56 protein-coding genes (1 of these 56 cut by a window edge) are annotated in these 55,742 nt (G+C 63.4%); 34 read left to right on the top strand and 22 right to left on the bottom strand.

Annotation, left to right across the window (positions count from 1 at the left end):
* Window positions 1-69 precede the first annotated feature (69 nt).
* Window positions 70-1,011 (bottom strand): sugar ABC transporter substrate-binding protein, encoded by a 942-nt coding sequence (locus AC1D2G_RS04305; RefSeq protein WP_095083253.1) that lies wholly within the window; start codon window positions 1,009-1,011, stop codon window positions 70-72.
* Between the two features lie 299 nt (window positions 1,012-1,310).
* A complete protein-coding gene (locus AC1D2G_RS04310; protein WP_477412218.1) occupies window positions 1,311-2,342 on the bottom strand; it encodes a LacI family DNA-binding transcriptional regulator in 1,032 nt (343 codons plus the stop codon).
* Window positions 2,343-2,508: 166 nt separating this feature from the next.
* Here AC1D2G_RS04310 and AC1D2G_RS04315 point away from each other — a divergent pair, with 166 nt between their 5' ends.
* From AC1D2G_RS04315 to AC1D2G_RS04325, 3 genes are read left to right on the top strand one after another with little or no spacing between them, the layout of a single operon-like run.
* Window positions 2,509-3,597 (top strand): fatty acid desaturase family protein, encoded by a 1,089-nt coding sequence (locus AC1D2G_RS04315; RefSeq protein ID WP_477412220.1) that lies wholly within the window; start codon window positions 2,509-2,511, stop codon window positions 3,595-3,597.
* Window positions 3,598-3,631: 34 nt separating this feature from the next.
* Window positions 3,632-3,946 carry a MocE family 2Fe-2S type ferredoxin gene (locus AC1D2G_RS04320; RefSeq protein WP_095083246.1) on the top strand — a complete coding sequence of 105 codons (315 nt, stop codon included), beginning with the start codon at window positions 3,632-3,634 and terminating at the stop codon, window positions 3,944-3,946.
* A 17-nt stretch (window positions 3,947-3,963) separates the two neighbouring features.
* On the top strand, window positions 3,964-5,181 hold the full coding sequence (locus AC1D2G_RS04325) for an NAD(P)/FAD-dependent oxidoreductase (protein ID WP_477412222.1): 1,218 nt from the start codon (window positions 3,964-3,966) through the stop codon (window positions 5,179-5,181).
* A gap of 56 nt (window positions 5,182-5,237) precedes the next feature.
* Here the strand turns inward: AC1D2G_RS04325 and AC1D2G_RS04330 are convergent, their stop codons facing one another.
* The 6 genes from AC1D2G_RS04330 to hslV form a co-directional block, all read right to left on the bottom strand.
* A complete protein-coding gene (locus AC1D2G_RS04330; RefSeq protein WP_477412224.1) occupies window positions 5,238-6,197 on the bottom strand; it encodes a DUF1402 family protein in 960 nt (319 codons plus the stop codon).
* A gap of 232 nt (window positions 6,198-6,429) precedes the next feature.
* The gene (gene hslU, locus AC1D2G_RS04335) at window positions 6,430-7,743 is read right to left on the bottom strand and encodes an ATP-dependent protease ATPase subunit HslU (RefSeq protein ID WP_095083240.1); all 1,314 of its coding nucleotides are present in this window, start codon (window positions 7,741-7,743) and stop codon (window positions 6,430-6,432) included.
* 4 nt (window positions 7,744-7,747) lie between these two features.
* Window positions 7,748-8,347 (bottom strand): DUF2585 domain-containing protein, encoded by a 600-nt coding sequence (locus AC1D2G_RS04340; RefSeq protein WP_477412226.1) that lies wholly within the window; start codon window positions 8,345-8,347, stop codon window positions 7,748-7,750.
* Window positions 8,348-8,396: 49 nt separating this feature from the next.
* A complete protein-coding gene (locus tag AC1D2G_RS04345) occupies window positions 8,397-9,557 on the bottom strand; it encodes a hypothetical protein (protein ID WP_477412228.1) in 1,161 nt (386 codons plus the stop codon).
* The gene (locus tag AC1D2G_RS04350; protein WP_477412230.1) at window positions 9,554-10,069 is read right to left on the bottom strand and encodes a GNAT family N-acetyltransferase; all 516 of its coding nucleotides are present in this window, start codon (window positions 10,067-10,069) and stop codon (window positions 9,554-9,556) included. The genes AC1D2G_RS04345 and AC1D2G_RS04350 overlap by 4 nt, the downstream gene beginning before the upstream one ends.
* Window positions 10,059-10,610 (bottom strand): ATP-dependent protease subunit HslV, encoded by a 552-nt coding sequence (hslV, locus tag AC1D2G_RS04355; protein ID WP_095084319.1) that lies wholly within the window; start codon window positions 10,608-10,610, stop codon window positions 10,059-10,061. The genes AC1D2G_RS04350 and hslV overlap by 11 nt, the downstream gene beginning before the upstream one ends.
* Window positions 10,611-10,823: 213 nt before the next feature.
* Between hslV and hisB the strand changes: the two genes are divergently transcribed.
* The 9 genes from hisB to coaA are packed head-to-tail and all read left to right on the top strand — an operon-like array spanning window position 10,824 to window position 16,571.
* Window positions 10,824-11,423, top strand: a complete 600-nt coding sequence (hisB, locus tag AC1D2G_RS04360; RefSeq protein ID WP_352879363.1) for an imidazoleglycerol-phosphate dehydratase HisB — start codon at window positions 10,824-10,826, stop codon at window positions 11,421-11,423.
* A 4-nt stretch (window positions 11,424-11,427) separates the two neighbouring features.
* Window positions 11,428-11,904: a DUF2628 domain-containing protein gene (locus AC1D2G_RS04365; protein WP_477412232.1), complete on the top strand. Its 477-nt coding sequence runs from the start codon at window positions 11,428-11,430 to the stop codon at window positions 11,902-11,904.
* A 1-nt stretch (window position 11,905) separates the two neighbouring features.
* Window positions 11,906-12,556, top strand: coding sequence for an imidazole glycerol phosphate synthase subunit HisH (gene hisH, locus AC1D2G_RS04370; RefSeq protein WP_477412234.1), 651 nt, complete (start codon window positions 11,906-11,908; stop codon window positions 12,554-12,556).
* 6 nt (window positions 12,557-12,562) lie between these two features.
* Window positions 12,563-12,853, top strand: coding sequence for a DUF1330 domain-containing protein (locus AC1D2G_RS04375; protein ID WP_095083230.1), 291 nt, complete (start codon window positions 12,563-12,565; stop codon window positions 12,851-12,853).
* Between the two features lie 3 nt (window positions 12,854-12,856).
* Window positions 12,857-13,606, top strand: a complete 750-nt coding sequence (hisA, locus tag AC1D2G_RS04380; protein ID WP_095083228.1) for a 1-(5-phosphoribosyl)-5-[(5-phosphoribosylamino)methylideneamino]imidazole-4-carboxamide isomerase — start codon at window positions 12,857-12,859, stop codon at window positions 13,604-13,606.
* Complete coding sequence (locus AC1D2G_RS04385; RefSeq protein ID WP_477412236.1) at window positions 13,603-14,439, top strand: arginase family protein; 837 nt, start codon at window positions 13,603-13,605, stop codon at window positions 14,437-14,439. The genes hisA and AC1D2G_RS04385 overlap by 4 nt, the downstream gene beginning before the upstream one ends.
* On the top strand, window positions 14,436-15,230 hold the full coding sequence (hisF, locus tag AC1D2G_RS04390; protein ID WP_477412238.1) for an imidazole glycerol phosphate synthase subunit HisF: 795 nt from the start codon (window positions 14,436-14,438) through the stop codon (window positions 15,228-15,230). The genes AC1D2G_RS04385 and hisF overlap by 4 nt, the downstream gene beginning before the upstream one ends.
* Before the next feature lie 33 nt (window positions 15,231-15,263).
* The gene (locus AC1D2G_RS04395; protein WP_457150067.1) at window positions 15,264-15,587 is read left to right on the top strand and encodes a phosphoribosyl-ATP diphosphatase; all 324 of its coding nucleotides are present in this window, start codon (window positions 15,264-15,266) and stop codon (window positions 15,585-15,587) included.
* 24 nt (window positions 15,588-15,611) lie between these two features.
* Window positions 15,612-16,571, top strand: coding sequence for a type I pantothenate kinase (gene coaA, locus AC1D2G_RS04400; protein WP_095083214.1), 960 nt, complete (start codon window positions 15,612-15,614; stop codon window positions 16,569-16,571).
* 18 nt (window positions 16,572-16,589) lie between these two features.
* Here the strand turns inward: coaA and AC1D2G_RS04405 are convergent, their stop codons facing one another.
* The 3 genes from AC1D2G_RS04405 to AC1D2G_RS04415 all read right to left on the bottom strand — a co-directional run bounded on the left by AC1D2G_RS04405 (window position 16,590) and on the right by AC1D2G_RS04415 (window position 19,470).
* Window positions 16,590-17,234 (bottom strand): alpha-ketoglutarate-dependent dioxygenase AlkB family protein, encoded by a 645-nt coding sequence (locus AC1D2G_RS04405; protein ID WP_477412449.1) that lies wholly within the window; start codon window positions 17,232-17,234, stop codon window positions 16,590-16,592.
* 96 nt (window positions 17,235-17,330) lie between these two features.
* The gene (gene arfB, locus AC1D2G_RS04410; protein WP_477412240.1) at window positions 17,331-17,768 is read right to left on the bottom strand and encodes an alternative ribosome rescue aminoacyl-tRNA hydrolase ArfB; all 438 of its coding nucleotides are present in this window, start codon (window positions 17,766-17,768) and stop codon (window positions 17,331-17,333) included.
* A gap of 91 nt (window positions 17,769-17,859) precedes the next feature.
* Entirely contained in the window at window positions 17,860-19,470 is a 1,611-nt protein-coding gene (locus tag AC1D2G_RS04415) for a phosphoenolpyruvate carboxykinase (RefSeq protein ID WP_477412242.1), read from the bottom strand.
* A 342-nt stretch (window positions 19,471-19,812) separates the two neighbouring features.
* Between AC1D2G_RS04415 and AC1D2G_RS04420 the strand changes: the two genes are divergently transcribed.
* The 13 genes from AC1D2G_RS04420 (at window position 19,813) to AC1D2G_RS04480 (ending at window position 37,928) form a co-directional block, all read left to right on the top strand.
* The gene (locus tag AC1D2G_RS04420) at window positions 19,813-20,514 is read left to right on the top strand and encodes a response regulator transcription factor (RefSeq protein ID WP_013528337.1); all 702 of its coding nucleotides are present in this window, start codon (window positions 19,813-19,815) and stop codon (window positions 20,512-20,514) included.
* 143 nt (window positions 20,515-20,657) lie between these two features.
* Window positions 20,658-22,442, top strand: coding sequence for a sensor histidine kinase (locus AC1D2G_RS04425; protein WP_095083205.1), 1,785 nt, complete (start codon window positions 20,658-20,660; stop codon window positions 22,440-22,442).
* A gap of 125 nt (window positions 22,443-22,567) precedes the next feature.
* On the top strand, window positions 22,568-23,029 hold the full coding sequence (locus tag AC1D2G_RS04430) for an HPr kinase/phosphorylase (RefSeq protein WP_477412244.1): 462 nt from the start codon (window positions 22,568-22,570) through the stop codon (window positions 23,027-23,029).
* 164 nt (window positions 23,030-23,193) lie between these two features.
* Window positions 23,194-23,595: a PTS sugar transporter subunit IIA gene (locus tag AC1D2G_RS04435; protein ID WP_056589309.1), complete on the top strand. Its 402-nt coding sequence runs from the start codon at window positions 23,194-23,196 to the stop codon at window positions 23,593-23,595.
* Window positions 23,592-23,888, top strand: coding sequence for an HPr family phosphocarrier protein (locus tag AC1D2G_RS04440; protein WP_095083198.1), 297 nt, complete (start codon window positions 23,592-23,594; stop codon window positions 23,886-23,888). The genes AC1D2G_RS04435 and AC1D2G_RS04440 overlap by 4 nt, the downstream gene beginning before the upstream one ends.
* Window positions 23,889-24,070: 182 nt before the next feature.
* A complete protein-coding gene (ahcY, locus tag AC1D2G_RS04445; RefSeq protein ID WP_477412246.1) occupies window positions 24,071-25,471 on the top strand; it encodes an adenosylhomocysteinase in 1,401 nt (466 codons plus the stop codon).
* Between the two features lie 200 nt (window positions 25,472-25,671).
* Entirely contained in the window at window positions 25,672-28,230 is a 2,559-nt protein-coding gene (locus AC1D2G_RS04450; RefSeq protein WP_477412248.1) for a sensor histidine kinase, read from the top strand.
* An 8-nt stretch (window positions 28,231-28,238) separates the two neighbouring features.
* The gene (tsaE, locus tag AC1D2G_RS04455) at window positions 28,239-29,750 is read left to right on the top strand and encodes a tRNA (adenosine(37)-N6)-threonylcarbamoyltransferase complex ATPase subunit type 1 TsaE (protein ID WP_477412250.1); all 1,512 of its coding nucleotides are present in this window, start codon (window positions 28,239-28,241) and stop codon (window positions 29,748-29,750) included.
* Entirely contained in the window at window positions 29,747-30,475 is a 729-nt protein-coding gene (locus AC1D2G_RS04460) for a nucleotidyltransferase family protein (RefSeq protein WP_477412252.1), read from the top strand. The genes tsaE and AC1D2G_RS04460 overlap by 4 nt, the downstream gene beginning before the upstream one ends.
* Window positions 30,472-33,606, top strand: coding sequence for a double-strand break repair protein AddB (addB, locus tag AC1D2G_RS04465; RefSeq protein WP_477412254.1), 3,135 nt, complete (start codon window positions 30,472-30,474; stop codon window positions 33,604-33,606). Before AC1D2G_RS04460 ends, addB begins: the two co-directional genes overlap by 4 nt.
* Complete coding sequence (addA, locus tag AC1D2G_RS04470; protein WP_477412256.1) at window positions 33,603-37,115, top strand: double-strand break repair helicase AddA; 3,513 nt, start codon at window positions 33,603-33,605, stop codon at window positions 37,113-37,115. The genes addB and addA overlap by 4 nt, the downstream gene beginning before the upstream one ends.
* 75 nt (window positions 37,116-37,190) lie before the next feature.
* Window positions 37,191-37,514, top strand: a complete 324-nt coding sequence (trxA, locus tag AC1D2G_RS04475; protein WP_013891648.1) for a thioredoxin — start codon at window positions 37,191-37,193, stop codon at window positions 37,512-37,514.
* A gap of 132 nt (window positions 37,515-37,646) precedes the next feature.
* Window positions 37,647-37,928 carry a cupin domain-containing protein gene (locus tag AC1D2G_RS04480; RefSeq protein ID WP_095083181.1) on the top strand — a complete coding sequence of 94 codons (282 nt, stop codon included), beginning with the start codon at window positions 37,647-37,649 and terminating at the stop codon, window positions 37,926-37,928.
* Between the two features lie 29 nt (window positions 37,929-37,957).
* Here AC1D2G_RS04480 and AC1D2G_RS04485 read toward each other — a convergent pair whose 3' ends face one another.
* From AC1D2G_RS04485 to AC1D2G_RS04510, 6 genes are all read right to left on the bottom strand, one after another.
* Entirely contained in the window at window positions 37,958-38,377 is a 420-nt protein-coding gene (locus AC1D2G_RS04485; protein WP_477412258.1) for a VOC family protein, read from the bottom strand.
* A gap of 34 nt (window positions 38,378-38,411) precedes the next feature.
* Window positions 38,412-39,737: a bifunctional folylpolyglutamate synthase/dihydrofolate synthase gene (locus AC1D2G_RS04490; protein ID WP_477412260.1), complete on the bottom strand. Its 1,326-nt coding sequence runs from the start codon at window positions 39,735-39,737 to the stop codon at window positions 38,412-38,414.
* A 120-nt stretch (window positions 39,738-39,857) separates the two neighbouring features.
* Complete coding sequence (gene accD, locus AC1D2G_RS04495) at window positions 39,858-40,784, bottom strand: acetyl-CoA carboxylase, carboxyltransferase subunit beta (protein ID WP_477412262.1); 927 nt, start codon at window positions 40,782-40,784, stop codon at window positions 39,858-39,860.
* Between the two features lie 48 nt (window positions 40,785-40,832).
* A complete protein-coding gene (trpA, locus tag AC1D2G_RS04500) occupies window positions 40,833-41,672 on the bottom strand; it encodes a tryptophan synthase subunit alpha (protein WP_477412264.1) in 840 nt (279 codons plus the stop codon).
* A gap of 2 nt (window positions 41,673-41,674) precedes the next feature.
* Window positions 41,675-42,895, bottom strand: coding sequence for a tryptophan synthase subunit beta (trpB, locus tag AC1D2G_RS04505; RefSeq protein ID WP_477412266.1), 1,221 nt, complete (start codon window positions 42,893-42,895; stop codon window positions 41,675-41,677).
* Between the two features lie 87 nt (window positions 42,896-42,982).
* The gene (locus AC1D2G_RS04510) at window positions 42,983-43,642 is read right to left on the bottom strand and encodes a phosphoribosylanthranilate isomerase (protein ID WP_477412268.1); all 660 of its coding nucleotides are present in this window, start codon (window positions 43,640-43,642) and stop codon (window positions 42,983-42,985) included.
* A 113-nt stretch (window positions 43,643-43,755) separates the two neighbouring features.
* Here AC1D2G_RS04510 and AC1D2G_RS04515 point away from each other — a divergent pair, with 113 nt between their 5' ends.
* Entirely contained in the window at window positions 43,756-43,974 is a 219-nt protein-coding gene (locus tag AC1D2G_RS04515) for a hypothetical protein (RefSeq protein WP_477412270.1), read from the top strand.
* A 101-nt stretch (window positions 43,975-44,075) separates the two neighbouring features.
* Here the strand turns inward: AC1D2G_RS04515 and AC1D2G_RS04520 are convergent, their stop codons facing one another.
* From AC1D2G_RS04520 to AC1D2G_RS04530, 3 genes are all read right to left on the bottom strand, one after another.
* Window positions 44,076-44,834, bottom strand: coding sequence for a M48 family metallopeptidase (locus AC1D2G_RS04520; RefSeq protein WP_095083165.1), 759 nt, complete (start codon window positions 44,832-44,834; stop codon window positions 44,076-44,078).
* A gap of 98 nt (window positions 44,835-44,932) precedes the next feature.
* A complete protein-coding gene (locus AC1D2G_RS04525; protein ID WP_095083163.1) occupies window positions 44,933-45,415 on the bottom strand; it encodes a DUF2852 domain-containing protein in 483 nt (160 codons plus the stop codon).
* Between the two features lie 226 nt (window positions 45,416-45,641).
* Entirely contained in the window at window positions 45,642-46,106 is a 465-nt protein-coding gene (locus AC1D2G_RS04530) for an Lrp/AsnC family transcriptional regulator (RefSeq protein ID WP_095083161.1), read from the bottom strand.
* 162 nt (window positions 46,107-46,268) lie between these two features.
* Between AC1D2G_RS04530 and AC1D2G_RS04535 the strand changes: the two genes are divergently transcribed.
* Window positions 46,269-47,282, top strand: a complete 1,014-nt coding sequence (locus tag AC1D2G_RS04535) for a 1-aminocyclopropane-1-carboxylate deaminase (protein ID WP_379101124.1) — start codon at window positions 46,269-46,271, stop codon at window positions 47,280-47,282.
* Window positions 47,283-47,447: 165 nt separating this feature from the next.
* Here AC1D2G_RS04535 and AC1D2G_RS04540 read toward each other — a convergent pair whose 3' ends face one another.
* Both AC1D2G_RS04540 and AC1D2G_RS04545 read right to left on the bottom strand, forming a co-directional pair.
* Window positions 47,448-48,632: a benzoate/H(+) symporter BenE family transporter gene (locus tag AC1D2G_RS04540; protein WP_477392922.1), complete on the bottom strand. Its 1,185-nt coding sequence runs from the start codon at window positions 48,630-48,632 to the stop codon at window positions 47,448-47,450.
* Window positions 48,632-49,402 carry an alpha/beta hydrolase gene (locus AC1D2G_RS04545; RefSeq protein WP_457150086.1) on the bottom strand — a complete coding sequence of 257 codons (771 nt, stop codon included), beginning with the start codon at window positions 49,400-49,402 and terminating at the stop codon, window positions 48,632-48,634. The genes AC1D2G_RS04540 and AC1D2G_RS04545 overlap by 1 nt, the downstream gene beginning before the upstream one ends.
* 223 nt (window positions 49,403-49,625) lie before the next feature.
* Between AC1D2G_RS04545 and infC the strand changes: the two genes are divergently transcribed.
* The 7 genes from infC to pheT form a co-directional block, all read left to right on the top strand.
* Window positions 49,626-50,162, top strand: a complete 537-nt coding sequence (infC, locus tag AC1D2G_RS04550) for a translation initiation factor IF-3 (RefSeq protein WP_010912915.1) — start codon at window positions 49,626-49,628, stop codon at window positions 50,160-50,162.
* A gap of 266 nt (window positions 50,163-50,428) precedes the next feature.
* Window positions 50,429-51,055 (top strand): methyltransferase family protein, encoded by a 627-nt coding sequence (locus AC1D2G_RS04555; RefSeq protein ID WP_095083153.1) that lies wholly within the window; start codon window positions 50,429-50,431, stop codon window positions 51,053-51,055.
* A gap of 214 nt (window positions 51,056-51,269) precedes the next feature.
* Window positions 51,270-51,473: a 50S ribosomal protein L35 gene (gene rpmI / locus AC1D2G_RS04560; RefSeq protein ID WP_006201248.1), complete on the top strand. Its 204-nt coding sequence runs from the start codon at window positions 51,270-51,272 to the stop codon at window positions 51,471-51,473.
* A 93-nt stretch (window positions 51,474-51,566) separates the two neighbouring features.
* Window positions 51,567-51,968: a 50S ribosomal protein L20 gene (rplT, locus tag AC1D2G_RS04565; RefSeq protein WP_006201247.1), complete on the top strand. Its 402-nt coding sequence runs from the start codon at window positions 51,567-51,569 to the stop codon at window positions 51,966-51,968.
* Window positions 51,969-52,063: 95 nt separating this feature from the next.
* Window positions 52,064-53,149 carry a phenylalanine--tRNA ligase subunit alpha gene (gene pheS / locus AC1D2G_RS04570; RefSeq protein ID WP_095083151.1) on the top strand — a complete coding sequence of 362 codons (1,086 nt, stop codon included), beginning with the start codon at window positions 52,064-52,066 and terminating at the stop codon, window positions 53,147-53,149.
* Window positions 53,146-53,568, top strand: coding sequence for a GFA family protein (locus AC1D2G_RS04575; RefSeq protein ID WP_477412272.1), 423 nt, complete (start codon window positions 53,146-53,148; stop codon window positions 53,566-53,568). The genes pheS and AC1D2G_RS04575 overlap by 4 nt, the downstream gene beginning before the upstream one ends.
* Window positions 53,565-55,742: the 5' portion of a phenylalanine--tRNA ligase subunit beta gene (gene pheT, locus AC1D2G_RS04580; protein WP_477412274.1), read on the top strand. It continues 231 nt past the right edge of the window; the window shows 2,178 of its 2,409 coding nt (coding positions 1-2,178); it begins with the start codon at window positions 53,565-53,567; the stop codon falls past the right edge of the window. The genes AC1D2G_RS04575 and pheT overlap by 4 nt, the downstream gene beginning before the upstream one ends.

Below are 55,742 nucleotides of genomic sequence, written 5' to 3' on the forward strand. Positions count from 1 at the left end.
CCCCTCGCTGCCTTGCCGGCGCTGAGGGAAGGGGAGCGGCGCTGAAGCGCCGCTCCGTATGCCCGTTGCTCAGTTCTTCTTCAGGAACTTGTCGATGTTCGCAGGCGTCACCAGCTGGAAGGGGACGTAGACCTTGTGTTCGACCTTCTCGCCCTTGGACAGTTTCAATGCCGCGTCCAGCGCGCCCGCGCCCTGGCCGGCCGCGTCCTGGAACACGGTTGCGTCAAGGTCGCCCGCCTGCATCGCTGCAAGCGCGTCCTGGGTGGCGTCGACGCCGCCGACCACGACCGACTTCATGTCGATGTTGGCGGCCTTCATGGCCTGGATGGCGCCGATGGCGCTCTCGTCATTGTTGGCGATGACGCCATCGAACGGCTTGCCGGTCGACAGCCAGTTGGTCATCAGGTTCTGGGCCTCGTCGCGGTTCCAGTTCGACGTCTGCTTGTCGATGATCTTGATGAAGCTGCAATCCGGCGTGGCGATCACCTCTTCGATATCCTTGGTGCGCTGCACGGCGGCCTGGTTGGAAAGTTCGCCCATGATCACATAGACGTTGGCTTCCTTCTTGCCGGCTTCTTTGAACAGGCGGCAGACTTCCTTGGTCTCGAGCGTACCGGAATCGGCTTCGTTCGAAGCGACGAAGGCCTGGTTTTCCGGCAGCTTGTCGACATTGACGGGTTCGCGGTTGACGTAGACCAGCGGGATCTTGGCGGCAGCCGCGGCGTCCGACATTGCCTGCGTGGCCGAGGTGTCGACCGGGTTGACGATGATCGCGTCGACGCCGGAGGCGGCGAAGTTCTTGATCTGGTCAAGCTGCTTGGCGACGTCGTTCTGCGCGTCCTCGACCTGCAGCTCCACGCCGCTCATGCCTTTGGCCTGCTCGATCATGCCGTTGCGCAGCACGGTCAGGAAGTTGTCGTCGAACTTGGCCATCGATACGCCGACCTTGGCGGCCATGGCGGATGAACTCATCAGCGCCGCGAAAGCGACGCCCAAAATCAGTTTCTTCATTGTGTTTCTCCTCCACATATTGGTGTCCGGTTGCACCGATCTATCCGGAATCCCCGATCTCCCCGGGGAATCTCTCCCTGATATCGCTTCGCTCCGTGTGGCATTCCCTGCTTGGCTGGAACGCCAAACCCTCTGTTTGAAACAGACGTTCCGGAACGAAAGAACCAAAATGCGCAGTTGGTGAAATATTTATTCCATTCCAGCGGAACGTCAAGTGCGATTCCGCGGCCTGCCGCCGGATTTTCGGATCGTTCTGATGGATTCTATCATTCCCCGCCGCTGCACTCGCGCGGGAAAGGTCAGATATTTTCCGGCAGATAGATGTCGAAGGGCAGGAAGGTCTGGCCAGGGGCGTTGGCTGCGCCGGTTTCGATGGCATGCACCATCCGATCGACCAGTTCGCGGCAGAGCGCGGCCAGCGGCGTCGAGATCACCATGGTGAGGATGTTGTCGGCGAGTGCCGCGCGCGACTCGGCGTTGATCTCGTTGCAGACGACCACAGGCATATTTACGGGCCTTGCTGCCCGCAGCGCCGAGACCGCGCCTTCCATGCCGCCGCCGGCGACATAGCAGCCGGCAAGATCCGGAAAGCGCGCCAGAAGATCGATCATCGCATCATGGGTTACTTGGTTCGCTTCCAGGTTGACCAGCGTTTCCAGCACGCTGAAGTCGGGTGCATGCTCGCGAAAGAAAGAGCGGAAGCCGATCTCGCGCAACTCGTGGCCATGGAAACGGTGGCTGCCGACGAAGAGGGCGACTTTGCCGGGCTGCCGCGCCGCCCTGGCGATCATCCAGGCCGCGGTACGACCGACCTTGCGGTTGTCGAGGCCGACATAGCCCTCGCGGATACCGGCGGCAAAATCGGACAGCAGCGAGAAGACTGGCAGCCCCCTAGCCTTCAACGCCTCGACCGCCGCCGTCAGGGTCGGATGGTCCGGGCCGACAACGGCGATGGCCCTCGATTTTGCCGCCAGCTTGCGCATCTGGGTGGCGATCTCGTCGGGGACCAGGGAACTGGCGAAGTCGATGGTTGCGGCGCCGCGGAACCGCTGCGATTGCGAGACCGCCAGTTCGAGCTCCGACGCGAAATCACCGTAGAAGACATCATTGCCTCGCAAAAGCAGGAAGCCGAGCCGGTACTCCGGCAGTTCATGATGCATCCTCTGCTTGATCAAGCCGGCCGCGTGATAGCCGATCTCGGTCGCGGTTTCATAGACGCGCCGCGCGGTCTCCTCGCGCACCGGCAGGCGATTGTTGAGCACGCGGTCCACCGTGGCAACGCTGACGCCGGAGATGCGCGCCAGATCGGTGATGGTCGGTCGTTTTGCCATGCTTGCCTCATCGGATTGCTTGGCCCCGTCTTACACCATTCTGATAGGAAATGATAGAAACTATCTTTGTGACGTTGAGTCTATCATGCGTCGGCGCTATTTTCAGCCTCGAAGCGTAGGAATATCGGGCATTCGCCTGGCGAATGCCCTGCCGAGGGAGGCAACCATGTCCACAGCGCCGTCCCGGCGTGACTACAGCTTGATCGGCCGCGACGCCAAGCTCGCCGTCGAGACCGGCCTGTCGGCGGCCGAGTGGTATCACACCGAGATCCCGCGCAAGCAGATGAAGGAGCTGATGCAGCGCTCCGACGGACCGGCGATCCGCGATACCATCATCTGGCTCGCCGCCCTGATCCTCAGTGGCGCCGGCGCCGCCTGGTTCTGGGGCACATGGTGGTGCGTGCCGTTCTTCTTCGTCTACGGCGTGCTCTACGGCTCATCCACCGATTCACGCTGGCATGAATGCGGACACGGCACCGCCTTCCGGACGCAGTGGATGAATGATGTGGTCTACCAGATCGCATGCTTCATGATCATGCGCAATCCGGTGACCTGGCGCTGGAGCCACACGCGCCACCACACCGACACCATCATCGTCGGCCGTGACCCGGAAATCTCGGTCATGCGGCCACCGGACCTTGCTCGCGTCGTCCTTGCCTTTGTCGGTGTGCTCGATGCCTGGCATGCGATGAGCGACATGCTGCGCAACGCGGCCGGCAACATCAGCGCGGCCGAAAAGACCTTCATTCCCGAGCAGGAGCAGCCAAGGGCGATCCGCTTCGCCCGCATCTGGACGGCGATCTATGCAGCCACCATCGCACTGGCGCTCTATACCGGTTCGTTCCTGCCCCTGATGCTGGTCGGCCTGCCCAGGCTCTACGGCGCCTGGCATCACGTTATGGTCGGGCTGTTGCAACATGGCGGCCTGGCCGACAACGTCACCGACCATCGCCTCAACAGCCGCACCGTCTACATGAACCCGATCAGCCGCTTCATCTATTGGAACATGAACTACCATGTCGAGCATCACATGTTTCCGATGGTGCCGTACCACGCGCTGCCGAAGCTGCATGAGCTGATCAAGCACGATTTGCCGGCGCCGACGACGTCGATCCTGGCCGGCTATCGCGAGATGATCCCAACCTTCCTGCGCCAATTGCGCAACGAAGACTATTTCCTCAAGCGCGAGCTGCCGCCCACCGCCAGGCCATATCGCGAGGAATTCCACAACGATGCCGTCGCGGCGGCCGAGTGATCGTGCAGCTATCCGATTTCCACGGGAGGACTGAATGAGCGACTGGGTCGAGGCCTGTGCCGCAGGTGATATCGATGAAGAGGATGTGATGCGCTTCGATCATGGCGGCCGCACCTTCGCCATCTATCGCAGCCCGGACGATGACTATTTCGCCACCGACGGTCTATGCACCCACGAAAAGGTGCATCTCGCCGACGGCCTGGTGATGGACGACATCATCGAATGCCCCAAGCACAATGGCCGCTTCAACTACAAGACGGGGGACGCCCGCGGCGCGCCGGTCTGCGTCAACCTCAGGACCTATCCGGTCAAGGTCGACGCCGGCAAAGTCCTCATCCAGATCGGATAACTGGTATGGCGCGAGGGATGATCATCATCGGAGCCGGCGAATGCGGCGGCCGGGCGGCACTGGCGTTGCGCGATCTCGGCTATGACGGGCCGGTGACGCTGGTCGGCGACGAGCCGCATCTGCCCTACGAGCGCCCGCCGCTGTCCAAGGAGGCGATGGCCAGCGAAGCCCCTGAAATCAAGGCGATCGCCAGCGATGCAATTCTGGCTGAAAAGTCGATCCGCCATATCCATTCTGTCCAGGCCGTGGCGATCGATCGTGCGGCGCACATGGTGGGTCTGTCGGACGGTTCGGCCCTGCCTTATGACAAGCTGCTGCTGGCCACCGGATCGACCCCGCGCAAGCTGCCGATGCCGGGATTGGGTTCGCGCTGCGTCTATCTCCGCACCTTCGCCGATGCGCTGGCCATTCGCGCCCATCTCAGCCCCGGCAACCGCATCGCCATTGTCGGCGGCGGCTTCATCGGCCTCGAACTCGCCGCCGCGGCCCGCAAACTGGGGGCTTCGGTCACCGTCATCGAGGCGCAGCCACGCATCCTAATGCGCGGCGTGCCGGCCGAGATCGCCGAAATCATCCATGCTGCACATGTCGCCGAGGGCGTCGACATTCTGTGCGGCAACGGCATCGCATCCATCGTCGACGACGGCCAAGAGGTTCGCGTGACGCTTGCCGGCGGACGGGAGATATCAGCCGATCTCGCCGTTATCGGCATCGGCGCCGTGCCGGTGACCGGGCTGGCCGCCGAAGCAGGCCTGACGATCGACAACGGCATCGCCGTCGATGCCGAGCTACGCAGCAGCGATCCCGACATCTTTGCCGCCGGCGATTGCTGTTCGTTTCCGCTCGCCGTCTATGGTGGCCGCCGCGTGCGGCTGGAAGCCTGGCGCAATGCCCAGGAACAGGGCGCTCTGGCGGCAAGGAACATGCTGGGTGCCTGCGAGGCGCATGCGGCGGTGCCGTGGTTCTGGTCGGATCAATATGGTCTGTCCCTGCAGATCGCGGGGCTTTCCGACGAAGGCCGCAGCGTCGTGCGCCGCGATCTCGGCGACGGCGCCTTTATCCTCTTCCATCTGGGCGAAGACGGCAGGCTGGTGGCGGCCAGCGGCATCGGTCCCGGCAATGCGGTCGCCCGCGACATCAGGCTCGCCGAAATGCTGATCGGCAAACGGGCGAAACCGGCGCCGGAAGCCCTCAGCTCGCAGGCCATCAAGCTGAAGTCGTTGCTGGCGGCGTAGCGAAAGCTTCGGTGTGCAGGACGTCGGTTCCTGCTCAAAAGCCTGAAACCCCAACCTTAGAAAAGCGCCTTGAGCTCCAGCAGCTTGTCGTTGACCAGCCAGCCGTAATAATTCTCCTCGGGCAGCTTTTCAGGCTCGCCGGCGGCGCGGCGCCTGTCATTCTCCGCCTTCAGCGCTTCGGCGCGCTGCTCCGGATTGCCGACATTGTAGAGCGTGGCCGTGAGCCCCGGATTTCCCGAAATGTCGAAGCCGGCAATGTTCTTGTAGGCGTCGATCGATTTCCGGATCGTCGCCGCGACGTAAGGCAGCGTCAGGTCGGGATCCATGATGGTCTTGTAGACCGAATTGGGATCGGCGACGTCGAGCTTCGGCAAGCCCGAAACCTTGTGCACGAGGTCGCTCATCTGCAAGGCCGTCAGCGGGTTGAGCTGGCCGAGGCCGAAGGTCTGGCCGGCATAATAGGGCTGGAAGAAGGTGGCGCCGAAACGGTCGTCCGGGAAACTCTCGCCACCGACGCTTTTGCCGCGAAACGAATGGTTCCACACCTGCTCGCGGCATTCCCACAGATCATAGCTGTCCGAAACCCCAGCGCATTTCTTGAATTCCGGCCGCTGCACGAAATCGGTGATGTCCTCGCCGTCATAGGCGAAGGTCAGCTTGCTGGAGAGATAGGAAATCGCCTTGACGTAGTAGGTCTGCAGCCGGTCGTAGGCGTCGACATTGTAGGTGTGCTCGCCGACGATGGCGCCGACAATGTGCAGGGGATCAATGCCGTAGGCCGCGGCGGCCTTCTTGATCTTGCCGCGCAGATCGGCGTCGTTCTTCAGCAAGGCGTAGACCTTGCGATACTTCGCCTGGAAGGTGGTGTTGGTGGCCTGCGTGCGCCGGCTCGAAGCGCCGGGAATATCCGGCTGCTCGGCGTTGCGGTTTCCTGGCGGCACCAATGTCGCCGCATCGGCGGCGAACAGCGTCGCAGCCAGCGTCAAGCCGAGAATGCCCAGGATCAGTTTTTTCATGCGCCGCCGCCTGCAGATGTTGCCGCGCAAACTAGGTAGTGCTCTTTCTCGAGTCGAGAGCGCCCCAACCGCCGGCAAGACGAAAGGTGGCCAGATGGTGCCATCTGGCCACACATGATTCTGTTTGCCGGACTGTGTTGCAATGCATCGGCCCAAAAATCGGTATCGATTCTTGGAAACCATCATGCTTCACTTTGAAGACGCCGGCGCCGGAGTGACCCGGCGCCGTCCTTTAAAGGATGAATCGCGACAAATCTGTGTTTCTGGAGAGGTCGCCGACATGCTTTTCCACATAGGCGGCGTCGATGGTGACCGCAGTGCCGTTGCGGTCGGGCGCGTCATAGGAGATCTCGTCCAGCACCCGCTCCATCACTGTCTGCAGCCGCCTTGCACCGATATTCTCGACGCTGGCATTGAGGTCGACGGCGATGCCGGCCAGCGAATCGATGGCGTCGTCGGTGAAGGTCAGGTCGACGCCTTCGGTCTTCATCAGCGCGATATACTGCTTGATCAGGCTGGCTTCGGTCTCGGTCAGGATGCGGACGAAATCGTCCTTCTCCAGCGCCCGCAATTCGACGCGGATCGGCAAGCGGCCCTGCAATTCCGGCAACAGGTCCGACGGCTTCGAGACATGGAACGCCCCGGAAGCGATGAACAGAATGTGGTCGGTCTTCAACGGCCCATATTTGGTCGCCACCGTGGTGCCTTCGATCAGCGGCAGTAGGTCGCGCTGCACGCCTTCGCGGGAAACGCCGGCGCCCATGCCGCCTTCACGCGACGCGATCTTGTCGATCTCGTCGAGGAAGACGATGCCGTCATTCTCCGTCGCATCCAGTGCCCGGCGCACCACCTCCTCCTGATCGAGCAGCTTGTCGGACTCGTCGCCGACCAGCAGCGCGTAGGATTCCTTGACCGTCGTCTTGCGCGTCTTGGTCTTCTTGCCGCCCATCGCCTTCGACAGCATGTCGTTGATGTTCAGCACGCCGATATTGGCGCCCGGCATGCCGGGAATCTCGAAGCCGGGCATGCCGCCATTGCCGGTGTCGGCTACTTCGATCTCGATCTCCTTGTCGTCGAGTTCGCCGTCGCGCAGCTTCTTGCGGAAGCTGTCGCGCGTCGCCGGGCTCGCCGTCTTGCCGACCAGCGCCTCCAGCACGCGTTCCTCGGCGTTGATGTGGGCGCGTGCCTTGACGTCCTCGCGCATCTTCTCGCGCACCAGGCCGATGGCGATCTCGACCAGGTCGCGGATGATCTGCTCGACATCGCGGCCGACATAGCCGACCTCGGTGAATTTGGTCGCCTCGACCTTGACGAAAGGCGCCCCGGCGAGGCGCGCCAGGCGGCGCGAAATCTCGGTTTTGCCGACGCCCGTCGGGCCGATCATCAGGATGTTCTTCGGCATCACCTCTTCGCGCATCTGGCCTTCCAGCTGCTGGCGGCGCCAGCGGTTGCGCAAGGCGATGGCCACGGCGCGCTTGGCGTCCTTCTGGCCGATGATGAAGCGGTCGAGTTCCGAAACGATTTCGCGGGGGGAGAATGTGCTCATATCACTAAATTCCACTTTGCCACTGCTTGATGGCCTCGAACGGATGCAGCAGCATGATCACGTTGAGTGTCAGATTGTCCCGGATGAGAAAGCCGGTACCGAGTTCGAAGATGATGGCGAGGCTGACGATCACCCATATAGGTAGCCTTCGCGCCATCACAAATCCCAGCACCATGGCCAGTGTGTCGGACACCGAATTGATGATGCTGTCGCCGTAATAGTTGAGCGAGATCGTGCCGGCGCGGTAGCGCTCGATGATGAACGGGCTGTTTTCCAGCAACTCCCAGCCGCCTTCGATGAGGACCGCGAACGCCAGCCTCAAGCCGATCGGCGAACGCGGAAACAGGAACCGTGCCAGCGCATAGAACAGGAAGCCGTGGATGATGTGCGAGAACGTGTACCAGTCCGAAATGTGCTGGGAGTTCTCGGAACTGTTCACCACGCCGTGCCAGAGCTTGACGTAACCGCAAGTGCAGATCGGCGGATGACCCATGCCGTAAAGGGCTCCGGCCTGGAAGATGAGCAGGGCCAGCACAAGCAGCAGCCCCATTCGCCAGCTGTCTTCATAGGCCGAGTAGCTGTTGTCGTCGCCCGATGCATTCATGCCCTATTGCCTCTCTTCCGCGTCGCCGTCTCGACCATCACAAAGCCCGTCACGCCTTCAGCGGCGGTAGCCGGCGGATCACGGCCGCAGGCAAGGTGGGTTTGACGACAATCCGCCGGATACGCTGCCAGCCAGCCCCGAACAGAATAATCAGCGCGCCGACAACGACCAGGATCAAGGCAAAAGGCGGGACGCCCGTCGAATCGGAGGCGGAATTCACCAGATAATAGATGCCCAGCGAGCCGAAGTAAGCCAACGTAGGAACCAGAAGCGAACGGCGGTCGATGGCGAGCGCGACGTAGAGGAAGCCAAGGATCAGGATCGTCAGCATAATGGTTGCATTGGCGTCCGGTGCGATATGTCCGAATACCACGTTCTGGCCGGTTGCCATGATAAAGAGCGGATGTACCAGCATGGGCGCCGAGACGACATGCAGCCAGAAAGCGCAATCGGACCAGATCTTGCGTCGATCCCTATCGTAAATGTCAAAAGCTACACCCGTTGCGAACACGATCAGGCCGCAGCTCAGCGGCATGTAAAGTGCCGCTCGGAGCAATTCGGGAACATCCTCAAGGCGCGGCGGCGCAATCGCGCCCGTTGTCACACTGTCATACAGGATTATCGCCGTTTGCAGGAAGGCAAGCAGTGTGAAGGCGATGGCGATAGCCCCGGCAATGATGGGGACGCGAAAGCGCCAGAAATAGATCGCCGCCGCGATTATTCCTCCGCCCAGGAACAGATATCCGGCCCGGGACGCCGTCTGGCGCAACGCCAATAGCTGCCAGATAGTCTCCGGCTTGCGTATGCCGAAGCTGGCCTCCACTTGTAGYGCCAGAGCGACCAGAATGGCGGCCATGAAAATCAGGGCCAGCACGGACGACGATAATTTCATCCGGTGCTGACGCGTGACAATTTCGGCGAGCCCCCAGGCGAACACCGCGAGGATGCCTGCGATCCAGAATGTCTGGCCTGGAAGCAAGGTGGTGAGGACAAAGAAGAAGCCGGCGCTGAGCAGGACGGTTCCCACGGTGACGAACAGGTCGTTGCCGCCGCCGACCAGCCGCAGGTTTTCCTCGTCACCATCGTCTTCGGCGCGCCTGCCCTCGGGGGGGAGAGCGATCGCGCGTTCCATGACCTCCAGCTGATCCCGCGTGATTTGCGAGATCAGACCTGCTGCGACTGCCCTGTCGAGTGTTTCAGCGCTGATCAACCGGCCTCCTGTGGTGCGTCGCGCGCCATCATCAGGGCTGGCCCGTATTCCGTTGTCCGGGTGTCAAAGGCGGCAAAGCCGGCTTTCTCATAAGCGCGGATCGCTGGTGCATTGCTCGGATGCGGGTCGATGATGACGCGCGGAACGCCTTCCTCGAACAGCTGCTCGACGAATTGCCGCACGATCGCCGAGCCGTGGCCGAGGCCGATCAGCTCCGGCTGGCCGATCGACAGGTCGATGCCGAGGGTGCCGAACGGCTGGTCGGCATAGGGGTGGTCGTCTTCCAGATGCGGATCGTAGCTCTGCAGGTAGGCGATCGGCTTGCCGTCGAGCTCGACGATCAGCGGCTCGACGGAAATGCTGTCGATATGGTCGCGAATCTCGCCGATTTCGGCCTCGGGGTCGTCCCACCACTCCGCAACATGCGGTTCGGCGAGCCAGCCGGCGATCATCGGCAGGTCCTTCTCGGTCACCGGCCGAAAATCATAAAGGGCTGCCGGATCAACCGGCATCGAGCGTTTCGACGACGAAGTTGTTGTTGGTGTAGACGCAGATGTCGGACGCGATCTGCATCGCCTTGCGGGCGATCTCCTCGGCGTCCTTGTCGGTGTCCATCAGTGCGCGCGCAGCGGCCAGCGCGTAATTGCCGCCGGAGCCGATGGCCATGACGCCATATTCGGGTTCGAGCACGTCGCCGGTGCCGGTCAGCGCCAGTGAGGTCGACTTGTCGGCAACCAGCATCATCGCTTCCAGCCGGCGCAGGTAGCGGTCGGTACGCCAGTCCTTGGCGAGCTCGACACAGGCGCGCGTCAGCTGGTCGGGATATTGTTCGAGCTTGGCTTCCAGCCGCTCCAGCAGCGTGAAGGCATCGGCGGTGGCGCCGGCGAAACCGGCAATCACATTGCCGCCCTTGCCGATGCGGCGCACTTTCTTGGCGTTGCCCTTCATGATGGTCTGGCCAAGGCTGACCTGGCCGTCGCCGGCAATCACCACCTTGTTGCCCTTGCGCACCGTCACGATGGTCGTGGCGTGCATGGTCAGATTATCAGACATTTCCTGGCTCCGATTCGCGCCATCCCAAAAAGGCGATTGGCGCGGTACGAGTGAATTGATCGGCCATATGTATGCATAGGCCCGGTGATTGCAAACGGCTCGATAGCGACCCGGATGGCAACTGGCAATCGCCGGATCATGCTGCTAGAAGGCTTTCGTTTTCAAGCCGGCGAAGGCTTGGAACGCATCAAACCCTGGGACAAGGACAAGATCATGTCGCCCCGTTCCGCCGAAGCAAGCCGCAAGACCAAGGAAACCGATATCGCTGTATCGGTCCATGTCGACGGCTCGGGCAAGTCAGACATTTCGACGGGCGTCGGTTTCTTCGACCATATGCTGGATCAGCTGTCGCGCCATTCCTTGATCGACATGACGGTCAGGGCCAAGGGCGATCTGCATATCGACGACCACCACACCGTCGAGGACACCGGCATCGCGCTCGGCCAGGCGCTGGCCAAGGCACTCGGCGAACGGCGCGGCATCATGCGCTATGCCTCGATCGACCTTGCCATGGACGAGACGCTGACGCGCGCGGCGATCGACGTGTCCGGCCGGCCGTTCCTGGTCTGGAACGTTTCCTTCTCGTCGCCGAAGATCGGCACGTTCGACACCGAACTGGTGCGTGAATTCTTCCAGGCGCTGGCGCAGAATGCTGGCATCACGCTGCACGTCACCAATCACTATGGCGCCAACAACCACCACATCGCCGAGACCTGCTTCAAGGCGGTGGCACGTGCGCTGCGCACAGCGCTCGAGCGTGACCCGCGCCAGCCGGACGCGGTTCCTTCCACCAAGGGATCGTTGAAGGGATAAGGTCATGGCCATCTATGTCGTGATGGAACCGCCCGGCCGCAGCGAGAAGGTCGACGCAACGGCCTTTGTCCGCGACGGCTTCACCTGGCTCGGCTTCCTGGTGCCGCCGCTCTGGTTTGCCTGGCATCGGCTGTGGATCGAAGCCGCGCTCGCCTTCGTCGTCGCGGCCCTGCTTTCATTGCTTGGCGAAAAGCTCGGCCTCGGCCTGACCGGTTCGTTGCTGTCGCTGCTGGTTTCGCTCTATGTCGGGTTGGAGGGGCAAGGGCTGCGCATCGCGGCACTTCGCCGCCGCGGCTGGCATGAATGGGGCGTGGTCGAGGCCGGTCGGCTCGACGATGCCGACGGGCGCTACGCGTTGGAGGCGGAAGCATTTTCGGATCAAGCCGTGCCGGCGCCGCGCATGGTCCCGGATGCCGCCTTGGCGCGCCCGGCGCAGCCGGGCATGGCGCTGGGGCTGACTCACATTCCGGGAAGACCCTGACATGCGGGTTGCGATCATCGACTACGGCTCGGGCAATCTGCGCTCGGCCACCAAGGCCTTCGAGCGCGCCGCGCGTGAAGCCGGCATATCGGCTGAAATCGACCTGACCGCCGACGCCGAACGGGTCCGCACCGCCGACCGAATCGTCCTGCCCGGCGTCGGTGCCTATGCCGACTGCGCGGCCGGCTTGCGCGCCGTCGCCGGCATGTGGGAAGCGGTCGAGGAAGTCGCGATCCTCAAGGGCCGGCCTTTTCTGGGCATCTGCGTCGGCATGCAGCTGATGTCGCAGCGCGGCCTGGAAAAGACCGTAACCCACGGCTTTGGCTGGATCGCCGGCGACGTCAAGGAGATCATGCCGGCCGATTCGGCGCTGAAGATCCCGCAGATCGGCTGGAACACGATCGAACTCAAGCGTCAACACCCACTGTTTGCGGGCATTCCGACCGGAAACAGCGGACTGCATGCGTATTTCGTGCATTCCTACCATCTCGATGCGCGGAGGTCCGATGAGGTTCTGGCAGTCGCTGACTATGGCGGCCCGGTGACGGCCACCGTCGCTCGCGACAATCTCGTCGGCACGCAGTTCCATCCCGAAAAGAGCCAGGCGCTGGGCCTGGCGCTGATCACCAATTTCCTGCGCTGGAGGCCCTGAAGAATCATGAGCAAGAAGGGCTATTGGATGGCTATGATCGATGTCCGCGATCCCGATGTGTACAAGCAGTACATCGAGGCGAATGCGGTGGCCTTTGCGAAATACGGCGCGAAATTCCCGGTGCGGGCCGGTCGCTACGAGAATCCCGAAGGACCGACCGGCAACCGTCATGTGCTGGTCGAGTTCGAATCCTACGACAAGGCGGTCGAATGCTATCATTCGCCGGAATATCAGCACGCCTCGAAGTTCCGGCTCGCCGCCTCGACCGGCCATTTCGTCATCGTTGAAGGCGCCTGAAAATTGATCCTGTTTCCAGCCATCGATCTCAAGGACGGCCAGTGCGTGCGCCTGAAGCACGGCGACATGGCGACCGCGACCATCTACAACGACGACCCGGCGGCCCAGGCAAAAGCCTTCGAGCAACAGGGCTTCGAATGGCTGCATGTCGTCGACCTCAATGGCGCCTTCAAGGGCCAGAGCGTCAACAGCGCGGCGGTCGGAGCCATCCTCAAGGCGACCAAGAACCCGGTCCAGCTCGGCGGTGGCATCCGCACGCTGGAGCAGATCGAAGACTGGCTCGACCGCGGGCTCGCCCGTGTCATCCTCGGCACGGTGGCGGTGCGCGATCCCGATCTGGTCAAGCAGGCCTGCAAGGCTTTTCCTGGCAAGGTGGCCGTCGGCATTGACGCCAAGGGGGGCAAGGTCGCCGTCGAGGGCTGGGCCGAGGCATCGAGCCTCGGTGTTATCGAACTGGCGAAGAAATTCGAAGGTGCCGGCGTCGCCGCCATCATCTACACCGACATCGACCGCGACGGCGTGCTGACCGGCATCAACTGGGATGCCACCATCGACCTCGCCGACGCCGTGTCCATTCCCGTCATTGCGTCCGGCGGCCTCGCCTCGATCGCCGACATCGTGCGTATGACCATGCCCGATGCGCAAAAGCTCGAAGGCGCGATCTCCGGCCGGGCGCTCTATGACGGCCGCATCGATCCGGCCGAGGCGCTGGCGATCCTGCAAGGCAGGCCGGCGGTGGAGACGCAGCGGTGAAGATCTCCATCATCCTGGCGTCCTATGACAGCGGCCACTATCATGGCGGCATGGGCCAGGGTCCCGACGCGTTGATATCCGGCGGGCTGGTCGAAGCCCTGACCATAGCCGGTCATGACGTTGTCGTCGAAGACATAGGCAGGGTAGGCGACGTCCAGGAGCGCGAGATCGCCACCGGCTTTGCCGTCTGCAACGCGGTAGCCGCCATGGTTCGCCTTGCTCGCGACAGCGGCCGCTTTCCCATCGTTCTCTCAGGAAATTGCCTGACCAGCGCCGGCGCGGTCGCTGGCGAAGGTGCCGATGCGATCGTCTGGGCCGACCAGCATGGCGATCTCAACACGCCCGAGACATCCGTCTATGGCTTTCTCGACGGCATGGCGCTGGCGACCGTGCTCGGCCTGTGCTGGCGCCCGATGGCGGCGGCCATTCCCGGCTTCCAGCCGATCGATCCGTCACGTTGCGTGCTCGTCAACGCACGCGATCTCGATCCGGCGGAAAAACAGCTTCTCGAGACATTGCCGATCCTTCGAACGGAATGTCCCGGAGTGGTCCAGGCGACCGAAAAGCTGAAGGCCGCCGGCGCCAAACGCATTCACATGCATCTCGATCTGGACGTGCACGATCCAGAGGAACTGCAGGCCAACCGTTACGTCACTTCGGGCGGGCCGAACCCGGAACAGCTGCGCGGCGCGGCTTGCACCATGGCGCTAGCGTTGCCGGTGGTCGGCATCACCGTTTCCGCCTACGATCCGGCCTTCGACGCCCAGGGCGATGTTCCACCGCTGGTCGGCCAGTTGCTTAACGATCTCATCGCCACGATAGAGGGAAGGTGATGCTGAAAGCCCGTGTCATCCCTTGCCTCGACGTCAAGAACGGCCGTGTCGTCAAGGGCGTCAACTTCGTCGATCTCATCGACGCCGGCGATCCGGTCGAGGCGGCCAAGGCCTATGACGCGGCCGGCGCCGACGAGCTCTGCTTCCTCGACATCACGGCGTCATCGGACAATCGCGAGACCATCTTCGACGTCGTCGCCCGCACCGCCGAACAGTGCTTCATGCCGCTGACGGTCGGCGGTGGCGTGCGCCAGGTCGCCGACATCAGGAAGCTGCTTTTGGCCGGCGCCGACAAGGTGTCGATCAACACGGCGGCGGTGAAGAACCCGGATTTCGTCGCCGAGGCCGCCGACAAGTTCGGCAACCAGTGCATCGTCGTCGCCATCGACGCCAAGAAAGTATCCGGCGCCGGCGAAGCCGACCGCTGGGAGATCTTCACCCATGGCGGGCGCGAAAAAACCGGCATCGATGCGGTCGAATTCGCTCGGCTGATGGTCGATCGCGGCGCCGGCGAAATCCTGCTGACCTCGATGGACCGGGATGGCACCAAGGCTGGCTACGACATCGCACTGACCCGCGCGATTGCGGATGCGGTGCGCGCGCCGGTCATCGCTTCCGGCGGGGTCGGCACGCTCGATCACATGGTCGAAGGCATCCGCGACGGTCATGCCGGCGCGGTGCTGGCCGCTTCGATCTTCCATTTCGGCACCTACACGATAGGGCAGGCCAAGGCGCATATGGCCCAGGCCGGGCTGTCGATGCGGCTGGACTCGCCCGCGGATCGGCCCTAGAGGCTTTCCGGCTAAGAAAAGGCTCTAGGCGCCATGACCGAGTTTTCGCTCTCCGATCTGGAAAAAATCGTCAGGGAACGCGCCCATTCCGGTGACCCGGAGTCTTGGACGGCAAAGCTGTTCGCACGCGGCATCGACAAGGCGGCGCAGAAGCTCGGCGAAGAGGCGGTCGAGACGGTGATTGCCGCCGTCAAGGGCGACAAACAGGCTCTCGTTTCGGAAAGTGCCGATCTTATATATCATTGGCTCGTCGTTCTCGGCATCTCAGGGGTTCCGTTGAGCGGCGTGCTCAGGGAACTCGAAGACCGCACCGGTCGTTCGGGCATTGCCGAGAAGGCGTCACGGCCCAAGGGCTGACCGTGAGGGAGGGCAGGTATCTCGATGGATCAGCTCGCGCCGACCGAGAAATATTCTCCCTTTCGTTTCTTCTCCGCCGAGCAATGGTCGCAATTCCGCGCCGACACGCCGCTGACGCTGAGCGAGGATGAATTCCGCCGCCTGCGCTCGCTCAACGACCCGGTCGACCTCGAAGAGGTCAAGCGCATCTACCTCTCGCTGTCGCGGCTCTTATCGGCGCATGTCGAAGCGAGCCAGCTGCTGTTCAGGCAACGCCAGGCCTTCTTCAACGCGGTCGACGTGGAAAAGACGCCGTTCATCATCGGCATTGCCGGCTCCGTCGCGGTCGGCAAATCGACCACCGCACGCGTGTTGAAGGAGCTGCTGGCGCGCTGGCCGTCGAGCCCCAAGGTCGATCTCATCACCACCGACGGCTTCCTGCTGCCCAACGAGGTGCTGCGCCGCGAAAATTTGATGGAGCGCAAGGGTTTTCCCGATAGCTACGATGTCGGCGCGCTGCTGCGCTTCCTGTCCGGCATCAAGTCGGCGCAGCGCAATGTCCGCGCGCCGGTCTATTCGCACCTGACCTATGACGTCATTCCCGGCGAGTTCGTCACCATCGACCGCCCAGACATCCTGATCTTCGAAGGCATCAATGTCCTGCAGCCCGGCAAGCTGCCACAGGACGGCAAGATCGTGCCCTTCCTGTCGGACTTCTTCGACTTCGCCATCTATATCGATGCGGACGAGAAACTGATCCATCAATGGTACACCGCCCGTTTCATGCGGTTGCGCGAGACCGCCTTTCGCAACCCGGATTCCTTCTTTCACCGCTATTCGCAGCTCTCGGAGGATTCGGCCCGCGCCATCGCCGAAGGCCTTTGGACCAACATCAATCTGAAGAATTTGCGTGAGAACATCCTGCCGACGCGGGCTCGCGCCGACCTCATCCTGCGCAAGGGCGCCGATCACCTGATCGAGGAAGTGGCGCTCAGGAAGCTGTGACGACGGCCGCCCAGCGCGTCAGTCTCCCGAAACTTCGTTGGTCCCAGCGGAGGTTGGTTTCGTCACCCGCCGCAGCGTCAGATTGATGCGGCCGCCATTTTTCAGCAGTGCCGAGGTCGAGGGGTAGATGCGGTCGACGCCGTGAAAGCTGAGGCGTCCTTCGCCGCCGAGCACCACGACGTCGCCGCTTTTCAGCCTGAACGACTTCGTCCCGCCCTCACGCGTCTGGCCGACCCTGAACAGGCAATCGTCGCCCAGCGAAACGGAAACCACCGGTGCCGAAAAATCGGCCTCGTCGCGGTCCTGATGCAGGCCCATTTTGGCCTCCGGGGTATAGAAATTGACCAGGCACGCTTCCGGCGGATGTGGGTAGCCCGACACCTGCCGCCACAGCTCGAGCAGCCCGCCCGGAATTGGCGGCCACGGCAATCCAGTCACCGGATGCGTCGGCTGGTAGCGATAGCCATGCTCCTTGTCGGTGACCCAGCCGAGCGGGCCGCAATTGGTCATGCGCACGCTCATCTCCTTGCCGGTGCGCGGCATCGCCGGCACGAACAGCGGCGCCTGCTGCACGATGCCTCTCACCGCCTCGACCAGCGTTTCCTGCACGGTGCGAGACAGATAGGCCGGCATGTGGCGGACGCCTTTGGGCAGGACGAGCATGAGGCTGTTCAATCACATTGGTCGTGCGAAAACATGATGCCATGACGGGTCACCGGCAGCGACCCGAAAACCGTATCTCCAGACGCTTCCGAAGGCTTAGTCGTCGCCGACCCGGCCGCGCAGTTTTTTGATCGTGCCGCGTCCGGCCTTGCTCTTCAGCCGCCGCTCCACCGCGCCTTTCGACGGCCGCGTCTTCTTGCGTGGTGGCGGCGGCGGCTCGGCGGCCTTGGCGACCAGCGCCGTGAGTCTTGCCCGTGCGTCCGCCCGGTTCTGTTCCTGCGTGCGGAAGCGGCTTGCCTCGATGACGATGACGCCGTCCTTGGTGGCACGCTGGCCGGCAAGCTTGATCGTCCGCTCGCGCACGCGCTCCGAAAGGCCGGCTGCGTTGGCCGCGTCGAAGCGCAGTTGTACCGCCGTCGCCACCTTGTTGACGTTCTGGCCGCCCGGACCGGACGAGCGGATGAAGTCCTCGTGCAGGTCGCCCGGGTGGATCACCGTATCGTCGGCAATGATGATGTCGTCGTCGCTCGCCATGCCGCAGTCATGGCGCGGCGGATCGAAAAAGAAAAGGCCCGATCGAAACCTGGCCTTTCAACGACAGGCTGAGTTCAGCCCAATGACGTGATTACTCCGCCGCTTCCTGCATGCGTGGCGCGGCACCCAACACTACGGCGTCGACATGGCTTTCGAATTTCTCGAAGTTGACGGCGAACATGCCGACCAGCCTTGTCGCCTGCCGGTCGTAACCCGCCTTGTCGGCCCAGGTCGACCGCGGGTCGAGAATGGCGCTGTCGACGCCGCGAACCGCCACCGGCACCTCGAAACCGAAATGAGGGTCGGTGCGGAACTCGGCCGCCTTCAGCGAGCCGTCGAGTGCCGCCGCAAGCAATGCCCGCGTTGCCTTGATCGGCATCCGCTTGCCGGTACCGTAGGCGCCGCCGGTCCAGCCGGTGTTGACCAGCCAGCAGTCGGCGTCGTGGCGGGCAATCAGTTCGCGCAGCAAATTGCCGTACTCCGAGGGATGGCGCGGCATGAACGGCGCGCCAAAGCAGGTCGAAAACGTCGCTTCGGGTTCGGTCACTCCCTTTTCGGTTCCGGCCACCTTGGCGGTGTAGCCGGACAGAAAATGATACATCGCCTGCGCCGGGGTCAGGCGGGCGATCGGCGGCATCACGCCGAAGGCATCGGCGGTCAGCATGATGATGTTCTTCGGATGATTGGCGCGTCCCGTCTTGCTGGCATTGGGGATGAAATCCAGCGGATAGGCGCAGCGCGTGTTTTCGGTGAGCCTTCCATCGTTGAAATCCGGCACACCGTCGGCGCCAAGCACGACATTTTCCAGCACTGTGCCGAAGCGCTGCGTGGTGGCGAAGATTTCCGGCTCGGCTTCCGCCGACAGCTTGATCGTCTTGGCGTAGCAGCCGCCCTCGAAATTGAAGATGCCGTGCGGTCCCCAGCCATGCTCGTCGTCGCCGATCAGCGTGCGCGACGGATCGGCCGACAGCGTCGTCTTGCCGGTCCCCGACAGGCCGAAGAAGACGGCGGCGTCGCCGCTCGCACCCTCATTGGCCGAGCAATGCATCGGCATCACGCCTTTCGCCGGCAACAGATAGTTGAGCATGGTGAACACCGACTTCTTCATCTCGCCGGCATAGGAGGTGCCGCCGATCAGCACGATCTTGCGCGTCAGGTCGACAGCGATCACCGTTTCGGTACGGCTGCCGTGGCGGGCGGGATCGGCACGGAACGACGGCAGGTCGATGATGGTCATCTCGGGCACGAAATGATCAAGCTCGGCGGCACCCGGGCGGATGAGCAGATTGCGGATGAACAGCGAGTGCCAGGCAAGTTCGGTAACCACCCGGGTCGGCAGTTTCAGCCCTGCGTCGGCGCCGCCGACCAGATCCTGCACGTAGAGATCCTTGTCCGCGGCATGCGCGCGGAAATCGGCAAGCAGAAGGTCGAACTGGGCCGGCGAGATCGCCTTGTTGTTGTCCCACCAGATATGCGGCTCGGTGGCGCCGTCGCGCACGACGAATTTGTCCTTGGGCGACCGACCGGTGTGCTGGCCGGTCTCGGCGACCAGTGCGCCATGTGCGGTGAGCCGGGCCTCGCCGCGCCGGATCGATTCCTCGTAAAGGGCTGCCGCGCCGAAATTATAGCGCACCACGCCGGTGGTCTTCAGGCCGATATGATCGATCGCACAGGCAGAATTGCGTTTTCCGACTTCCGACATCAAGTGTCCCTCTTCGTTTTCCGCGTCTTTGCCGGCGTATATTCCGGCATGCCCACAAGCAGGCTGAGTTCGTCAGAACCAGAAAAGCCAAATGATATCAAATCATTAATCGATTTAAAAATTTTGAAAGTTGTTTAAATCGTTTATATGTGCAAAAACTTTGGTGGTTGCCCAAAGGATTGGCAGTGTTCGTTCGTCCAATCCATATCGGGGTAGGATTGTGGCCGCCGGCATGCCGCGCGTGACAGCGGTCAAGGCCTATGCCACATTTTGTACCTAATTTGTCCTGCAAAAGCCCCTTCTCTACGAAAGAAGGGACAGCTCATGAGGGAGCCGCTTGAAATGGCAACAATCGCGCTTGTCGATGACGACCGCAACATTCTGACATCGGTGTCGATCGCCCTCGAATCCGAGGGGTACCGCGTCGAGACCTACACGGATGGTGCGTCTGCGCTGGAAGGGCTGGCGGCACGCCCGCCGAACCTTGCCATCCTCGACATCAAGATGCCGCGCATGGATGGCATGGAACTGCTGCGCCGGATGCGCCAGAAGTCCGACCTTCCGGTGATATTCCTGACCTCAAAGGACGACGAGATCGACGAATTGTTCGGCCTCAAGATGGGCGCCGACGATTTCATCCGCAAACCGTTCTCGCAGCGTCTACTGGTCGAGCGGGTGCGCGCCGTGCTGCGCCGTGCCAGTGCCCGCGAGGCTGCGGCAAAGACGCCCAGTCAGCAGGCCCGGTCGCTCGAGCGCGGCCAGCTGGTCATGGACCAGGAGCGCCACACCTGCACCTGGAAGGGCGAGCCGGTGACGCTGACCGTCACCGAGTTCCTGATCCTGCACTCGCTGGCGCAGCGCCCCGGTGTCGTAAAAAGCCGTGATGCGCTGATGGATTCGGCCTATGATGAACAGGTCTATGTCGACGACCGGACCATCGACAGCCACATCAAGCGGCTGCGCAAGAAGTTCAAGGCCGTCGACGACGACTTCGAGATGATCGAAACGCTTTACGGAGTCGGATACCGGTTCCGCGAAGCGTAAGTCGATCCATGTCGCCCAAAGTGATCCCGGTTTTGGGATAACGACATGCGTCAAAGCAAGGTAATGCATGTCGCCCAAAAGTGGGCCCGGTTTTGGGACAACGACATGCATCAAGGCAAAGACTAGGCGGGAGCTGCTATTCGATGGCAGTGGAAGCACAGCGAGCAAGACCGGCGGGCGCTGCGAGGCGGCCGTCGCGTATCATGCCGTCATTCCTCTCGAAAATCACGGTGCCGATGCGCCGCTTCCTCGGCCATCATATCTTTTCCAGCCTGACTCGGCGTATCCTCTTCCTCAACCTCGCCGGCCTGGCCGTCCTTGTCACCGGCATCCTCTATCTCAACACCTTCCGTGACGGGCTGATCGACGCCCGGGTCGAGAGCCTGATGACCCAGGGCGAGATCATCGCCGGCGCCATCGCCGCGTCGGCGACGGTCGAGACGGATTCGATCAGCATCGACCCGGAAAAGCTGCTCGAGCTGCAGGCCGGGGAAAGTCTCGGGCCGGGCTCCGACCAGCTCGACAATCTCGACTTCCCGATCAATCCGGAACGTGTCGCGCCGGTGCTGCGAAGGCTGATCTCGCCGACCCGGACGCGCGCCCGCATCTATGACCGCGACGCCAATCTGCTGCTCGATTCGCGCCATCTCTATTCGCGCGGCCAGATCCTGCGCTACGACCTGCCGCCGGTCGAAGAGGAAGAGCCCGATCTGGTCGAGCGCATCCAGAAATTCGTCTTCGATTTCTTCCGCAACACCGAACTGCCGGTCTATCACGAGCAGCCGGGCGGCAATGGCGCCGCCTTCCCGGAAGTGGTCAAGGCGCTCACCGGCAGCCCGTCGACCATCGTGCGCATCTCGGAACAGGGCGAGCAGATCGTTTCGGTGGCGGTGCCGATCCAGCGCTTCCGCGCCGTTCTCGGCGTGCTGATGCTGTCGACCGAAGGCGGCGACATCGACAAGATCGTCGCCGCCGAGCGCAAAGCGATCCTGCGCGTCTTCGGCATCGCGGCGCTTGTCACCGCCATCCTGTCGATGCTGCTCGCCTCCACCATCGCCAATCCGCTGCGCCGGCTGTCGGCGGCGGCCGTGCGGGTGCGGCGCGGCGTCAAGAGCCGCGAGGAAATCCCGGACTTTTCCGACCGCCAGGATGAGATCGGCAATCTGTCGATCGCCATACGCGACATGACCAACGCGCTCTACGCCCGCATCGAGGCGATCGAAAGCTTTGCCGCTGACGTGTCGCACGAATTGAAGAACCCGCTGACCTCGCTACGCAGCGCAGTGGAAACCTTGCCGCTGGCCAAGAACGACAATTCGCGCAGCCGGCTGATGGACATTATCCAGCATGATGTCAGGCGGCTGGACCGGCTGATCACCGATATTTCCGACGCCTCCCGTCTTGATGCCGAACTGGCGCGCGAAGATGCAGGCACGGTCGACCTGAAGAAATTCATCACCGATCTCGTTGCCGTTTCGCGTGAAGCCACGCGCAACAAGAAGGCCGTCGAGATCGAGTTCAAGGTCGCCAAGCTGCCGCAGGGCGTCAAAGGCTATGTGGTCGTCGGTCATGATCTGCGCATCGGCCAGGTCATCACCAACCTGATCGAGAACGCCCGCTCCTTCGTTCCCGAGGACCATGGCCACATCAGCGTATCGCTGGCCCGTGCGGGCAAGTTCAACATCGTCACCGTCGACGACAATGGTCCCGGCATTCGCGCCGACAACATCGACCGCATCTTCGAACGTTTCTACACCGACCGGCCCGCAGGCGAGGCGTTCGGCCAGAATTCGGGCCTTGGCCTGTCGATATCCAGGCAGATCGTCGAGGCCCATGGCGGCACCCTGACCGCCGAGAACATCCCCGGCACCAAGCCCGGCGAAATCAAGGGTGCGCGTTTTGTCGTGACGCTACCGGCCGAAGCATGATCCCGAAAAGTGGAAACCGGTTTTCGGACAAGGTCATGCTTCATCTAAAATGCATGATCCCGGAAAGTGGGAAGCGGTTTTCGGGCAAGATCATGCTTCGTTCAAAAACATGATCGGGCAAGATCGTGCCTGATCCAGTTGCGCAGCCTGAAAACATTCACGGAACCGCGATCCTGATCGGCGAGCGCGGCGTCCTTATCACCGGGCCGTCCGGCGCCGGCAAGACGACGCTGGCGCTGACACTCCTGGACCATTGCCGCGCGCGCGGGCTGTTCTCGCGGCTGATTGGCGACGACAGGCTGCTTGCCGCAGCCCGCGCCGGGCGGCTGGTCTGTCGCGTGCCGGCGACCATCGCCGGTCTCGCCGAAGTACCTGGGTTCATGCCGTGCCCGCTGCCGTTCGAGCCGGGCGGAGTGATCGACCTGCATGTGAGGCTGGTGCAAAAGGCAGACATGGCCCGTTTCCAGGAGGAAATAAGCGAGCCGGTCGCAGGCTGCCCGGTGCCGCGTATCGACCTTGCCGAGCGCAACGCCGCCACTGCCCTGCCCGCCGTGATGGCGCGGCTGTCGATCGCGCCTTTTCTATGATCCGCTTAGGATTTTTTGCTGCAATGCGTCAAAATGGCATGGGCCGGCGCAATTTGGGGCTTGTCAACCGGCCGCGCGTCGACAAGATAGCGCTCCCGCCGCCTGGAATGGCTGGCGAGCATAATATGCGCCTGTGAAGCGGCGATGACGGGAGCCACCAAAGAATGATCGGACTCGTGCTTGTAACGCACGGTCAACTGGCCGCCGAGTTCCGACATGCCGTGGAACATGTCGTCGGGCCACAAGACAATTTCGAAACCGTAGCGATCGGCGCCGATGACGATATGGAGCAGCGTCGTCGAGACATCGTCGATGCCGTCGCCCGTGTCGACACCGGGACGGGCGTCATCGTGCTGACCGACATGTTCGGCGGCACCCCTTCCAACCTTGCCATTTCGGTGATGGAGTCCGGCCGCACCGAGGTGATCGCCGGCATGAACCTGCCGATGCTGATCAAGCTCTCCTCGATCCGCAAGGGCGACAACATGGCCGCCGCACTTGATGAGGCGCAGGCGGCCGGCCGCAAATACATCAACGTCGCCAGCCAGCTTTTGAGCAGCAAATGAACGCGCTGTCCCCGGAAGAAGATCAGATCGTCCGGGACTTTCCCATCATCAACCAGCGCGGCCTGCACGCGCGCGCCTCGGCGAAATTCGTCCAGCTGGCGAGCGGCTTCGACGCTTCGGTGCATGTCGAGAAGGATGGCGTCAAGGTCGGCGGCACCTCGATCATGGGCCTGATGATGCTGGCGGCAAGCCCGGGCTACTCGATCCGTGTCACCGCCAGCGGGCCGCAGGCGCTGCAGGTCATCGACGCGCTGGAGCAATTGGTGGCGTCCCGCTTCGGCGAGGAAAGCTGATCCTCAACATCGCCAAAGCATGTCCGATGGACATGCAGGGATAAAGATTTCTTTATATCCCATTGTCGTCTGAGCGCCGATCTGCTAGTCAGACCGGCAATTCGCGCCCTTCGACGCGCCGACTGGCGTGGGCGCATCCGCAACCAATTCGCAGCAAGAACAATTCGCATCGGAGCACTGCCATGACGGGTAGCAAGGACTATGTGGTCGCCGACATCTCGCTTGCCGGCTGGGGCCGCAAGGAAATCGAGATCGCCGAAACCGAAATGCCGGGCCTGATGGCCAGCCGCGAGGAATTCGGCGACAAGAAGCCGCTGAAGGGCGCGCGCATCACCGGCTCGCTGCACATGACCATCCAGACGGCGGTGCTGATCGAGACGCTGAAGGCGCTCGGCGCCGATATCCGCTGGGCTTCCTGCAACATCTTCTCGACTCAGGACCATGCGGCCGCGGCCATCGCCGAGGCCGGTATCCCGGTGTTCGCCGTCAAGGGCGAGTCGCTCGAGGAGTATTGGGACTACACCGACAAGATTTTCCAGTGGGCCGACGGCGGCGCCTCCAACATGATCCTCGATGATGGCGGCGACGCCACCATGTACATCCTGATCGGCGCCCGCGCCGAGGCCGGCGAGGACGTGCTGTCCAACCCGCAGAGCGAGGAAGAGGAATACTTCTACGCCCAGGTCAAGAAGCGCCTGAAGGCTTCGCCAGGCTTCTTCACCAAGCAGAAGGCAGCGATCCGCGGCGTCACCGAAGAGACGACCACCGGCGTCAACCGGCTTTACCAGTTGCAGAAGAAGGGCCTGCTGCCCTTCCCCGCCATAAACGTCAACGACTCGGTTACCAAGTCGAAGTTCGACAACAAATATGGCTGCAAGGAATCGCTGGTCGACGGCATCCGTCGTGGCACGGACACCATGATGGCCGGCAAGGTCGCGGTCGTCTGCGGCTACGGCGACGTCGGCAAGGGCTCGTCGGCCTCGCTCAAGGGCGCCGGCGCCCGCGTCAAGGTCACCGAGGTCGACCCGATCTGCGCGCTGCAGGCGGCGATGGACGGTTTTGAAGTCGTCACGCTGGAAGATGCGGCGCCCACCGCCGACATCGTCATCACCACCACCGGCAACAAGGACGTCGTCACCCTCGACCACATGCGCTCGATGAAGGACATGGTCATCGTCGGCAACATCGGTCACTTCGACAACGAGATCCAGGTGGCCGCGCTGCGCAACCTCAAATGGACTAGCGTCAAGCCGCAGGTCGACATGATCACCTTCCCGGACGGCAAGCGGATGATCCTGCTGTCGGAAGGCCGGCTGCTCAATCTCGGCAACGCCACCGGTCATCCGAGCTTCGTCATGTCGGCCTCGTTCACCAACCAGGTGCTGGCCCAGATCGAGCTCTACACCAAGCCCGGCCAGTACGCGAACCAGGTCTATGTCCTGCCCAAGCATCTCGATGAAAAGGTCGCGCGCCTGCATCTCGACAAGCTTGGCGCCCGCCTGACTGAGTTGTCCGGCGAGCAGGCTGCCTATATCGGCGTGACCCAGCAGGGACCGTTCAAGCCGGAACACTACCGCTATTAACCAAAGCTAAAATTGCTACCAGATATTGATGCCGGGCGATTGACTTTTCGCCCGGCTTTATTTTTGCGCGCCGCCAGCCTTCACGGCGATTCGGCGAGGGTTTATTGTCAGGTGATTCGCGACGCTTCCGGCCCGAGTGGGGATCAAGAGAGGCGCGCATCAGGGCGGTCTTGCATTCAGGCGGCGGAGAGGACCAAGACATGCCGGGGCAACACCCGCACAGAGCGGGACGGGCCGTTTCCGGCGGCCAAGACGATTCGGGGGTTACTGGCTCTGCCTTGCACGGCGGAAGCCTGTCATGGCGTGCTCGCGCGGCACTGTTCCTTGCCACATCCGCGTTTGCCTGCCCCTTGGCCAATGCGGTTGCGCATGCCGAAGCCGCCGGCGTGACCACGGCCGGGATGTCGATCAGCGCGATCGAGGTCATGCAGCTTGCGGTGTTTGTCGGCGTGACCGGCGCGGCACTTCTGTCGGCCATCGTTCTCATCCGCGAAAGAGCCCGCACCTCGGCGGACAATGTCGAACTCAGGAGCCGCCTCGCCGACATCAACGCGGCCTTGCGCCGCTCGGAGGCGCTGATCAATCTGCGCGACCAGCGCCTGGTCGTCTGGGCCGCGGAAAACAAGAAGCCCGAACTCATCGGCACATTGCCCGTGGAAAGCGGTGCCCCCGAGGACCGTGCCGCTTTCCTCGCTTTCGGCCGCTGGCTGATGCCGCGTTCGGCGGCGGCGCTCGAACATGCCGTCGCGGGATTGCGCGAGAAGGCGAAACACTTCGACCTCGTCATCGAATCGCAGGCCGGCGCACCGCTCGAAGTGCATGGCCGCAAAAGCGCAGCCCACGTGCTGGTACGTTTCGTCTCGCTCTCGGAGACGCAGCGCAGCCAGGCCAGGCTGAAGATCGAGAACCAGCGGCTGGCCGCCGACCATGACACGATGATCGGCCTGCTCGACGCGCTGAACATGCCGGCATGGCTTCGCAGCGAGGACGGGCGGCTGAAGTGGGTCAACCGGGCCTATGCCGATGCGGTCGAAGCCGAAAATGCCGAAGCCGCGGTTCGCGAGGCAAAGGAGTTCCTCGGCGGCCAGGCACGCGATGCGATTGCCGCCCAGCACAAGACGCACCCGGTCTTCGAGCAGTCGCTTTCCACCGTGATCGAAGGCGACCGTCGTGTGTTTGCGGTCACCGATTTTGCCGGCGCCGATGGCTCGGCCGGCCTTGCCTGCGACACCAGCGCCATCGAGACCGTTCGCAGCGAGTACGAACGGACCGTCAGGAGCCACGCCGACACGCTCGATCAACTCAACACGGCTGTCGCCATTTTCGACACCGACGAGAAATTGCGGTTCTTCAACCAGGCTTTTCAGAAGCTGTGGGGTCTCGACAGCGGCTTCCTGCACAGCGCTCCCGACAATGCCCTACTGCTCGACCGGCTGCGTAGCTCGGGCAAGATCGCCGAACAGCCGGAATGGCGCCGCTGGAAGGAAGGCCTGCTCGGCGCTTACCGCGCCGTCGAATCGCAAGAACATTGGTGGCATCTGCCGGACGGCAAGACCATCCGCGTCGTCGCCAACCCGCAGCCCAAGGGCGGCGTGACCTGGGTGTTCGAGAACCTGACCGAGAAGATGGACCTCGAAAGCCGCTACCAGACAGCGGTGCGGGTGCAGGGCGAGACGCTCGACAATCTTGCCGAAGGCGTGGCGGTGTTCGGCCCCGATGGCAGGCTTCGTCTGTCGAACCCTGCCTTTGCCAAGCTCTGGGGCCTGAGCGGCGATGCGGCCAAGCCCAATGTGCACGTGTCCGCGATCCGCGACCTTTGCGACCGGCAGGCGGCGGCGGACAGTCCCTGGCCGGGTTTCGTTGCCGCCATCACCGGGTTCGACGACGAGCGCCGTGACCGTCACGGCCAGACCGAACTCAACAATGGCAATGTGCTGAGCTACGCCATGATCCCGCTGCCCAACGGGCAAGTGATGATGACCTTCGTCGACGTCACCGACAGCGTCAACGTCGAGCGGGCGCTGAAGGACAAGAACGAGGCGCTGCAGAAATCCGATCAGCTCAAGAACGAATTCGTCCAGCACGTCTCCTATGAATTGCGCTCGCCGCTGACCAACATCATCGGCTTCACCGAACTTCTGTCGCTGCCTGCGACCGGCCCGCTGACGCAGAAGCAGCGCGAATATGTCGAGCATGTCGGATCGTCTTCCTCGGTCCTGCTCACCATCGTCAACGACATCCTCGACCTGGCGACGGTCGACGCCGGCATCATGCAGCTCGACATTTCAGAGGTGCATGTCGATCGTACCATCGCTGCCGCGGCCGAACTGGTGGCCGACCGGCTGGAAGAGCATTCGATCAGGCTCGAGGTTGACGCCACTGCTGCGCCGAAGACGTTCCACGGCGACGAGATCCGCGTCCGCCAGATCCTCTACAATCTGCTCAGCAACGCCGCCAATTATGCGCCGGAAGCCAGCACCATCCGGCTAACCTGCCGCCATCTGGCGGACGGTGTGGAATTCTCGGTTCATGACGACGGCCCCGGCATGCCGCCGGATCTGCTCGATTCGGTGTTCCGCCGTTTTGAGCCGCGTGCCAATGGCGGCCGCCGGCGCGGTGCCGGTCTCGGCCTGTCGATAGTCAAGAGCTTTGTCGAGCTGCATGGCGGCAGCGTTCGCATCGAAACCGGCAAGGACAAGGGCACGACCGTCATCTGCACCTTTCCCGACATGCCGGGCATCCGCGCCGCGGCCGAGTAGCGCGCTCGATGACGGGATTGGTGCTGGAGCGGTTACTCGCCGACGAGACACAGACAGCGCTGCTGGGCGAGGATCTGGCGTTGTCATTGCGTCCGGGGGACGTCCTGGCCCTCAAGGGCGACCTCGGCGCCGGCAAGTCCACCCTGGCGCGGGCGTTGATCAGGGCTTTGGCCGACGATGCCGGTCTAGATGTTCCAAGCCCGACCTTCACGCTGGTGCAGAGCTACGACACCCGCATCCCGGTCCATCATTTCGATCTCTACCGCCTGTCCTCGGCGGCTGAGATTGACGAACTTGGTTTCGACGAAGCCTTGGCGCAAGGTGCTGCCCTGGTCGAATGGCCCGAACGAGCCGAAGGCTACCTGCCGAAAACGTCGATTCTGATCGAACTCATCCAGCATGGCGAGGGACGGCTGGCCCGGTTGTCGGGCGAGGGCGCCGCCTTCGACCGCGCGGCGCGCTCGCTGGCCATGCGCGACTTTCTCCAAACTGCCGGCTGGGGCGACGCAAGGCGCCGCCATTTCATCGGCGATGCCTCGGCCCGCTCCTACGAGATTGTCTCGCTTGCCGGCCGAAAGCCGCAGGTCTTGATGAATTCGCCGCGGCTGGTGCTCGGGCCGCCGGTCCGCGACGGCAAGCCCTATGCCGAGATCGCGCACACAGCGCAGTCGGTCTCCGCCTTCGTCGCCATCGACCGGGCTTTGAAGGCGGGTGGGGTCAGCGTTCCGGAAATCCATGCCGAGGACCAGAATCAGGGGTTCCTGCTGCTCGAGCATCTTGGTTCGGAAGCATTTCTCGGCGGCGATGGCCAGCCGGTGGCCGCGCGTTATGCGGCGGCGGCCGAACTGCTGGCCATGATGCATGGCAGGAGTTGGCCGCAGCGCCTGGCAACGGGGCAGGGCGGCTTCCACGACGTGCCGCCTTTCGACCGCGATGCCATGATGATCGAGGCCGATCTGCTGGTCGACTGGTACGTGCCGGCGATATCGGGCAGCCCGGCAAGCGATGCCTTGCGCGCCGGTTACCACAAGCAATGGAACGCACTCCTCGACCGGCTGCAAGGCCGCGAAACCACGCTGATGCTGCGTGATTTCCATTCTCCCAACATCATCTGGCGTGGCGACCGCACCGGGCATGATCGGCTGGGCATCGTCGATTTCCAGGACGCGCTGATCGGTCCGTGCGCCTATGACGTCGCCTCGCTCGCCATGGACGCGCGTGTTACGATGTCGCCCGAAATCGAGAAAGGGACGCTCGACGCCTATCTCGCGGCGCGCCACGCAGCCGGCACTTTCGACGAAGAAAGCTTCGTGGAATCCTACGCGATCATGGCGGCGCAGCGAAACTCCAAGATCCTCGGCATCTTCGTCCGCCTCGAAAAGCGCGACGGCAAGCCATATTATCTGAAGCACCTGCCGCGCATTTGCGATTATCTGCGTCGGGCCCTGTCCCATCCGGCGCTGGCCAGCCTGCGGGAGTTCTACAACGCCAACGGCTTGCTGGAGGAGCGGGCACTGTGACAGCAAAACCGGACACAGCCATCGTGCTCGCCGCCGGGCTTGGCAAGCGCATGCGGCCGATCACCGACACCATTCCCAAGCCGCTGGTCAAGATCGCCGGCAAGACCTTGATCGACTGGGGGCTCGACAGCCTGGCCGCCGCCGGTGTCGGCAAGGCCGTCGTCAACGTCCATTATCTTCCCGAACAGATCATTGCCCATGTCGCGGCTCGCCGCAGGCCAAAAATCATCATCTCCGATGAGAGCGAAAAGCTGCTCGATTCCGCCGGCGGCATCGTCAAGGCGCTGCCCGAGCTGGGCGGAAAACCCTTCTACATCCTCAACGCCGATACCTTCTGGATCGACCAGGGTCCTCTCAATCTCGGCCGTCTTGCCCTTGCGTGGGACGCGGCGAAAATGGATATTCTGCTGATGCTGGCGGATCTCCATCAGACGACCGGACACTGCGGCAGCACCGATTTCCTGGTGGCGCCGGACGGCGGCTTGCGGCGTTCAAAAGGTGATCCGGCCGGACTGATCTATGCCGGGGCGGCGATCGTCCATCCGCGCCTGTTCGAGGATGCGCAGTCCGGGCCGCACTCGCTCAACGCCTATTTCGACACCGCCATTGCTGCCGGCCGGCTGTTCGGCATGCCGATGCAGGGTCATTGGATCACCGTCGGCACGCCCGATGCCATTCCGCTCGCCGAGGCGGCCGTGGCTGGCGCGCTAGCCGAGTTGAAATGAGCGGCTCAAGCCGCGTTTTCTCAATTCCCTCCGGAGCGCCGTTCCTGCCGACGCTTGCCGAGGCGCTGCTAGCCGGGCGCCTTGTTCCGGGGTTCCGGTTTGACGGCGACCCGCTCGCTTTGGCCGACGTCACCATCTATGTGCCGACGCGGCGCGCGGCGCGCGCCTTGCGGGGTGTTTTCGTCGACAGCCTGGCGGCACGCGGCGGCGGCGGGTCGGCGATCCTGCCGGTCATCCGTCCGCTCGGCGAGTTCGATGAGGATGAGGCTGCATTCGAAACCGAGGCGTCCGCCGCCATCGACCTCGCGCCGCCGATTTCGGCAAGCGAACGCCTGTTGCTGCTGGCGCCGCTGGTCCGCGCCTGGAAACGCCGGCTGCCGGCGCATGTCGCGGCGCTCTTCGCCGAGGAGATCGTCATCCCTGCCTCTACCGCCGACGCGATCTGGTTGGCGCGCGATCTCGCCCGGCTGATGGACGAAATCGAGACGGAAGGCACGGATTGGGCCAAGCTCACCGGCCTGGTGACCGGTAACCTTGCCGGATGGTGGCAGGTGACGCTTGAATTTCTCGGCATCGTCACCGATGCGTGGCCGAAATTCCTTGAAGAACGCGATCGCTCCAACCCGGCCGCACATCGCAGCGCGTTGATCCGCGCTGAAGCCGCACGGCTGCAGCGCAATCCGCCAGCCGGGCCGGTCATCGCTGCGGGCTCGACCGGCTCGATACCGGCCACGGCCGAGTTGCTTGCCGCGATTGCCCGCTTGCCCGGTGGCGCCATCGTGTTGCCCGGTCTCGACCGGACGCTGGACGAAGCGTCGTTCGAGGCAATCGCGGCGCCCGGCGCGCGTCCGGCCGTGCTCGGCCACCCGCAATACGGTCTCGCCAGGCTGATCGGCAAGATCGGCGTGCTGCGCGGCGATGTCGAGGAGATCGGCACGGCCGAGCCGCGGCTTGCGCTCCGCGCCGCCCTGGTCGGCGAAGCGCTGCGGCCGGCCGAAACCACCGAATTGTGGGCCGAGACGCGCGAGGGCTTTTCAACCTCCGACATTGCCGGGGCCTTTGCCGGTGTGACGCTGCTCGAAGCCGCCAGCGAACGCGATGAAGCCGTCGCGATCGCTGTTGCGCTCAAGCGCGCGGTCGAAGAGCCGGGCCAAAGGGCGGCTCTTGTCACCGGCGACCGCGCGCTGGCGCGGCGCGTCTCGGTCGAGCTCCTGCGGTTCGGCGTTGTCGCCGACGATTCCGGTGGCACGCCGCTCGCCAACACCCCGGCGGCCAGTCTGCTCGGCCTGGCGCTCGAGGCGGTGTACCGGCCAGGCGATCCGGTCGGCCTGCTGTCGCTGCTCAAACATCCGCTGCTTGGGCTTGGCCTCGAACGGGCCGATGTGCGCCACGCGGCGGAGCTGGTCGAACTGGTGGCGCTGCGCGGCGGCACCGGCCGCCCCGACATCGTTTCGCTTCCGGAACTGTTCGAAACCCGTCTCACCGGCCTTGCCAGCGGCAGCCGGCAGCCCTTCTGGTTTTCCCGTCTCACCCTGCGTTCCATCGAAGCCGCGAAGAATTTGCTCGAACGTCTCACACAGGCGCTGGCGCCGCTCGCGGGGTTTCGCGGCCAGGCGGACGCCGACCTTGCAGCGCTGGTCGGAGCCAGCGTCGTGGCGCTCGAAAGTCTCGGCCGCACCGCCGATGGCGGCCTTGGCTTGCTCTATGCGGGTGACGCCGGCGAGAAGCTTGCCGAATTGCTGCGTGGGCTGGTCGCGGCTTCCGCGCCGCTCTCATTCGCCGCGGACGAGTGGCCCGACGTGATGGCGGCGCTGATCGCGCCCGAAACGGTCAAGCCGGCACAGGGAACCGACAGGAACATCGCCATCTGGGGCGCGCTGGAAGCCCGCTTGCAGGATGTCGACACGCTGGTCATCGGCGGGCTCAACGAGGGCGTGTGGCCGCGCAAGCCCGAGAGCGACCGCTTCATGTCGCGGCTAATGAAGACCGGCATCGATCTCGAACCACCCGAACGGCGCATCGGCCTTGCCGCGCATGACTTCCAGATGGCCATGGGCGCGAAGATAGTGGTGCTGGCCCGTTCGGCGCGTGCCGGCGACGCCCCTGCCGTACCGTCGCGGTGGCTGCAGCGCCTGCTCACATTCATAGGCAACGACCAGACGGTTGAACTGCGCAGGCGCGGCGAAGAATTGCTCGCCTGGGCACGCGCGCTCGACACCGGCCCAAGGCAGGATTTCGCGCCACGGCCGCAGCCGACGCCGCCTTTGTCTGTTCGCCCGAGCCATTTCTCGGTCACCGAGATCGAGACCCTGCGCCGTGATCCCTACGCCGTCTATGCACGAAAAATTCTCGGCCTGATGCCGCTCGATCCGGTCATTCGCGATCCCGGTGCGGCCGAGCGCGGCACGCTGTTTCACGCCATCCTGCATCTGTTCTCGGCGCGCGTTGCCGATCCGCGCGCAGCCGACGCGCTCGCCGGCCTCATCGCTGCCGGCCGCGCCTGCTTTGCCGAAGCCGCACTTCCGGCCGATGTCGAGGCGGTGTGGTGGCCACGTTTCGAAAAACTCGCCGCCAACATCATCGAGTGGGAGCGCACGCGCGCCGACGCGGTGATACGGCGGCATGCCGAGGAACGCGCCGGCAAGACCGTCGTCGGCCAGTCCGGCGTGACGCTGTCCGGCTATGCCGACCGCGTCGACCTGCTGGCCGGCGGCATGGCCGACATACTGGATTACAAGACAGGCTCCTCGCCGTCCAAGGCGCAGGCGCACACCCTGCTTGCGCCGCAACTGGCGCTGGAGGGCGCGCTGCTCAGGCGCGGCGCCTTCAAGGATTTGGGCGCGCGCGATCCTTCGCAACTGGCGTTCGTGCGGCTGAAGCCGAATGGCGAGGTGTTCGAGGAATCGATCCTCGAACACAATCGCCAGCCGCGCACCGCCACCGATCTCGCCGAAGAAGCCTGGGCGCGGCTGGAAAAGCTCCTGATCCACTATGCCGACCCGGCGACCGGCTATCTGTCGCGCGCGCTGCCGTTTCGCGAAGGCGAGACCGATGGCGATTACGACCATCTTGCCCGCGTGCTCGAATGGTCCGCCGGCGGCGATGCCGGCGACGAGGGAGGGGAGGCATGAAGAAGGCCTATCCCATCCCCAGCGACACCGCGACCAGCCAGGCCCGCGCCGCCGACCCCCAGAATTCCGCCTGGGTGTCGGCCAATGCTGGCTCCGGCAAGACGCATGTGCTGGCCCAGCGCGTCATCCGGCTACTTCTGCGCGGCACCGATCCGTCGAAGATCCTGTGCCTGACCTATACACGCGCCGCCGCCGCCAACATGTCGAACCGGGTGTTTTCGACGCTGTCGGAGTGGACGGCACTCGGCGACCCGGAATTGGCGGCAAGGATCGAAACGTTGGAAGGCCGCCGGCCCGATCTTGAGACCATGCGCCGGGCGCGGCGCCTGTTTGCCGAGGCGCTGGAAACGCCCGGCGGGCTGAAGATCCAGACCATCCATGCCTTTTGCGAATCGGTGCTTCACCAGTTCCCGCTGGAGGCCAATATCCCGGCCCATTTCGAGATGCTCGATCCTCCGATGGAGGCATCGCTGTTTGCTACCGCGCGCCGAGACATGATTTCCGGAACGGCCGCCGGCGACATGGACCTGGCCGAGGCGTTTGCCACCATTCTCGACCGTGGCGGCGAAGCCGGGCTCGATGCCTTGCTGGCCGAGATCGTGCGCAAGCGCGACGGCTTGCGCAATTTCATCGACGCCGTCGGGCGCGACGGTACGCGGTTCCAGGCGCTGTTCGATGAATTCCATTTCCGCCCCGGTCAGACCGCCGAAGGCATAGCGGCATCGGTCTGGCCGTTGCCGGGTTTCCTGCCCGACTATTTTGCCGGCTTCGCCCAGGCTGCGGATGCCACCGATGCCAGGACGGTGTTGAACAACATCCTGCCCTATGCGCGTCAGGCTTTCACTGAGGCCGACCCGGTTCGCCGTCTGCAACAGCTTGCGAGAGCCTTCCTCAAGACCGATGGCAGCGCTTACGATCCGGCCAATGCCTTCAAGAAAGCCCTGGTCGACCGACTGCCGGATCTGGCGGAACGCTATCTCTCGACGGCCAATGCCATCGTCGAAACGGTCGACAGGCTGGCGCTGTTCCGGATGTTGGAAGGCACGCGCGCGGCGCTGACCATCGCCGACTGGCTGATTGCTCGCTACGAGGTGTTGAAGCGCAGCCGCGGCTTTCTCGACTTCAACGACCTGATCACCCGCACGGTCAATCTTCTGGCGCGGCCCGATGCCGGTCCCTGGGTGCAGTACAAGCTCGACCAGGGCATCGACCACATCTTGCTCGACGAGGCACAGGACACCAGCCCGGATCAATGGGAGGTGGTGAAGCGACTGGCGGAAGAATTCTTTGCCGGCTTCGGCGCCCGCGACAGGGTCCATCGCACGGTCTTTGCCGTCGGTGACGAAAAGCAGTCGATCTATTCCTTTCAGGGCGCCGCGCCGGACTCCTTCGCCGACAGCCGGCTGTTGTTTGCGGGAAGGGTGCGTGATGCCGAGGCGTCCTTCGCCGACCTCAAGCTGACCTGGTCGTTCCGCTCGACCGATGACGTTCTGACCGCGGTCGACCGCGTCTTTGCCGATCCTGCCGTGCGGCGCGGCATCAGCCATGACCCCGATCCGCTGCGCCACCAGGCCATCCGCACCGATGCGCCGGGCTATGTCGAGGTCTGGCCGTCAGTCGGTGCCGACGTCGTCGACGAGCCCGACGACTGGACGCAAGCCATCGACCATGCGCATGCGCCGGCGGTGCGCGTTGCCGAGCATGTCGCGGCCACCATTGCCGGCTGGATCGGCGCCGGCGAGATCGTCGAGGGCCGCGGCAAGCGGCTGCGGCCGGGCGACGTGCTGGTGCTGGTGCGCAAGCGCGATCGATTCGTCCACGCGTTGACCCGGGCGCTCAAACGCCGCGACATTCCGGTCGCCGGCGCCGACCGGCTGAGCCTGCCCGGACACATTGCGGTCAAGGACCTGATCGCGCTCGGCCATCTCCTCATCCAGCCGCAGGACGATCTGTCGCTCGCCGCCGTCCTGCGCAGCCCGATCTTCGATCTGCCGGAGGAGGGGCTTTTTGCGCTTGCGGCGGAGAGGCCGACCGGCCTGTCGCTGTTGGCATCGCTGCGCGCCCATGCCGGCGAGAGCGAGGCTTTGGCGGCGGTCGTCGCCCAGCTCGACATCTGGACGAACGAGGCCGCCTTCAAGCCGGTGTTCGAGTTTTACGCCGGCCTGTTGGCACGCGATGGCGTGCGCAAGAGGATGATCGCGCGGCTCGGTCCTGAGGCCGGCGACATTCTCGACGAGTTCCTGAGCTTCTGCCTTGCCGAGGAGCGAACCGGCCTGCCCGGGCTGGAAGCCTTCCTGTCGACGCTGGAGAACGCCGGCCCCGAGATCAAGCGTGAGATGGACCAGACCCGCGACGAGGTCCGCGTCATGACCGTGCACGCGGCCAAGGGCCTGGAAGCGCCGGTCGTGTTCCTGGTCGACGGCGGTTCGGCGCCGTTCAGCGACCAGCATCTGCCGCGGCTGATGCCTTTCGAAGGCTCGGGCTGGGACGGCAAGGGCTATCTCTGGCGCTCGGCCAGCGACGTCGCCAATGGGTTTTCCAAGGCTGCGGCGGTGCGGGCACGGGAACTCGCCGACGACGAATACCGCCGGCTGCTCTATGTCGGCATGACCCGCGCCGAGGACCGGCTGATCGTCTGCGGCTACCACGGCAAGCGGGCGCCGAGCACCGGCACCTGGCATTCGATCGTCAGCCGCGCGTTGATCGGCGCGCCTGAGAGCGTGGAGCGCCCGCATCCAGCCGGCGCCGGTCCGGTGCATCGTTTCCACGTCACCAAGCTGCCGCCAGTCGCGTTGGTTTCCAGCGAGCAGGCGCGGCAGGCGCACAGTTTCGGGCCATTGCCGGCGACCCTGTTCCGGCCCCTGCCGCCTTTCGAGGATTTGCCGCGTCCGCTGTCGCCATCCGGCGCCTCGGCGCTCATCGACGAAGGCAAGGAAGCGGTGGTCGCCAAGGCTTCGCCGGTGCTCGATGCCGATGCCGAGCCAGGCTTTGCCGTGCTGCGCGGGCTCGCCCTGCACAAATTGCTGCAGATGTTGCCGGGCATTGCCGAGGTCGAACGCGAGGGCGCGGCGCAACGCTACCTCGCGCGCACCGGAGGCCAATGGCCTGCCGGCGAGCGCGAAAAGGCCCTGGCCTCAGTCACCGCCATTCTCGCCGATCCCGGCTTCGGTCCGCTGTTTGCGCCATCGTCGCGCGCCGAGGTCGCGATCATGGGCAGCCTGGAGGTCAAGGGCAAAAAGCGCTCGATTTCGGGCAAGATCGACCGGCTGGCGGTGACGTCGGACGCGGTCTCTATCGTCGACTACAAGACCAACCGGCCGGCACCCGCCTCCCTGGCCGAGGTCCCGCAGGCTTACGTCCTGCAACTCGCCCTCTATCGCGCCCTGCTGCAGCCGCTTTATCCCGGATGCGCGGTGAAGGCGGCCTTGCTGTTCACCGAAGCGCCGCGGCTGATCGAACTGCCAGCCAGTGCCATGGATGACGCCCTTGCTCGACTCACAGGAGCGTGACACAACACCTGCTTGAAGAAGGGCGCGATCACCACCACATTTGGTGCGACAAAAACTTTCGAAAGGATTTTCCGCATGACCACCGTCAAGGTCGACAAGAGCAATTTCCAGGCCGATGTACTTAACGCCAACGTACCGGTCGTCGTCGATTTCTGGGCGGAATGGTGCGGTCCGTGCAAGATGATCGCTCCGGCGCTCGAAGACATCGCCACCGAACTCGGCGCGAAGGTTAAGATCGCCAAGCTGAACATCGACGAGAATCCCGAGCTCGCCGCGCAGTTCGGCGTGCGCTCGATCCCAACGCTGATGATCTTCAAGGGCGGCGAAGTGGCCGACATGAAGGTTGGCGCCGCACCCAAGACCGCGCTGTCGCACTGGATCAATGGCAGCCTCGCCTGATCCGTCCCAAATTCCTGACATCAAGCCCGGCCTCGCGCCGGGCTTTTTGTTGGCGTCATCGGTGGGTGGTTCTGGCCCTCACGCCTGCGCACTCCATGTCTTCTGTTGTCACGAGAAGCAAGGAGAACGCCCATGACCGGATCCGCCAAGGCCACCGTCTTCATCGACAATGAGCGTGTCATCGTCACAGAGTATCGCTTTGCGCCCGGCGACAACACCGGCTGGCACCGCCACGGCCACGACTATGTCGTCGTGCCGCTGATGGACGGCAAGGTGAAGCTGTTGACCAAGGACGGCGAATCCTTCGCCGAAATGAAGAAGGGCGCGCCCTATTTCCGCAAGGAGGGCGTCGAACACGACGTCATCAACGCCAATGAGGGCGAATACGCCTTCATCGAGATCGAGTTGAAGTAACGGCGAAGGCCATCGGGCGGCAGGCGCCATTACCAGTCGGCGATACGATCGCCTCCGGCGAATTGCGCACTTTTTTCGGTATACTCGAACAGTTCTATCTTCACGCCGTTGGGGTCGCGAATCCAGGCTTGGTAGGTGTCGTCGCAGGCGAGTTTCTTTGCCGTGACGTCGACGCCCTTCGACCTGATATGGGCGACCGCTGCGTCGATGCTTTCCACTTCGAGGCAGAAGTGGTTGATCTGGTTCAGGTCGCCATAGCTGGCCCCGTCCTTCTGGAACACCTCGACGTGGCTGCGACCGCCGCAATCGAGGTAGAACCCGAAAATCTTGCCGTCGCGCAGGAAATTGAACTGGGTGTCCATGCCGAGGACATCGCGATAGAAGCTTCGCGTCGCCTCCAGATCATTGGCGAAGATGCAGACGTGAGCGAGCTGCTGGACCTTGATCATGACTGCTCCTTGCGGTGATCGCCGAAAGCCGACCTCAGGTCGGGGGCGTGCCGTTTTCGGCGAGCACCGCACCGGCCAGATAGAGCGAACCGCCGATCAGGATGCGCGGCGCCGGGCCGTCCCAGGTGTCGCGCAGCAACATCAGCGCGCTGGCGACGGAACTCACCGGTTCGGCCGTCAGCCCGGCTTCCGTCGCGCGTATCGCCAGTTCGTCGTTCGGCACACCGGCGTCGCTGAGGCTCACCGGCACCGTGTAAACATGCCGGGCGAGGCCCTTGAAGGCGCGGAAATAGCCGCTCTGGTCCTTGGTGTTGATCATGCCCGAGATGAGGAAGAGTGGTCGCGGGTTCTTTTCTTCCTGTTCCGCCAGCGCTTCGGCAACCACCACGCCGGCGCCCGGATTGTGGCCGCCGTCGAGCCAGATGTCGGCGCCCTTCGGCGCCAGTTCGGCCAGCCGGCCCTGCGCCAGCTTCTGCATGCGGCCGGGCCAGGCGACGTTGGTCATCGCCTTCTCGGCGGCGCGATGGCTGATCTCGAAGCCGGCCGCTTTGACCGCCGCGATCGCCGCCGCCGCATTGGCGAACTGGTGGCGCCCGGGCAGCCGTGGTGGCGGCAGGTCCATCAAGCCGTCCTCGTCCTGGTAGACCATGCGGCCGTTCTCCTCGAAGGCGAGGAAATCCTGGCCGTAGACGAAGGTCGGACATTCAAGCCGCTCGGCGGTCTCGATCAGCACCTGCAGCGCCGTCTCGCTTTCCTGTGCGCCGATGACCACCGGGCAGCCGCGCTTGATGATGCCGGCCTTTTCGGCTGCGATCAGTTCGACACGGTCGCCGAGATAGGCCTCGTGGTCGAGCGACACCGGCATGATCACCGACACGGCCGGCTCTTTGATGACATTGGTGGCATCGAAACGGCCGCCGAGCCCGACCTCGATGATGGCGGCATCGGCCTGGTGTTCGGAAAACAGCAGGAAGGTGACGGCGGTGAGGATCTCGAAGACGGTGATATGCTCGCCTTCATTGGCCCTGGCGACACGGGCGATGGCATCAGCGAACACCCGGTCGTCGACCAGCCTGCCGCCGCCATCGGCGGCCAGCCGGTAACGCTCGTGCCAGTTCACCAGATGCGGCGAGGTGTGGACATGGACGCGGTAGTCCGCCGCCTCGAGCAGAGCGCGCGAAAACGCGGCGCACGAGCCTTTACCGTTGGTGCCGGCGATATGGATCACAGGCGGCAGCCGTTCCTGCGGGTCGTCGAGCCGCTTCAGCAACCGTGAAATGCGGTCGAGCGAAAGGTCGAAGCCTTTCGGGTGAAGCGCCATCAGGGCTTCGATTTCGCGGTCGGCGGCAAGCGTTTTCATGGCACAATCCTGGCCCATGGCCCGGGAACCAGAATCGGTTTCACAATGGCCATGGCAATCAAAAAGCTACAGCGCGCCACGGACACGGCGCAATCGCGGTTCGCGGCGAAGAGTGTCGCGTCAGGCTTGTGGCCGCGCCTCGGCCGGAATTGTCGCCGGCGGCAGGATTTCCGGCTCAAGCGGCTTTTGCTCCTCCGGCAGCTTGAGCAGCATCCTCAGCAGCCGTGCGATGGTCTGGCGCATCTCCAGGCGCGACACCACCATGTCGACCATGCCGTGTTCCATGAGATATTCGGAGCGCTGGAACCCGTCGGGCAGCTTTTCCCGGATGGTCTGTTCGATGACACGCGGCCCGGCAAAGCCGATCAGCGCGCCCGGCTCGGCGATGTGCACGTCGCCCAGCATGGCGTAGGAGGCGGTGACGCCCCCGGTGGTCGGATTGGTCAAGACGACGATATAGGGCAGGCCGGCTTCCTTCAGCCGATCGACACCGACCGTGGTGCGTGGCAACTGCATCAGCGACAGGATGCCTTCCTGCATGCGGGCGCCGCCAGAGGCGGCGAACAGGATCAGCGGCCGCTTGCGCTGCAAGGCGACTTCGAAACCGTGCACGATGGCGTCACCCGCGGCCATGCCGAGCGAGCCGCCCATGAAGGCGAAGTCCTGCACGGTCACCACCACCGGCAGGCCTTCGACGGTCCCCAGCGCGTTGATGATGGCGTCTTCCAAGCCGGTCTTGGCCTTTGCGTCCTTCAGCCGGTCGACATAGCGCTTCTCGTCGCGGAACTTCAGCGGATCTTGCATGACCTTGGGGTTGTCCAGGGTCTCGTACTTGCCGTTGTCGAAGAAGAACTTCAGCCGCTCCTTGGCCGAGATCTTCATATGGTGGCCGGAGGACGGAATGACGAACTGGTTGGATTCCAGATCCTTGTGGAACACCATCTCGCCGGTCTCCGGATCCTTGATCCAGAGATTCTCGGGCATGTCGGTGCGCCGGCCGAGCATCGAATTGATCTTCGGGCGAACGTAATTGGTGATCCAGTTCATCGCTTCGGCTCCTGTCCTGACGAAGATTTGGGAAGAGACGTAGGAAAACTATTCGGCGGCAGCAAGGCGGGCCGAGCGCACACCTTGCGCAAGGCCGCTGACCAGCGTGGCGACGGCTTCGGCCGGGTCGGCGGTCTTTTCGCCTTTCGGCCCCAGCACATTGGCCACCGCGTTGACGATCGCGGTGCCGACGACGACGCCATCTGCATTGGCGCCGATCACGCGGGCCTGCTCGGCGGTCTTGACGCCGAAGCCGACGCAGACCGGCAGATCGGTGTGACGCTTGATGCGTTGCACGGCCGCCGCCACCTTGCCGGTGTCGGCCAGCGCCGAACCGGTGATGCCGGTCATCGACACATAGTAGACAAAACCCGACGTGTTCTGCAGCACCTTGGGCAGGCGCTTGTCATCGGTGGTCGGCGTTGCCAGCCGGATGAAGTTGATGCCGGCCTTGAGCGCCGGAATGCACAATTCCTCGTCCATTTCCGGCGGCAGGTCGACGACGATCAGCCCATCGATGCCGCTGGCGATCGCGTCCTTGAGGAAGCGGTCGACGCCATAGATGTAGATCGGATTGTAATAGCCCATCAGCACGATCGGCGTCTCATTGTCGCCGGTGCGGAATTCCGAGGCCATCTTTAGCGTCTTGACCAGCGTCTGGCCGCCTTTCAGCGCCCTCAGGCCCGCCGCCTGGATCGCCGGGCCGTCCGCCATCGGATCGGAGAATGGCATGCCGAGTTCAATGATGTCGGCGCCTGCTCCAGGCAGTGCCTTCATGATTGACAGCGACGTCTCATAGTCGGGGTCGCCGCCCATGAAATAGGTGACGAGGGCCGGGCGGCCTTCGGTCTTCAGCTTGGCCATGCGGCGGTCAATGCGGGTGGTCATGATCAGATCTCCATGCCCAGCATGCTGGCAACCGTGTGCACGTCCTTGTCGCCACGGCCGGACAGGTTGACGATGACGATCTGGTCCTTGTCCATGGCCGGCACGATCTTCACCGCGTGCGCAATGGCGTGCGCCGATTCCAGCGCCGGGATGATGCCTTCGACGCGCGTCGTCAGCTTGAAGGCCTCCAGCGCCTCGTCGTCGAGGATCGGCACATATTCGACGCGGCCGGAATCGCGCAGCCAGGAATGCTCCGGCCCGACGCCGGGATAATCGAGACCGGCAGAGATCGAATGGCCGTCCATGATCTGGCCGTCGGAATTCTGCAGGAGATAGGTGCGGTTGCCGTGCAGCACGCCAGGCGCGCCGGCGCTCATCGAGGCACAGTGCTCGATGCCGTCGAGACCACGGCCGCCGGCCTCGATGCCGATGATGCGAACATCCTTGTCGTCGAGGAAGGGATGGAACAGGCCGATGGCATTGGAGCCGCCGCCGACCGCGGCGATAATGGTGTCCGGCAGCCGGCCTTCCTGCTCGAGGATCTGGGCGCGCGCTTCGGTGCCGATCACCGACTGGAAGTCGCGCACCAGCTCCGGATAGGGATGCGGCCCGGCGGCGGTGCCGATCAGGTAATAGGTGTCCTCGACATTGGTCACCCAGTCACGCAACGCCTCGTTCATGGCGTCCTTCAGCGTGCCGTGGCCGGCGGTCACCGGCCGCACTTCGGCGCCGAGCAGCTTCATGCGGAAGACGTTCGGGCTTTGGCGGGCGACGTCGGTCGCGCCCATATAGACGACGCAGGGAAAGCCGAAGCGGGCCGCGACCGTGGCCGACGCCACGCCATGCTGGCCGGCGCCCGTCTCGGCGATGATGCGCTTCTTGCCCATGCGCTTGGCCAGCAGGATCTGGCCGAGGCAGTTGTTGATCTTGTGCGAGCCGGTGTGGTTCAGATCCTCGCGCTTGAAGTAGACTTTTGCACCACCGAGATGCCTGGTCAGCCCTTCCGCGAAATAGAGCTTCGACGGCCGCCCGGCATAGTGGGTCGAAAGGTCGGTGAGTTCAGCCTTGAAATCCGGATCGTTCTTGACCTCGTTCCAGTGCCGCTCGAGGTCGAGGATCAGCGGCATCAGCGTTTCGGCGACGAAACGACCGCCAAAAATGCCGAACATGCCCTGTTCGTCGGGTCCGGTACGGAAGGAATTGGGTGTCGCCGGCTTGTCCATCGCCGATCTCCTGGTCTCGATGTGGGGGCATGTCCTTGCCGGAAAACCGGTTCCCACTTTTCCGGGACATGCTCTGGTTTGAGCCGGTCAGGCGGCGCGGTTGTCGCGCGCTGCCCTGACGGCCCGGAAAAACTGTTCGATCAGCGCCGGATCCTTGACGCCCGGCGCGCTTTCCACGCCTGAGGAAATGTCTATTCCGGGCGGGTTGGCAAGCCGAAAGGCATCGCCGATATTGGCGGCGTTGAGCCCACCGGAAAGCATGTAATCGACGCCGGCGTCAAGGCCGGTGAGGATGCGCCAGTCGTAGGCCACGCCATTGCCGCCGGGCAGCTCGGAGCCCTTGGGGGGCTTGGCGTCGAACAGGAAGTGGTCCGCAATGCCGATAAACGGCTTTATCCGCTCGAGGTCGGCAACCTCGCTGACCGACAGCGCCTTCATCACCGGCAAGCCGTAGCGGGCTTTCACCTCGGCCACGCGCTCCGGCGTTTCCGAGCCGTGCAACTGCAGCATGTCGGGCTGCATCGCTGCCACGATCTCATCCAGGAAGGCGTCGCTGGCATCCACGGTGACGGCCACCGCTTTTGCCTTGCCGCGCGCCGCCTCGCGCAAGCGGCCAGCCTCGGCCGGCTCGACATAGCGCGGGCTTTTGGCGAAGAAGATAAACCCGACATGGCTGGCGCCGCCGGTCAGCGCCGCGGCTATTGCCACGTCGGTCTTCAAGCCGCAAATCTTGATGTCGAGCGCCATGGCGCGGGGATTGGCATGAAAAGCGCCAAGAGTCGAGAAAAAGCATGCTGTTTGCCGGCAAGGCCAAAGGCGCTACCTATTGAAGGACAGGGACACAAGGCGGGAGCAAGACCATGGCTGACAGAACCGTTGCCGAACTCAGGCAGAAGATCGCGCAGGCGCGCGAGGTCATCGCCCATCTGATGGACAAGGCCGCCTTCAACGGCGCCGAAGCCCATCGCGCGCTGGATTATTTCGGCGGCGATACGTTCGACAGCAACTTCCTGCCGTGGCCGCATCATGGTGATGAGGGACTGCGACCGGAGGAGCTCAACGCGGCGAATGACGATTGAGCTCGTGCGGCCAGCAAGAGCGTAGTCGCCGGCAGGCCAGAGGGAGGGTGGGAAGGATCGCTACAGACGACCTTCTTTCTCCGCCGCCCTTGCGCAGGGCCCTATTCGAACGCAATTGCTTGCAGCGCGCCGCCATTGCGCTTCAGCCAGGCCTTGCAGCGCTCGGTGTCCGGGCAAAGCTGTTCGCACAGTTTCCAGAATTTCGGGCCGTGGTTCATCTCCTTGAGATGCGCCACTTCATGCGCGACGAGGTAGTTTATGACTGGCGACGGCGCCATCATGATGCGCCAGGAAAACGACAGATTGCCGTCGGAGGTGCAGGAGCCCCAGCGGCTCGACGTGTCCTTGAAGCGGATCGCCTTGGCGCGCTTGCCCAGCGCCAGCGTGTGTTTGCCCACCAGCTTCTCGATCTCGCGCTTGGCCTCGCGCTTGAGGAAATCGGCGATGCGGCGCGGCAGGTGCACGCGGTCGCCATGCACGATCAGCAGCGGACCGCGCTCGTCGCTCGATATGGTCACCGTGCCGCGCTTCGAAGGCTCATGGACGATGCGGTGCGGCACGCCGCGTACGGGGATCTTGATGCCCGGCCGCACCTGCGGCCGGGCCGGCACCTTGGCCAGCCGCTGCTCCAGCCAGTCCTGGTGACGGTCGAGGAACTTTTCCACCTCGCCGCGGCGCAGGCCCGGCGGCACGGTGATGCGCAGGCCCTTACCGCCCGAATCGATGCGCAGCGTCAGCCGCCTTGCGCGGTCGTTCTCGACGATCTTGAGCGGCAAGGTACGGCCGGCGACGCAATATTCGCGCTCCACGACGGGCGTGGCCTTGGGCTTTGTCAGATTGCGGAAGAATCCGAGGGTCATGGCGGGACGATACGCGATTCGAGAAAAACGAATAGAACAAAAAAGAAACGGCGCCGCTCGCGCGACGCCGTCATCATACCTTGGCCTGTCGCCGGGCCTCAGTCGTCAAGCAGGTTCGAGCCCTTGCCACGCTTGGTGGTGGTCGTCCCGGTGCTCGGGTCGGTCTTCGTCGGCGCCGTCGACTTGTTGCGGTTGGCCATGAAGCGGTCGAACTCGTCCTGGTCCTTGGCGCGGCGCAATTCGCGGGCGTAGTCGTCGAACTCGGTCAGCATCTCGTCGAGCTTGCGGCGTTCCTCGGCGAGGCGCTCCAGTTCCTTTTCGCGCCAGTCGTCGAAAGCGACGTTGCCGGTGCGGGCGGAGCCGTGGCCCCAGCGCGCCGCCTTGTCGGAACCGCGGCGGCAGCCGGCGAAGATGCCGTCGGTGGCGCGGTTGACGTCACGCTTGAAACCATCGAGGCGGTCGCCCCAGATGATGTAGGCAAGCATGGCGAAGCCGAGTGGCCAGAACACCATGAAACCGATCACCATCAACGCGATGGTTGCCGGCGTCCAGGCCGGACGGATCAATGCAGATGTGTTCATTTTCTCCCATTCCTTCGGTTGGAGACAGCCAAGATCCGGCTGCGTGGAATCGAAATGGGAAGGAGAAAACGACGATTCAAGACAATATCGGCCAAAACCGGACAAGCTCATGAAATGATTATCGCTTTTCGAGCGTATCGAAGAAAAGCACGACCAGCCATGAGGAACGGTGGCAATGCCGCCGGCGGTGCTATGGTTTGATGCATCGGCGGGGAACCCATTCCTTTCAAAAATCCAGTGGCGCGTTGTCGACGACCTCCTTCATGACGAAGAACGTCCTCGTCTGGCGAACGCCGGGCAATGCGATCAACTGATCCCCGTGGATCCGGTTGAAGTCCGCCATGTCGCCGACCCTGATCTTCAGAAAATAGTCGAAGTCGCCTGCCACCAGATGGCAATCGAGAATGAACTTCAGCTTCGCGACTGCCTTCTCGAATTCCGCGAAACTTTCCGGGGTCGAGCGGTCGAGGACGACGCCAACCATCACCAGAGCGCCTCTGTCGACCTTCTGCGGCGTCACCACTGCCCTGACATGGCTGATGTAGCCTTCATCGAACAAGCGTTGCGTGCGGCGGTGGCACGTCGCCGGGCTGACAGCAACCGACTGCGCCAGCTCCGCATTGGTCAGCCGCCCATTGTCCTGGAGCAGGCGCAACATTTTGAGGTCGATCCGATCGAGCGATGCTTTCATGGAAGATTCTTCCGTTATTAAGAGAGTTCATCGAAGCAATATAGCATTTCGGCGCCAGAAAGTTAGATTTCAGGCATTTTCTGATCGTTCTTAGAGAGCACCTTTCAGGAGAAAACTGATAGTGTTTCCAGCATCAAAATCACAATCAGAGGAGGATCTCTCATGTTGGAGAAGTTCGAACGCTATCCGCTCACATTTGGACCGACCCATATCGAGAAACTGGATCGGCTCAGCGCTCATCTCGGCGGCAAGGTCGATCTCTACGCCAAGCGGGAAGATTGCAATTCCGGCCTCGCCTTCGGCGGCAACAAGCTGCGCAAGCTCGAATACATCATTCCTGACGCGATCGCCTCAAACGCCGACACGCTGGTTTCGATCGGCGGCGTACAATCCAACCATACGCGCATGGTGGCAGCCGTGGCGGCGAAAATCGGCATGAAATGCCGCCTCGTGCAGGAAAGCTGGGTACCCCACGAGGACGCCGTCTATGATCGCGTCGGCAACATCCTTTTGAGCCGGATCATGGGCGCCGATGTCCAGATGGTCGATGAGGGCTTCGACATCGGAATCAGGGAAAGCTGGGAACAGGCGATCGCCGATGTGAAAGCCAAAGGCGGCAAACCTTATCCGATTCCGGCCGGCGCTTCGGTGCATAAATATGGCGGCCTGGGCTATGTTGGCTTCGCCGAAGAGGTGCGCGCGCAGGAGAAGGAACTCGGCCTTGCCTTCGACTACATCGTCGTCTGTACCGTCACCGGCTCGACCCATGCAGGCATGGTGGTCGGCTTCGCCAAGGACGGTCGCGAGCGCAAGGTAATCGGCATCGACGCATCCTGCACCCCAGCGCAGACCAAGGCGCAAGTGCTGGACATCGTGCGGACCACGGCGACGCTGGTCGAACTCGGCAAGGAACTCAGTGAAGACGATGTGATCCTCATCGAGGATTATGCCTATCCGGTCTACGGCGTGCCCTCGCAGGAGACGAAAGAAGCGATCCGTCTCTGCGCGCGCCTTGAAGGCATGATCACCGATCCTGTCTACGAGGGAAAATCCATGCAGGGCATGATCGACCTCGTTAGGAAGGGCTATTTCCCCGAAGGGTCGAAGGTGCTTTACGCCCACCTTGGCGGCGCTCCAGCCATCAACGGCTATGCTTATACGTTTCGCAACGGCTGAATGCCCTCAGGGCGTGGCAGGTGACCTCTGACGACTATCCCGTCCGGCGCAGCATGTTGCGGTGGGCCACGAAGCGGTCGAACTCGTCCTGATCCTTGGTGCGGTCGCCGGCATCCAGGGACAGCCAGTTCCGGCTGCGTGGAATCGGAAGGGAAAAGCGGCGATTCAGGACAATGTCCGCCAAATCCGGACAAGCGGCTGAAATGATTGCCGCTTTTTGAGTTCTTCGAGGAAAAGCACGACCATCCCGGCGACCAGGCCCCAGAATGCCGCACCGACGCCGAACAGCGTCAAACCCGAAGCGGTGACGGCAAAGGTGACAGTGGCGGCCATACGGTGATCTTCGTCCTTGAGCGCGATCGACAGGGCGTTGGCAAGTGGCGCCATCAACGCGAGACCCGCCACCAGCACGATCAGGCTCTGTGGCAGAACGGCGAAGATCGCCACCAGCGACGCACCGAAGATGGCGAAGACAAGATAGGCGAGCGCATAGAATGGGCCGGTCTTCCAGCGTTCGGCGGGGTCGGGGTGGACGTCCGGCCCGGTGCAGATCGCCGCCGAGATCGCAGCCAGATTTGTGGTCGAGCCGCCAAACGGCGCCGACAGCAGCGAAAGCAGGCCGGTGACGCCGATCAGCGGGCCGGGCTCGGGTTGATAGCCGGCGGCGCGCAGCACGGCGAGGCCGGACAGGTTTTGGGAAGCCATGGTGACGAGGTAGAGCGGCAGCGCCAGGCCGATGGTCGCGGCGATGCTGAAGTGCGGCGCGATCAGCGTCAGCGTCGACAGTTCCGGTGTCGGCAAGCCGCCGACGCGGCCGGTCAAGAAAGCGGCGAGGCCGCCGCCGATCAGCACCACCAGCACCGACACCGCCGGATTGAACAGGCGAATGACGAAGAAGGCCGCGATCAGCGGCAGGATCAGCCAGGGATCGGCGGGGATGGCCTTAATCGCGTTGATGGCGAAGCTGACGAGGATGCCGGCCAGCATGCCCGATGCCACTGACGGCGGGATCCTGGCGATCAGCCGTGTCAGCGGTCCGAACAGGCCGGTGGCGATCAAGAGGATGCCGGTGACGATGAAGGCGCCGACCGCTTCGCCCATCGAGAAGCTGCTCGACGCGGCGATCAGCGCCAGGCCTGGTGTCGACCAGGCGGTGATGACCGGCATCTTCGTGCGCCAGGACAGCCACAGGCATTCGATTGCCATCGCCAGGCAGATCGCCGTCACCCAGCTCGCGGTCTCGATCTGTGTCGCGCCGACCGCCTTGGCGGCGGCGATGACGATGGCCAGCGTGCCGCCGAAGCCGACGATTGCCGCGACAAAAGCGGATATCGGAATGGAAAGGCGCATCAGTTTCCCCTCTGCGCCATGGCGTCGACTGCCCGCACCAACATGTCGAGATCCTGGGGACGCGACAGGCGGTGGTCGCCCTCGGGGATCAGCGACAGGGTCACGTCGTCGGACGGCAGCCGGCTGACCAGCTTCAGCGCGTGGCTTGCCGGCACGTCCGCATCGGCCAGCCCCTGCAATATGTGCACCGGGCAATGCGTGTCGATCGGGCCCGTCATCACCAGGTTGTTGCGTCCATCCTCGATCAGCGCGCTTGTGTAGATGTAAGGCTCGGCGGAATAGTCCGACGGCTCCTCGAAGAAGCCTTTTTCGGCGAGCGCGCGTTTCTGCGCCTTGGTCAGCGCCGGCTCGACCAGCTCAGCGGTAAAATCGGGCGCCGGCGCCAGCAGCACCAGACCCGCGACATTGCTGTCGCCCGCCTTGTGCAATTCCTGCACCATGCGCAGCGCAATCCAGGCGCCCATCGAGGAGCCGACCAGGATCTGCTTGCCCTGGGTGAAATGCCGGAACACGGCGAGGCTCTGCGAAAGCCATTTCGAAATGGTGCCGTCCGCAAAGGCGCCACCGGATTCGCCATGACCGGAATAGTCGTGGCGCACGAAGGCGCGGCCTTCTCTTGCCGTCCAGTCCGACAGCGTCTGCGCCTTCGTGCCCAGCATGTCGGACTTGTAGCCGCCGAGCCAGACGATGCCGGGCGCGGCACCTGTCGTATGGCGCACCGCGATGCTCGATCCGTCGACATCCAGAAAGACAGGAGGCGTGTCGGTCATGGTTGCTTCCTCGCGCCCGTCTTTTGGCGCACGGCGTCTTGTGGCACAGCCAGTGGCGTGGCGAAAAGTGCTCGCGATGGTTCTTTGTTTGGTGCAGGGCAGCGATCAGGGTGATTTCCTGTCAATGCTGTGCTATTGACTTCGCCCGCGCGCTTACCACATTGGCGCGTCCACGCATCAATATCCGCAAACCCTGAACGAAACGGCCAAGGAGACCACGACCATTCGCAGACCTTTCAAAGCAGCGGCGCCGACCAAGGATGGCCCGCGCTCCAACCGTGACATCCGGGTTCCCCGGGTCCAGCTTATCGACGCCGAAGGCCAGAACCGCGGCGATGTTTCAATCAACGACGCATTGCTGCTCGCCGAAGAGGCTGGGCTCGATCTCGTCGAGATATCGCCCAATGCGGTGCCCCCCGTCGTAAAAATCCTCGATCTCGGCAAGTTGAAATACGCCAACCAGAAGAAGGCGGCCGAGGCGCGCAAGAATCAGAAGGTCATCGAGATCAAGGAGATCAAGATGCGCCCCAACATCGACAGCCATGACTACGAGACCAAGATGAAGGCGGTTCGCCGCTTCTTCGAGGAGGGCGACAAGGTCAAGCTGACTTTGCGTTTCCGTGGCCGCGAGATGGCGCATATGGAACTCGGCATGCAGCTTTTGAACAAGGTTCGCGAGGAAGTGGCGACCATTGCCAAGGTCGAAGCGGAACCGAAGCTCGAAGGCCGCCAGATGATGATGGTGCTGGCGCCGCGCTAGGGGTGCAGTGAGATTGTGGTCAGGCGCCGTTTGCAGGCCGGCATCACCTGAACGTCAACACATCGAGATCACGATGACGTCAGGCTTGGTCACCGCGCTCTAAATCCGCCTGAATTGTAGTACAGGGCGTCCCGGCGATCGGCGGGACGCCTGCTTCCTGGCCACAGCTGCGATCGCCGGTTCTGTTTTCATGTATGTCGTCCTCCCAAAACCGGGGCCACTTTTGGACGACATGCATTAGGCTCCTCGACGATCGGATTCCTCCCTTGGACAAAGAACTCAAATACGGGCTGGGTAACTACCAGCGCACGCGCAGAATAGTGCTTGCCGTGCTCGTGGTCGTGTTGTTCGCCGCGCTGCTGTTTGGCCAATCGACCTTCCCGCCCGATACCGCGATGCATGAGACGATCGAGATGTTCGGCGTGCTGCTGATTTTTCTAGGCATCGTCGGCCGCCTTTGGTCGACGCTCTACATAGGCGGGCGCAAATCTTCCGAAGTTGTGACGGGCGGACCCTATTCGATGACCCGCAATCCGCTCTATGTGTTCTCGACCGTGGCCGCGGCCGGCGTCGGCGCGCAGATCGGTTCGTTCTCCGGCATCATTCTCTTTGCTGTGCTGTGCGCGGGTGCCTTCCATATCGTCATCCTGCGCGAGGAGAAATTCCTCAAGGAAGCGCTTGGTGCACCCTATCAGGCCTATCTGGCGAGGGTGCCGCGCTTCTTTCCGAACCTTTCCCTTTACCAGGAGGGTGACACGGGCAGCTTCAAGCCGCGCCTGCTGTTGACCACGCTGCTCGATGGCCTGGTGTTCCTGATGGCGCTGCCGGCCTTCGAACTGATCGACGGCGCCCAGCAGTCGGGCATGCTGCCGGTCTGGTTCACACTTCCCTGATCGAGGGCGGAGCATTCCGCGAACGAGCGGCGCAGTGGGTGTTGCACAGCCGCCTGCTTTGACGTATAGGACCGCGTTCCAAAAAACCGCCCGGCAGGGCATGCCGTGGCGGTTTCATTTGCTTTTCGGGCTTTGGTCGGCCTGAAGCGAACAAAACAAGAGGTGCTGCGTGCCAGAGGCACGGACAGCGACCTCATAGAAACGGAGTAGCAAAATGCCCAAGATGAAGACCAAGTCCGCCGCCAAAAAGCGGTTCAAGATCACAGGTACGGGTAAAGTCCTGTCGGCTGCGGCCGGCAAGCGTCACGGCATGATCAAGCGTTCCAACAAGTTCATTCGAAATGCCCGCGGCACGATGGTTCTGGCTGAACCGGATGGCAAGAAGGTCATCAAGAATTTTCTGCCGAACGGCCTCTAAGGCATTCGGTCCGGACACGCATTTGTTTTACGCAATTCCGAACGGAAAACCGATAGGCACTTTTCCTGGAATTGCTTTTAAGGAGATCATGACATGGCACGCGTAAAGAGAGGCGTCACCTCGCACGCCAAGCACAAGAAGGTCCTGAAAGCCGCCAAAGGCTTCTACGGCCGCCGCAAGAACACCATCCGCATCGCCAAGCAGGCGGTGGAAAAGTCGCTGCAGTACGCTTACCGCGACCGCAAGAACCGCAAGCGCTCGTTCCGCGCCCTGTGGATCCAGCGCATCAACGCCGCGACCCATGAGCACGGCCTGACCTATGGCCGCTTCATCGACGGACTCAACAAGGCCGGCATCGAGATCGATCGCAAGATCCTGTCGGACATGGCCATCCATGAGCCGCAGGCTTTCGCCGCACTCGTGGCCAAGGCCAAGGTTGCGCTCGAATATCTGAAGAACACCACGCCGAACGCTTTTGAAAGCGCTGTCGCCTAAGCCAGCGCTTCCCAAGCATTCGAAATTCTGATTTGGGAACCCGCGCTGGCACGGCTGGCGCGGGTTTTTCTTATGCCTTTTGTCGGGTCTGGAACATGAGTGACATGGAAACTCTCGAAAATTCCCTGATGGCTGATATCGCATCGGCCGCGGACGAGGCCTCGATCGAGGCGGTACGCGTTTCGGCGCTGGGCAAGAAGGGCTCGGTTTCCGAGATGCTGAAGACGCTTGGCGCGATGAGCGCCGAGGAGCGCCAGCTCAAGGGCCCTGTTATCAACGGCCTCAAGAACCGCGTCACCGATGCACTCTCGCTGCGTCGGGCCGAGCTGAAGGATGTGGCGATCACCGCCCGCCTGGCCGCCGAAAAGGTCGACGTGACGCTGCCGGTGCGGCAGTCGCCCGCCGAGCGCGGCCGCATCCATCCGATCAGCCAGGTCATCGACGAGATCGCGGCGATCTTCGGCGACCTCGGCTTTTCGATCGCCGAAGGCCCGGACATCGAGACCGACTATTACAATTTCACCGCGCTGAATTTCCCCGAAGGCCATCCGGCGCGCGAGATGCACGACACTTTCTTCTTCCAGCCGGACGAGAAGGGCGAGCGCAAGCTTTTGCGTACCCACACCTCGCCGGTGCAGATCCGCACCATGGAGACGAAGAAGCCGCCGATCCGCATCGTCATTCCGGGCAAGACCTACCGGCAGGATTCGGACGCCACCCACTCGCCGATGTTCCATCAGGTCGAGGGGCTGGTGATCGACAAGACGGCCAACGTCGCCAACATGAAGTGGGTGCTGGAGGAGTTCTGCAAAGCCTTCTTCGAAGTGCCCTCGGTCAAGATGCGGTTCCGGCCGTCCTTCTTCCCGTTCACCGAACCGAGCCTCGAGGTCGACATCCAATGCGACCGTTCGCGGCCCGGCGAGGTGCGCTTCGGCGAAGGCTCCGACTGGATGGAGATCCTCGGCTGCGGCATGGTGCATCCCAATGTGCTGCGCCATGGCGGGCTCGACCCGGACGAATACCAGGGCTTTGCCTGGGGCATGGGCATCGACCGCATCGCCATGCTGAAATACGGCATGCCGGACCTGCGCGCCTTCTTCGATGCCGACGTGCGCTGGCTGTCACATTACGGATTCAGGCCGCTCGACATGCCGACGCTGTTCGGAGGCTTGAGCGCATGACAGCCGCCCACGCCGGCGGCTGCCGCTGCGGCGCCGTGCGGTTCGAGGCCTCGGCCGGACCGCACCACGTCAGCTATTGTCATTGCGGCGATTGCCGGCGGGCGAGCGGCGCGCCTGTATCGGCCTTTGTCGGCTTCCTGGTCGGTCAGGTGGCGTTCACCGGCAAGGCGCTGAAGATGTATGAGAACGGGCCGGTGACGCGCTCGTTCTGCGGCGTCTGCGGCTCGCCGATCGCCTATGTCGACGAGCGGCTGGAGGACGTCATCTATTTCACGCTCGGCGCCATGGATATGCCGGCCGATTTCCCGCCGACGCTGCATGCCTATGTCAGCGAGCAGCTTCCATTCCTGCACATATCAGACGATCTGCCGAGATATCTGAAAACAAGCGTCAAAAGACCAGACGGAACAGTCCAATGAAATTCACCCTCTCCTGGCTCAAGGACCACCTCGAGACCGACGCCACCCTCGACGAGATCGTCGAGCGGCTGACTTCGATCGGCCTCGAAGTCGAGCATGTCGACGACAAGTCGAGCCTGAAACCGTTCGTCATCGCCAAGGTGTTGACGGCGGTGCAGCATCCCGATGCCGACCGGCTGCGCGTGCTCACCGTCGACACAGGCGACGGCAAGCCACCGGTGCAAGTCGTCTGCGGCGCGCCGAACGCCCGCGCGGGCCTGATCGGCGCCTTTGCCGCGCCCGGCGCCTATGTGCCCGGCATCGACGTGACGCTGACGGTCGGTAAGATCAGGGGCGTCGAAAGCCACGGCATGATGTGTTCGGAGCGCGAGTTGGAGCTTTCCGACGAGCACAACGGCATCATCGACCTGCCTGAAGATGCGCCTGTCGGCACCAGCTTCGCCAGCTATGCGCATCTCGACGATCCGGTCATCGAGATCAACCTGACGCCGAACCGGCCGGACGCGACCAGCGTCTACGGCATCGCCAGGGACCTGGCGGCGAGCGGGCTTGGCACGTTGAAGAGCCCTGCGATCGACGCGATCCCGGGCAAGGGCGAGACGCCGGTCAAGGTCACGATCGAAGCACCAGAGCTCTGCCCTGGTTTCGCGCTACGGCTGGTGCGTGGCGTCAAGAACGGCCCATCGCCGAAATGGCTGCAGCAGCGGTTGATCGCCATTGGGCTGCGTCCGATCAGTGCGCTGGTCGACATCACCAACTATGTCACCTTCGATCGCGGCCGGCCGCTGCATGTCTTCGACACGAGGAAGGTCGCCGGCAACCTGACCGTGCGCCGCGCACGCGATGGCGAAAAGGTGCTGGCGCTCGACGGCCGCGAATACACGCTGACGCCGGAGATGTGCGTTATCGCTGACGAGGACGGCGTCGAGTCGATCGCCGGCATCATGGGCGGCGAGCATTCGGGCTGCGACGAAAACACGTCAGACGTGCTGATCGAATCGGCCCTTTGGGATCCGATCACCACTGCCCGCACCGGCCGTACGCTCGGCATCATCACCGACGCGCGCTACCGCTTCGAGCGCGGCGTCGACCCTGAATTCATGGTGCCCGGCGTCGAGCTGGCGACCAGGCTGGTGCTCGATTTCTGCGGCGGCACGCCGACAGAGATCGAAGTGACCGGCTATGCCGGCTACCAACCGAGGATTGTTTCTTTCCCGCTGTCGGAAGTGAAGCGGCTGACGGGCATCGAGGTGCCAAGGGCGGAAAGCCTTGATATCCTGTCGCGCCTCGGCTTCAAGCCGCAGGGCTCGGGCGATGTTGTTGACGTCGCCGTGCCGTCCTGGCGCCCCGATGTCGATGGCAAGGCCGACCTGGTCGAAGAGGTCATGCGCATCCACGGCGTCGACAACATCGCGCCGCAGCCGCTTGGCGCGCATGACGCTGTCAATGCGAGGATCCTCACCACGCTGCAGGTCCGCACCCGCACGGCCAAGCGCGCGCTTGCCGTGCGCGGGATGATGGAGGCGGTCACCTGGTCGTTCATTCCGGCCAGGCACGCCGAACTGTTCGGCGGCGGCCAGACGGCACTGAAGCTTGCCAACCCGATCGCTGCCGACATGTCCGACATGCGGCCGTCGCTGCTGCCGGGGCTGATCGCCGCTGCCCAGCGCAACGCCGACAGGGGCATCGGCGACGTCGCTTTGTTCGAAGTGTCGGGCACCTATGAGGGCGACGGCGCCGACCAGCAGCGGCGCGTTGCTGCCGGCGTCCGGCGCGGCACCGCCAAGCTCGACGGCTCCGGCCGCAACTGGGCCGGCAATTCAGGCGCCGTGGGCGTGTTCGACGCCAAGGCCGATGCGATCGCCGCACTCGAAGCCTGCGGTGCACCGGTCGACCGATTGCAGGTCGAGGCCGGCGGTCCGTCCTGGTATCATCCCGGCCGCTCCGGCACGATCAAGCTTGGGCCGAAAACCGTCCTCGGCACCTTCGGCGAATTCCACCCTAAGACGCTTGAAGGGCTGGATGTCTCCGGCCCGCTCTGCGGCTTCGAAGTGTTCGTCGACGCCGTGCCCGAGCCCAAGGCCAAGCCGACCAAGACCAAGCCGAAGCTCGAACTGTCTGCCTTCCAGGCGGTCAAGCGCGATTTCGCTTTCGTCGTCGACAGGACGGTCGAG

This window comes from Mesorhizobium sp. P2_C7 (assembly GCF_056404515.1).

Bases quoted from the DNA above. Each gene is read 5' to 3' on its own strand.
- AC1D2G_RS04440 (WP_095083198.1), top strand. From the start codon at position 23,592: ATGAACGCGCTGTCCCCGGAAGAAGATCAGATCGTCCGGGACTTTCCC.
- AC1D2G_RS04420 (WP_013528337.1), top strand. From the start codon at position 19,813: ATGGCAACAATCGCGCTTGTCGATGACGACCGCAACATTCTGACATCG.
- AC1D2G_RS04405 (WP_477412449.1), bottom strand. From the start codon at position 17,234: ATGCTCGTCCTGCCCAAAGGCGTCCGCCACATGCCGGCCTATCTGTCT.
- AC1D2G_RS04575 (WP_477412272.1), top strand. From the start codon at position 53,146: ATGACAGCCGCCCACGCCGGCGGCTGCCGCTGCGGCGCCGTGCGGTTC.
- addB (WP_477412254.1), top strand. From the start codon at position 30,472: ATGAGCGGCTCAAGCCGCGTTTTCTCAATTCCCTCCGGAGCGCCGTTC.
- trpB (WP_477412266.1), bottom strand. From the start codon at position 42,895: ATGGACAAGCCGGCGACACCCAATTCCTTCCGTACCGGACCCGACGAA.
- AC1D2G_RS04315 (WP_477412220.1), top strand. From the start codon at position 2,509: ATGTCCACAGCGCCGTCCCGGCGTGACTACAGCTTGATCGGCCGCGAC.
- tsaE (WP_477412250.1), top strand. From the start codon at position 28,239: ATGACGGGATTGGTGCTGGAGCGGTTACTCGCCGACGAGACACAGACA.
- arfB (WP_477412240.1), bottom strand. From the start codon at position 17,768: ATGGCGAGCGACGACGACATCATCATTGCCGACGATACGGTGATCCAC.
- AC1D2G_RS04525 (WP_095083163.1), bottom strand. From the start codon at position 45,415: ATGAACACATCTGCATTGATCCGTCCGGCCTGGACGCCGGCAACCATC.
- AC1D2G_RS04510 (WP_477412268.1), bottom strand. From the start codon at position 43,642: ATGGCGCTCGACATCAAGATTTGCGGCTTGAAGACCGACGTGGCAATA.
- AC1D2G_RS04350 (WP_477412230.1), bottom strand. From the start codon at position 10,069: ATGCCGGTTGATCCGGCAGCCCTTTATGATTTTCGGCCGGTGACCGAG.
- ahcY (WP_477412246.1), top strand. From the start codon at position 24,071: ATGACGGGTAGCAAGGACTATGTGGTCGCCGACATCTCGCTTGCCGGC.
- accD (WP_477412262.1), bottom strand. From the start codon at position 40,784: ATGAACTGGATCACCAATTACGTTCGCCCGAAGATCAATTCGATGCTC.
- AC1D2G_RS04520 (WP_095083165.1), bottom strand. From the start codon at position 44,834: ATGACCCTCGGATTCTTCCGCAATCTGACAAAGCCCAAGGCCACGCCC.
- hisH (WP_477412234.1), top strand. From the start codon at position 11,906: ATGCGGGTTGCGATCATCGACTACGGCTCGGGCAATCTGCGCTCGGCC.
- AC1D2G_RS04535 (WP_379101124.1), top strand. From the start codon at position 46,269: ATGTTGGAGAAGTTCGAACGCTATCCGCTCACATTTGGACCGACCCAT.
- AC1D2G_RS04485 (WP_477412258.1), bottom strand. From the start codon at position 38,377: ATGATCAAGGTCCAGCAGCTCGCTCACGTCTGCATCTTCGCCAATGAT.
- AC1D2G_RS04325 (WP_477412222.1), top strand. From the start codon at position 3,964: ATGATCATCATCGGAGCCGGCGAATGCGGCGGCCGGGCGGCACTGGCG.
- AC1D2G_RS04305 (WP_095083253.1), bottom strand. From the start codon at position 1,011: ATGAAGAAACTGATTTTGGGCGTCGCTTTCGCGGCGCTGATGAGTTCA.
- AC1D2G_RS04435 (WP_056589309.1), top strand. From the start codon at position 23,194: ATGATCGGACTCGTGCTTGTAACGCACGGTCAACTGGCCGCCGAGTTC.
- AC1D2G_RS04415 (WP_477412242.1), bottom strand. From the start codon at position 19,470: ATGTCGGAAGTCGGAAAACGCAATTCTGCCTGTGCGATCGATCATATC.
- hslV (WP_095084319.1), bottom strand. From the start codon at position 10,610: ATGTCTGATAATCTGACCATGCACGCCACGACCATCGTGACGGTGCGC.
- AC1D2G_RS04395 (WP_457150067.1), top strand. From the start codon at position 15,264: ATGACCGAGTTTTCGCTCTCCGATCTGGAAAAAATCGTCAGGGAACGC.
- trxA (WP_013891648.1), top strand. From the start codon at position 37,191: ATGACCACCGTCAAGGTCGACAAGAGCAATTTCCAGGCCGATGTACTT.
- AC1D2G_RS04545 (WP_457150086.1), bottom strand. From the start codon at position 49,402: ATGACCGACACGCCTCCTGTCTTTCTGGATGTCGACGGATCGAGCATC.
- AC1D2G_RS04530 (WP_095083161.1), bottom strand. From the start codon at position 46,106: ATGAAAGCATCGCTCGATCGGATCGACCTCAAAATGTTGCGCCTGCTC.
- addA (WP_477412256.1), top strand. From the start codon at position 33,603: ATGAAGAAGGCCTATCCCATCCCCAGCGACACCGCGACCAGCCAGGCC.
- AC1D2G_RS04340 (WP_477412226.1), bottom strand. From the start codon at position 8,347: ATGAATGCATCGGGCGACGACAACAGCTACTCGGCCTATGAAGACAGC.
- hslU (WP_095083240.1), bottom strand. From the start codon at position 7,743: ATGAGCACATTCTCCCCCCGCGAAATCGTTTCGGAACTCGACCGCTTC.
- AC1D2G_RS04425 (WP_095083205.1), top strand. From the start codon at position 20,658: ATGGCAGTGGAAGCACAGCGAGCAAGACCGGCGGGCGCTGCGAGGCGG.
- AC1D2G_RS04365 (WP_477412232.1), top strand. From the start codon at position 11,428: ATGGCCATCTATGTCGTGATGGAACCGCCCGGCCGCAGCGAGAAGGTC.
- AC1D2G_RS04310 (WP_477412218.1), bottom strand. From the start codon at position 2,342: ATGGCAAAACGACCGACCATCACCGATCTGGCGCGCATCTCCGGCGTC.
- AC1D2G_RS04320 (WP_095083246.1), top strand. From the start codon at position 3,632: ATGAGCGACTGGGTCGAGGCCTGTGCCGCAGGTGATATCGATGAAGAG.
- rplT (WP_006201247.1), top strand. From the start codon at position 51,567: ATGGCACGCGTAAAGAGAGGCGTCACCTCGCACGCCAAGCACAAGAAG.
- rpmI (WP_006201248.1), top strand. From the start codon at position 51,270: ATGCCCAAGATGAAGACCAAGTCCGCCGCCAAAAAGCGGTTCAAGATC.
- AC1D2G_RS04330 (WP_477412224.1), bottom strand. From the start codon at position 6,197: ATGAAAAAACTGATCCTGGGCATTCTCGGCTTGACGCTGGCTGCGACG.
- trpA (WP_477412264.1), bottom strand. From the start codon at position 41,672: ATGACCACCCGCATTGACCGCCGCATGGCCAAGCTGAAGACCGAAGGC.
- hisB (WP_352879363.1), top strand. From the start codon at position 10,824: ATGTCGCCCCGTTCCGCCGAAGCAAGCCGCAAGACCAAGGAAACCGAT.
- AC1D2G_RS04375 (WP_095083230.1), top strand. From the start codon at position 12,563: ATGAGCAAGAAGGGCTATTGGATGGCTATGATCGATGTCCGCGATCCC.
- AC1D2G_RS04540 (WP_477392922.1), bottom strand. From the start codon at position 48,632: ATGCGCCTTTCCATTCCGATATCCGCTTTTGTCGCGGCAATCGTCGGC.
- AC1D2G_RS04480 (WP_095083181.1), top strand. From the start codon at position 37,647: ATGACCGGATCCGCCAAGGCCACCGTCTTCATCGACAATGAGCGTGTC.
- AC1D2G_RS04450 (WP_477412248.1), top strand. From the start codon at position 25,672: ATGCCGGGGCAACACCCGCACAGAGCGGGACGGGCCGTTTCCGGCGGC.
- coaA (WP_095083214.1), top strand. From the start codon at position 15,612: ATGGATCAGCTCGCGCCGACCGAGAAATATTCTCCCTTTCGTTTCTTC.
- AC1D2G_RS04515 (WP_477412270.1), top strand. From the start codon at position 43,756: ATGGCTGACAGAACCGTTGCCGAACTCAGGCAGAAGATCGCGCAGGCG.
- AC1D2G_RS04490 (WP_477412260.1), bottom strand. From the start codon at position 39,737: ATGAAAACGCTTGCCGCCGACCGCGAAATCGAAGCCCTGATGGCGCTT.
- pheS (WP_095083151.1), top strand. From the start codon at position 52,064: ATGAGTGACATGGAAACTCTCGAAAATTCCCTGATGGCTGATATCGCA.